Source organism: Streptomyces sp. NPDC042336 (assembly GCF_055581985.1).
This window is the reverse complement of the sequence record NZ_JBVJEA010000003.1, coordinates 1-55,717: the sequence shown is the minus strand read 5'-3', so window position 1 is coordinate 55,717 and position 55,717 is coordinate 1. Positions and strand designations below refer to the sequence as shown.

Annotated in this window: 48 protein-coding genes, 8 pseudogenes and 1 riboswitch (1 of these 57 cut by a window edge); of the genes and pseudogenes, 28 read left to right on the top strand and 28 right to left on the bottom strand. The window is 71.2% G+C overall.

Translation table 11 applies throughout. From position 1 onward, the window contains the following. The 4 genes from ACZ6IM_RS08980 to ACZ6IM_RS08965 all read right to left on the bottom strand — a co-directional run. Positions 1 to 52 carry the 5' end (the start) of a DUF6099 family protein gene (locus tag ACZ6IM_RS08980; RefSeq protein WP_052840006.1) on the bottom strand. The gene continues 443 nt to the left of window position 1, outside the view, so 52 of the gene's 495 nt are visible here — the first part of the coding sequence; its start codon is at positions 50 to 52; the stop codon falls past the left edge of the window. Positions 53 to 236: 184 nt separating this feature from the next. Continuing rightward, complete coding sequence (locus ACZ6IM_RS08975) at positions 237 to 587, bottom strand: nucleotide pyrophosphohydrolase (protein ID WP_052840007.1); 351 nt, start codon at positions 585 to 587, stop codon at positions 237 to 239. Next, positions 584 to 1,819, bottom strand: a complete 1,236-nt coding sequence (locus ACZ6IM_RS08970; protein WP_052840008.1) for an AAA family ATPase — start codon at positions 1,817 to 1,819, stop codon at positions 584 to 586. The genes ACZ6IM_RS08975 and ACZ6IM_RS08970 overlap by 4 nt, the downstream gene beginning before the upstream one ends. Positions 1,820 to 1,909: 90 nt before the next feature. Continuing rightward, positions 1,910 to 2,302: a cell division protein SepF gene (locus ACZ6IM_RS08965; protein ID WP_052840009.1), complete on the bottom strand. Its 393-nt coding sequence runs from the start codon at positions 2,300 to 2,302 to the stop codon at positions 1,910 to 1,912. A gap of 208 nt (positions 2,303 to 2,510) precedes the next feature. On the opposite strand from ACZ6IM_RS08965, the gene ACZ6IM_RS08960 reads away from it, so the two are divergent. After that, positions 2,511 to 5,651, top strand: a complete 3,141-nt coding sequence (locus tag ACZ6IM_RS08960) for an FAD-binding and (Fe-S)-binding domain-containing protein (protein ID WP_469555372.1) — start codon at positions 2,511 to 2,513, stop codon at positions 5,649 to 5,651. Between the two features lie 63 nt (positions 5,652 to 5,714). Here the strand turns inward: ACZ6IM_RS08960 and ACZ6IM_RS08955 are convergent, their stop codons facing one another. After that, positions 5,715 to 6,179, bottom strand: a complete 465-nt coding sequence (locus tag ACZ6IM_RS08955) for a DUF7144 family membrane protein (RefSeq protein WP_052840010.1) — start codon at positions 6,177 to 6,179, stop codon at positions 5,715 to 5,717. Between the two features lie 405 nt (positions 6,180 to 6,584). Between ACZ6IM_RS08955 and ACZ6IM_RS08950 the strand changes: the two genes are divergently transcribed. From ACZ6IM_RS08950 to ACZ6IM_RS08925, 6 genes are all read left to right on the top strand, one after another. After that, positions 6,585 to 7,931: a chloride channel protein gene (locus ACZ6IM_RS08950; protein ID WP_469555368.1), complete on the top strand. Its 1,347-nt coding sequence runs from the start codon at positions 6,585 to 6,587 to the stop codon at positions 7,929 to 7,931. 163 nt (positions 7,932 to 8,094) lie between these two features. After that, positions 8,095 to 8,397: a potassium channel family protein gene (locus tag ACZ6IM_RS08945; RefSeq protein ID WP_469555364.1), complete on the top strand. Its 303-nt coding sequence runs from the start codon at positions 8,095 to 8,097 to the stop codon at positions 8,395 to 8,397. Between the two features lie 78 nt (positions 8,398 to 8,475). Then, positions 8,476 to 8,661, top strand: a riboswitch (cobalamin riboswitch). Between the two features lie 30 nt (positions 8,662 to 8,691). After that, positions 8,692 to 9,390 (top strand): energy-coupling factor ABC transporter permease, encoded by a 699-nt coding sequence (locus tag ACZ6IM_RS08940; RefSeq protein WP_052840011.1) that lies wholly within the window; start codon positions 8,692 to 8,694, stop codon positions 9,388 to 9,390. Then, positions 9,387 to 9,743, top strand: coding sequence for an energy-coupling factor ABC transporter substrate-binding protein (locus ACZ6IM_RS08935; protein WP_052840012.1), 357 nt, complete (start codon positions 9,387 to 9,389; stop codon positions 9,741 to 9,743). The genes ACZ6IM_RS08940 and ACZ6IM_RS08935 overlap by 4 nt, the downstream gene beginning before the upstream one ends. Next, complete coding sequence (gene cbiQ / locus ACZ6IM_RS08930; RefSeq protein WP_052840013.1) at positions 9,744 to 10,493, top strand: cobalt ECF transporter T component CbiQ; 750 nt, start codon at positions 9,744 to 9,746, stop codon at positions 10,491 to 10,493. After that, a complete protein-coding gene (locus tag ACZ6IM_RS08925; RefSeq protein ID WP_052840014.1) occupies positions 10,490 to 11,347 on the top strand; it encodes an ATP-binding cassette domain-containing protein in 858 nt (285 codons plus the stop codon). Before cbiQ ends, ACZ6IM_RS08925 begins: the two co-directional genes overlap by 4 nt. Positions 11,348 to 11,356: 9 nt before the next feature. Here the strand turns inward: ACZ6IM_RS08925 and ACZ6IM_RS08920 are convergent, their stop codons facing one another. The 4 genes from ACZ6IM_RS08920 to ACZ6IM_RS08905 form a co-directional block, all read right to left on the bottom strand. Beyond that, entirely contained in the window at positions 11,357 to 12,979 is a 1,623-nt protein-coding gene (locus ACZ6IM_RS08920) for an MFS transporter (protein ID WP_469555359.1), read from the bottom strand. Between the two features lie 137 nt (positions 12,980 to 13,116). Beyond that, complete coding sequence (locus ACZ6IM_RS08915; protein ID WP_052840016.1) at positions 13,117 to 13,764, bottom strand: TetR/AcrR family transcriptional regulator; 648 nt, start codon at positions 13,762 to 13,764, stop codon at positions 13,117 to 13,119. Between the two features lie 126 nt (positions 13,765 to 13,890). After that, entirely contained in the window at positions 13,891 to 15,237 is a 1,347-nt protein-coding gene (locus ACZ6IM_RS08910) for an APC family permease (RefSeq protein WP_469555354.1), read from the bottom strand. 73 nt (positions 15,238 to 15,310) lie between these two features. Then, positions 15,311 to 15,922, bottom strand: coding sequence for a TetR/AcrR family transcriptional regulator (locus ACZ6IM_RS08905; RefSeq protein ID WP_469555352.1), 612 nt, complete (start codon positions 15,920 to 15,922; stop codon positions 15,311 to 15,313). 134 nt (positions 15,923 to 16,056) lie between these two features. Here ACZ6IM_RS08905 and ACZ6IM_RS08900 point away from each other — a divergent pair, with 134 nt between their 5' ends. Next, the gene (locus tag ACZ6IM_RS08900) at positions 16,057 to 17,526 is read left to right on the top strand and encodes an MFS transporter (protein WP_469555349.1); all 1,470 of its coding nucleotides are present in this window, start codon (positions 16,057 to 16,059) and stop codon (positions 17,524 to 17,526) included. Here the strand turns inward: ACZ6IM_RS08900 and ACZ6IM_RS08895 are convergent. Then, positions 17,523 to 17,990 carry an ATP-binding protein gene (locus ACZ6IM_RS08895; RefSeq protein WP_469555346.1) on the bottom strand — a complete coding sequence of 156 codons (468 nt, stop codon included), beginning with the start codon at positions 17,988 to 17,990 and terminating at the stop codon, positions 17,523 to 17,525. The two genes, ACZ6IM_RS08900 and ACZ6IM_RS08895, sit on opposite strands and share 4 nt — an antisense overlap. Positions 17,991 to 18,135: 145 nt before the next feature. Between ACZ6IM_RS08895 and ACZ6IM_RS08890 the strand changes: the two genes are divergently transcribed. Then, entirely contained in the window at positions 18,136 to 18,954 is an 819-nt protein-coding gene (locus ACZ6IM_RS08890; protein ID WP_469555344.1) for a helix-turn-helix domain-containing protein, read from the top strand. Then, positions 18,951 to 19,145, top strand: coding sequence for a DUF397 domain-containing protein (locus tag ACZ6IM_RS08885; protein WP_210974532.1), 195 nt, complete (start codon positions 18,951 to 18,953; stop codon positions 19,143 to 19,145). The genes ACZ6IM_RS08890 and ACZ6IM_RS08885 overlap by 4 nt, the downstream gene beginning before the upstream one ends. Here ACZ6IM_RS08885 and ACZ6IM_RS08880 read toward each other — a convergent pair. The 5 genes from ACZ6IM_RS08880 to ACZ6IM_RS08860 all read right to left on the bottom strand — a co-directional run bounded on the left by ACZ6IM_RS08880 (position 19,099) and on the right by ACZ6IM_RS08860 (position 24,891). Continuing rightward, complete coding sequence (locus ACZ6IM_RS08880) at positions 19,099 to 20,265, bottom strand: FAD-dependent monooxygenase (protein WP_469555341.1); 1,167 nt, start codon at positions 20,263 to 20,265, stop codon at positions 19,099 to 19,101. The genes ACZ6IM_RS08885 and ACZ6IM_RS08880 overlap by 47 nt on opposite strands. Next, positions 20,262 to 21,659 (bottom strand): MFS transporter, encoded by a 1,398-nt coding sequence (locus ACZ6IM_RS08875; protein WP_052840022.1) that lies wholly within the window; start codon positions 21,657 to 21,659, stop codon positions 20,262 to 20,264. The genes ACZ6IM_RS08880 and ACZ6IM_RS08875 overlap by 4 nt, the downstream gene beginning before the upstream one ends. A 174-nt stretch (positions 21,660 to 21,833) precedes the next feature. Further along, the gene (locus tag ACZ6IM_RS08870) at positions 21,834 to 22,634 is read right to left on the bottom strand and encodes a hypothetical protein (RefSeq protein ID WP_052840023.1); all 801 of its coding nucleotides are present in this window, start codon (positions 22,632 to 22,634) and stop codon (positions 21,834 to 21,836) included. 77 nt (positions 22,635 to 22,711) lie between these two features. Continuing rightward, complete coding sequence (locus ACZ6IM_RS08865; RefSeq protein WP_052840024.1) at positions 22,712 to 23,356, bottom strand: RNA polymerase sigma factor; 645 nt, start codon at positions 23,354 to 23,356, stop codon at positions 22,712 to 22,714. A 110-nt stretch (positions 23,357 to 23,466) separates the two neighbouring features. Continuing rightward, complete coding sequence (locus tag ACZ6IM_RS08860) at positions 23,467 to 24,891, bottom strand: non-reducing end alpha-L-arabinofuranosidase family hydrolase (RefSeq protein ID WP_052840025.1); 1,425 nt, start codon at positions 24,889 to 24,891, stop codon at positions 23,467 to 23,469. A gap of 362 nt (positions 24,892 to 25,253) precedes the next feature. On the opposite strand from ACZ6IM_RS08860, the gene ACZ6IM_RS08855 reads away from it, so the two are divergent. The 3 genes from ACZ6IM_RS08855 to ACZ6IM_RS08845 all read left to right on the top strand — a co-directional run bounded on the left by ACZ6IM_RS08855 (position 25,254) and on the right by ACZ6IM_RS08845 (position 27,700). Next, the gene (locus ACZ6IM_RS08855) at positions 25,254 to 26,684 is read left to right on the top strand and encodes an endo-1,4-beta-xylanase (RefSeq protein ID WP_469555336.1); all 1,431 of its coding nucleotides are present in this window, start codon (positions 25,254 to 25,256) and stop codon (positions 26,682 to 26,684) included. 111 nt (positions 26,685 to 26,795) lie between these two features. Then, positions 26,796 to 27,197 (top strand): VOC family protein, encoded by a 402-nt coding sequence (locus tag ACZ6IM_RS08850; protein ID WP_469555334.1) that lies wholly within the window; start codon positions 26,796 to 26,798, stop codon positions 27,195 to 27,197. Continuing rightward, positions 27,194 to 27,700 (top strand): DinB family protein, encoded by a 507-nt coding sequence (locus ACZ6IM_RS08845; RefSeq protein ID WP_052840027.1) that lies wholly within the window; start codon positions 27,194 to 27,196, stop codon positions 27,698 to 27,700. Before ACZ6IM_RS08850 ends, ACZ6IM_RS08845 begins: the two co-directional genes overlap by 4 nt. 3 nt (positions 27,701 to 27,703) lie before the next feature. Here ACZ6IM_RS08845 and ACZ6IM_RS08840 read toward each other — a convergent pair. The 4 genes and pseudogenes from ACZ6IM_RS08840 to ACZ6IM_RS08825 form a co-directional block, all read right to left on the bottom strand. After that, positions 27,704 to 28,303, bottom strand: a pseudogene (locus ACZ6IM_RS08840) (DeoR/GlpR family DNA-binding transcription regulator); the annotation flags it as partial. Positions 28,304 to 28,484: 181 nt separating this feature from the next. After that, positions 28,485 to 28,874 (bottom strand): type II toxin-antitoxin system death-on-curing family toxin, encoded by a 390-nt coding sequence (locus ACZ6IM_RS08835; protein WP_052840248.1) that lies wholly within the window; start codon positions 28,872 to 28,874, stop codon positions 28,485 to 28,487. A gap of 139 nt (positions 28,875 to 29,013) precedes the next feature. After that, positions 29,014 to 29,646: pseudogene (locus ACZ6IM_RS08830) on the bottom strand (ion transporter); the annotation flags it as partial. 732 nt (positions 29,647 to 30,378) lie between these two features. After that, positions 30,379 to 31,014 carry a MarR family winged helix-turn-helix transcriptional regulator gene (locus ACZ6IM_RS08825; protein WP_052840028.1) on the bottom strand — a complete coding sequence of 212 codons (636 nt, stop codon included), beginning with the start codon at positions 31,012 to 31,014 and terminating at the stop codon, positions 30,379 to 30,381. Positions 31,015 to 31,122: 108 nt separating this feature from the next. Between ACZ6IM_RS08825 and ACZ6IM_RS08820 the strand changes: the two genes are divergently transcribed. The 8 genes and pseudogenes from ACZ6IM_RS08820 to ACZ6IM_RS08785 form a co-directional block, all read left to right on the top strand. Beyond that, on the top strand, positions 31,123 to 32,094 hold the full coding sequence (locus tag ACZ6IM_RS08820; RefSeq protein WP_052840029.1) for an aldo/keto reductase: 972 nt from the start codon (positions 31,123 to 31,125) through the stop codon (positions 32,092 to 32,094). 77 nt (positions 32,095 to 32,171) lie between these two features. Then, positions 32,172 to 33,263 carry a Gfo/Idh/MocA family protein gene (locus tag ACZ6IM_RS08815; RefSeq protein WP_469555330.1) on the top strand — a complete coding sequence of 364 codons (1,092 nt, stop codon included), beginning with the start codon at positions 32,172 to 32,174 and terminating at the stop codon, positions 33,261 to 33,263. Between the two features lie 195 nt (positions 33,264 to 33,458). Continuing rightward, positions 33,459 to 34,574 carry an NAD(P)-dependent alcohol dehydrogenase gene (locus ACZ6IM_RS08810; RefSeq protein ID WP_469555327.1) on the top strand — a complete coding sequence of 372 codons (1,116 nt, stop codon included), beginning with the start codon at positions 33,459 to 33,461 and terminating at the stop codon, positions 34,572 to 34,574. A 47-nt stretch (positions 34,575 to 34,621) separates the two neighbouring features. After that, a complete protein-coding gene (locus ACZ6IM_RS08805) occupies positions 34,622 to 35,704 on the top strand; it encodes an MBL fold metallo-hydrolase (protein ID WP_469555324.1) in 1,083 nt (360 codons plus the stop codon). Between the two features lie 49 nt (positions 35,705 to 35,753). Further along, positions 35,754 to 36,659 carry an NADP-dependent oxidoreductase gene (locus ACZ6IM_RS08800; RefSeq protein WP_052840031.1) on the top strand — a complete coding sequence of 302 codons (906 nt, stop codon included), beginning with the start codon at positions 35,754 to 35,756 and terminating at the stop codon, positions 36,657 to 36,659. Between the two features lie 52 nt (positions 36,660 to 36,711). Further along, positions 36,712 to 37,434: an alpha/beta fold hydrolase gene (locus ACZ6IM_RS08795; protein WP_469555321.1), complete on the top strand. Its 723-nt coding sequence runs from the start codon at positions 36,712 to 36,714 to the stop codon at positions 37,432 to 37,434. Between the two features lie 155 nt (positions 37,435 to 37,589). Then, the gene (locus tag ACZ6IM_RS08790; protein ID WP_469555318.1) at positions 37,590 to 38,717 is read left to right on the top strand and encodes a Gfo/Idh/MocA family protein; all 1,128 of its coding nucleotides are present in this window, start codon (positions 37,590 to 37,592) and stop codon (positions 38,715 to 38,717) included. A gap of 117 nt (positions 38,718 to 38,834) precedes the next feature. Then, positions 38,835 to 39,029 (top strand): annotated as a pseudogene (locus ACZ6IM_RS08785) (ISL3 family transposase); the annotation flags it as partial. Positions 39,030 to 39,198: 169 nt separating this feature from the next. Here ACZ6IM_RS08785 and ACZ6IM_RS08780 read toward each other — a convergent pair. From ACZ6IM_RS08780 to ACZ6IM_RS08760, 5 genes are all read right to left on the bottom strand, one after another. Continuing rightward, positions 39,199 to 39,789, bottom strand: a complete 591-nt coding sequence (locus tag ACZ6IM_RS08780) for an antibiotic biosynthesis monooxygenase (RefSeq protein ID WP_469555316.1) — start codon at positions 39,787 to 39,789, stop codon at positions 39,199 to 39,201. 27 nt (positions 39,790 to 39,816) lie between these two features. Beyond that, positions 39,817 to 41,256: an aldehyde dehydrogenase family protein gene (locus ACZ6IM_RS08775; protein WP_469555313.1), complete on the bottom strand. Its 1,440-nt coding sequence runs from the start codon at positions 41,254 to 41,256 to the stop codon at positions 39,817 to 39,819. Between the two features lie 158 nt (positions 41,257 to 41,414). Next, positions 41,415 to 44,186 carry an ATP-binding protein gene (locus ACZ6IM_RS08770; RefSeq protein ID WP_469555312.1) on the bottom strand — a complete coding sequence of 924 codons (2,772 nt, stop codon included), beginning with the start codon at positions 44,184 to 44,186 and terminating at the stop codon, positions 41,415 to 41,417. Then, on the bottom strand, positions 44,186 to 45,088 hold the full coding sequence (locus ACZ6IM_RS08765) for an LLM class flavin-dependent oxidoreductase (protein ID WP_030869077.1): 903 nt from the start codon (positions 45,086 to 45,088) through the stop codon (positions 44,186 to 44,188). The genes ACZ6IM_RS08770 and ACZ6IM_RS08765 overlap by 1 nt, the downstream gene beginning before the upstream one ends. Continuing rightward, positions 45,085 to 47,313: an LLM class flavin-dependent oxidoreductase gene (locus ACZ6IM_RS08760; RefSeq protein ID WP_469555308.1), complete on the bottom strand. Its 2,229-nt coding sequence runs from the start codon at positions 47,311 to 47,313 to the stop codon at positions 45,085 to 45,087. The genes ACZ6IM_RS08765 and ACZ6IM_RS08760 overlap by 4 nt, the downstream gene beginning before the upstream one ends. A gap of 119 nt (positions 47,314 to 47,432) precedes the next feature. Between ACZ6IM_RS08760 and ACZ6IM_RS08755 the strand changes: the two genes are divergently transcribed. Continuing rightward, a complete protein-coding gene (locus ACZ6IM_RS08755; protein WP_052840038.1) occupies positions 47,433 to 47,825 on the top strand; it encodes a winged helix-turn-helix transcriptional regulator in 393 nt (130 codons plus the stop codon). Between the two features lie 109 nt (positions 47,826 to 47,934). On the opposite strand, the pseudogene ACZ6IM_RS08750 reads toward ACZ6IM_RS08755, so the two are convergent. Both ACZ6IM_RS08750 and ACZ6IM_RS08745 read right to left on the bottom strand, forming a co-directional pair. After that, positions 47,935 to 48,868: pseudogene (locus tag ACZ6IM_RS08750) on the bottom strand (quinone oxidoreductase family protein). A 57-nt stretch (positions 48,869 to 48,925) separates the two neighbouring features. Further along, a complete protein-coding gene (locus tag ACZ6IM_RS08745; RefSeq protein WP_469555305.1) occupies positions 48,926 to 49,945 on the bottom strand; it encodes a zinc-binding dehydrogenase in 1,020 nt (339 codons plus the stop codon). Between the two features lie 61 nt (positions 49,946 to 50,006). Here ACZ6IM_RS08745 and ACZ6IM_RS08740 point away from each other — a divergent pair, with 61 nt between their 5' ends. Beyond that, positions 50,007 to 50,315 carry an ArsR/SmtB family transcription factor gene (locus ACZ6IM_RS08740; protein WP_052840251.1) on the top strand — a complete coding sequence of 103 codons (309 nt, stop codon included), beginning with the start codon at positions 50,007 to 50,009 and terminating at the stop codon, positions 50,313 to 50,315. A gap of 24 nt (positions 50,316 to 50,339) precedes the next feature. Here the strand turns inward: ACZ6IM_RS08740 and ACZ6IM_RS08735 are convergent, their stop codons facing one another. Then, positions 50,340 to 51,179, bottom strand: a complete 840-nt coding sequence (locus ACZ6IM_RS08735; protein ID WP_469555303.1) for an SDR family oxidoreductase — start codon at positions 51,177 to 51,179, stop codon at positions 50,340 to 50,342. Positions 51,180 to 51,272: 93 nt separating this feature from the next. Between ACZ6IM_RS08735 and ACZ6IM_RS08730 the strand changes: the two are divergent. The 4 pseudogenes from ACZ6IM_RS08730 to ACZ6IM_RS08715 all read left to right on the top strand — a co-directional run. Further along, positions 51,273 to 51,644, top strand: a pseudogene (locus tag ACZ6IM_RS08730) (winged helix-turn-helix transcriptional regulator). Between the two features lie 128 nt (positions 51,645 to 51,772). Next, positions 51,773 to 51,994: pseudogene (locus ACZ6IM_RS08725) on the top strand (winged helix DNA-binding domain-containing protein); the annotation flags it as partial. Between the two features lie 8 nt (positions 51,995 to 52,002). Then, positions 52,003 to 52,086, top strand: a pseudogene (locus ACZ6IM_RS08720) (IS5/IS1182 family transposase); the annotation flags it as partial. Between the two features lie 849 nt (positions 52,087 to 52,935). Continuing rightward, a pseudogene (locus ACZ6IM_RS08715) lies at positions 52,936 to 53,520 on the top strand (DnaB-like helicase C-terminal domain-containing protein); the annotation flags it as partial. Between the two features lie 152 nt (positions 53,521 to 53,672). Here the strand turns inward: ACZ6IM_RS08715 and ACZ6IM_RS08710 are convergent. Then, entirely contained in the window at positions 53,673 to 54,266 is a 594-nt protein-coding gene (locus ACZ6IM_RS08710; protein WP_003977861.1) for an LURP-one-related family protein, read from the bottom strand. 228 nt (positions 54,267 to 54,494) lie between these two features. Between ACZ6IM_RS08710 and ACZ6IM_RS08705 the strand changes: the two genes are divergently transcribed. Beyond that, positions 54,495 to 55,717, top strand: a 1,223-nt coding sequence (locus ACZ6IM_RS08705; RefSeq protein WP_469555299.1) for a sensor histidine kinase, incomplete at its 3' end; no start/stop codon positions are given.

The window sequence follows — 55,717 nt, the reverse complement described above, 5'->3', positions numbered from 1 at the left end:
CACCGGCTGCCAGGGCACGCCCACTCGTCACGATGAGCCGCACAGCGTCCATGCGCTGCCCCCGTCTGTTCCGACGCGCTCGCGGCGCGTCCGCCCGAACTCCGTTATTCACTACCCAGAGTGAAGGCGTGTGGGGCGAAAAGCCAGAGGAAGGCGGAAATCTGTGGATACCATGGCGATTTCTGGCCGGATCGCAACTGCGGAGAGTGATAACGGAGTGGTTGGCTCCCCCGGCCTCAGCCTTCCGGATCGCCCGCCTCGCCCACGGGGAACCGGGACTCGTTGCGCTCGATCTTCGCCTCCAGCGCGGCCAGCGGGTCGACGCCGAGCACCTCGCAGAACTGGAGGAGGTACGCCAGCACGTCGGCGACCTCGTCCCGCACCCGGTGGGCGGTGTCCGGGTCGGTCATGACCCGGGCCGACTGCTCGGGGGTCGACCACTGGAAGATCTCCAGGAGTTCGGAGGCCTCCACGCTCAACGCGGCGGCCAGGTTCTTGGGGGTGTGGTACGGCTGCCAGTCGCGCGCGGCGGCGAACTCGGCCAGCCTGCGCCGCAGGGCCGCGAGGTCACGGGGGTGATCGGTCACGGGTTCAGGTGTACCACCGTGACGCCGCCCGCCCCGTCCGCCCCCGCCTCCCCGGCGGCTCCCGCCACCCACGACGCGTCGGCGACCGCTCCGACGAAGCGGATGTGCCCGCGGTCGCACATCCGCGCCGCCAGCCGGAGCAGTTCGGCGCGCTGGCGCACGTCCAGCCCGCGGTCGAAACCGTCGGCGAGGACGGTGAGCGTCTGCAGCGCGGCGGGCACCTCGCCGGCCGGGTCGACCTCCAGCACGCCGGGCCCGGTGAACAGCACCAGGGCGAGGGCGAGGTAGCGCAGCTCGCCGTAGCCGAGGCGGGCCAGGCCGGTACGGACGCCGTCGCCCCGGTCGAGGAGGGCGCGGACCACGCCGCCGAGACCCGGTTCGGCCAGCACGTCCTCGACGGGGCCCGCGCATCCGGCCCGTACCGCCGTGACGAACTGCGCGTGCCGCCGGCCGCACTCGGCGCGGGTGCGCCACAGTACGTCGGCGAGGTTGTCGCAGCCGCCGAGCAGGCGCCCGGAGCCGGTGGGCACGGGCTCCCGCATCCGGCCCGGCCGGGGGTCGCAGGCGAAGACGGAGCGCAGGGCGACCACCATCTGCTCGGCCGCCGCGAGCACCCTGCGCTGCCCGTCCGTCTTGCCGGCCACCCGCAGCGGCAGCAGCGGGGTGCCGAGCCGGTCGTCCGGCAGCGGGGCGCGGGTCACGGGTGCCGACCCGGCCGTGTGCCAGGCCGCCTGCACGGTACGGCGGCCGGGGTCGCGCAGCGCGGTCTCCAGGAGCACCACGCCGTCCACCGTCAGCCGCTCCCCCACGATGCGCAGCTCGGGCTCGGCCTGCACGGCGACGTCCAGGTGCACCTGTCCCTCGGCCCCGTCGGCGGTGCAGCCGATGCGGAAGCCCCGTCGGCGCTGCGCGTCGGGCCGGGCCCGTTCGGGCACGCAGCCCGCCGGGTCCGGGAACACCGCGCCGAGTTCCGCGCCGCCGCCGAGCCGGGCCAGGGCGTCGTAGGCCCTGAGCGCGCTGGTCTTGCCGCTGCCGCTGGGCCCGGCGAGCACGGTGAGCGGCCCGAGCCGCAGCACGGCGCGCCGGTGCCCGGCGAAGGCGGACAGCCGCAGCTGGGTGACGCGGGGGCGGCCGGAAAGCGGCGCGACGGACGCGGACGACCCGGACGAGCCGGAGGGCGCAGGGGACGCGGAGGACGCGCGTGACGCGGAGGACGCAGGTGACGCTGCCATATGCGGACCGTAGGACCCTTCCGGACGGCGAACCGTTTTGCCCGTACGGCTTTCCTACGATCGGGGGACCGGCCGGCCAGGGCCGGACCGTCACACTCCCGGAACCCCCACCGCACTCTCCATCAGCCCGTTCACCTCGGTGCCCGCCGGGGTCAGCAGGAAGACGTTGCGGTCCACCCGGTGCATCCCGCTGGCCAGGCCGAAGACGACGCCGGTGCTGAAGTCCAGGACCCGCTTGGCGACCTCGCCCTCGGCGCTCGTGAGGTCCAGGAGCACCGGGATCCCGGCCATCAGGGTCTCGGCGACCTCGCGGGCGTCCGCGAACACGTTGACCCTGAGCACGACGAAACGGCGGCGGCGCTCCGTCTCCGCCTCCGGCATCGCCCGGTGACCGACCGCCGACGGCCAGGCGTCGCGCCCCCGCAGCGGCACGACCTGGGCGAGCCCTTCCCACTGTTCATCGGTGACGTCGTGGCTGTTCACCGGCTCCCCCGATTTCACTCGCCTTCATTGCCTGCACCAGCCAATTCTTACGCCAAGTCACCCGTTCGGCCCAACAGCGACACGGTTGGCGACGCACCGTGTGCGGTGATTGTCCGGCGCCGGGCCGGGTACTCAGCGACGGCCGTCGCGCCCGCGCGGACACCACTGTCGCGCCGGCGGACGTACGCCGACCCACGAAGGAGTGCCCATGGGTGCGCTGGATCTGCCCGAACCCGTCACGCGCGAGGGGGCTCCGCCGCCGGTCGACACCCCCTCGCTCCAGGCCGCCCTGCGCGAGCGGGTCGACGGTGAGGTCAGGTTCGACGCCGGGAGCCGGGCCGCCTACTCCACGGACGCGTCGAACTTCCGCCAGACACCGATCGGCGTGGTCGTCCCGCACACCCCGGAGGCCGGCGCGGAGGCGGTGGCCGTGGCGCGGGAGTTCGGCGCGCCCGTGCTGTCGCGCGGCGGCGGGACCAGCCTGGCCGGGCAGTGCACCAACGCGGGCGTGGTCCTCGACTGGTCGAAGTACTGCACCCGGATCGAGTCGGTGGACCCCGACGCCCGCACCTGCGTCGTGCAGCCCGGGATCGTGCTCGACGACCTGAACCGGCAGCTCGCGCCGCACGGGCTGCGCTACGGTCCCGAGCCCGCCACCCACGCCAACTGCACCCTCGGCGGCATGATCGGCAACAACTCCTGCGGTGCCACCGCGCAGGCGCACGGCAAGGTGGTCGACAACATCGCCCGGCTGGAGGTGCTGCTCTACGACGGCACCCGCTTCTGGTGCGGGGAGACGGACGACGAGGAGTACGCCGAGATCGAGCGGCAGGGCGATCTGCGGGCGACCGTCTACCGGCGGCTGCGCGCGCTGCGCGACACCTACGGGGACGAGATCCGCCGCCGGTTCCCGGACGTCCCGCGCCGGGTCTCCGGCTACAACCTGGACTCCCTGCTGCCGGAGCACGGCTTCGACGTGGCCGGTCTGCTGGTGGGCAGTGAGTCGACGCTGGTCACGGTGTTGCGGGCGGAGCTGGAGCTGGTACCGGTGGTGAAGGAACGCTCCCTGCTGGTGCTGGGGTTCGACACCATCGACAAGGCCGCCGACGCGGTGCCCGACATCCTGCCGCACGACCCGATCGCGCTGGAGGGCGTCGACGCCCGGCTGGTCCGCGACGAGCGGATCAAGCACCTGAATTCCGAGGCGCTGGCCCAGATGCCGGAGGGCAACGCCTATCTGATGGTGCAGTTCGGCGGCGACACCGTCGAGGAGGCCGACGCGCGGGCGCACCGGATGCTGGCGGCCGTGCACCGCTCCGAGCACGACGCCGACTGCGCGTTCCTGGACGACCCGTCGCACGAGGAGGACCTGTGGCAGGTGCGCGAGGCGGGGCTGGGCGCCACCGCGCACATCCCGGGCAGGCCCGACACCTTCGAGGGCTGGGAGGACTCGGCGGTGTCGCCCGAGCGGCTGGGCGACTACCTGCGCCGGCTGCGCGCGCTGTTCGAGGAGTTCGGATACCTGAGCGACACCGGTCCGAGCCTGTACGGCCACTTCGGACAGGGGTGCGTGCACACCCGGATCCCGTTCGACCTGTACACCGCGGACGGGGTGGCGACGTACCGGAGATTCATGGAGCGGGCGGCCGACCTCGTCGTCGAGTTCGGCGGCTCGCTGTCCGGGGAGCACGGGGACGGGCAGAGCCGGGGCGAGTTGCTGTCCCGGATGTTCGGCGACCGGCTGGTCGAGGCGTTCGGGCGGCTGAAGGCCGTCTTCGACCCGCTGGACCGGATGAACCCCGGGAAGGTCGTCGCCGCGTACGGGCTGGACGAGAACCTGCGGCTCGGTGGTGACTGGGCCCCGTTCGAACCCCGCGACCTGCACTTCCGGTTCCCGCACGACGGGGGTTCGTTCGCGCAGGCGGCCAATCGCTGCGTCGGGGTCGGCAAGTGCCGGCAGCACACCAGCGACGGCACGGTGATGTGCCCGTCGTACCAGGTGACCCGCGAGGAGGAGCACTCGACGCGGGGCCGGGCCCGGCTGCTGTTCGAGATGCTCGACGGGCACGGGGACGGCGCGATCCGGGACGGCTGGCGCTCGGATGCGGTCAAGGACGCGCTCGATCTGTGCCTGGCCTGCAAGGGGTGCAAGAAGGACTGTCCGGCGGACGTGGACATGGCCACGTACAAGGCGGAGTTCCTGTCCCACCACTACGAGGGCCGGCCGTGGCGCAGGCCGCGCTCGGACTGGTCGATGGGCTGGCTGCCGGCGCTCGCGCAGGTGGTGGGCCGCACCCGGCTGGCCCCGGTCGTCAACGCGCTCACGCACGCGCCCCTGCTGTCGAAGGCCGCGGTGCTGGTGGCGGGGGTGGCGGACCGGGAGGTGCCGCTGTTCGCGGAGCGGACCTTCGAGCAGTGGTTCGCGGAGCACGAGCCGGAGGGCGACGGCCGCCGCGGGTCCGTGCTGCTGTGGCCCGACACCTTCACCAACCACTTCCACCCGCACATCGGACAGGCGGCGGTCCGGGTCCTGGAACACGCCGGGTGGCGGGTGGAGCTGCCGCACGAGCCGCTGTGCTGCGGGCTGACCTGGATCTCCACCGGTCAGCTCGGGACGGCGGAGAAGGTTCTCACCCGCACCGTGCGCTCCCTGGCCGGCCATGTGCGGGCGGGCGGCCTGGTGGTGGCTCTGGAGCCGAGCTGCACGGCGGTGTTCCGGGCGGACGCGGCCGAGCTGTTCCCCGGCGACCAGGACGTGCTGCGGCTGGCCGAGCGGACGGTGACGCTGTCGGAGCTGCTCACCGAGCACTCCCCGGGTTACCGGCCGCCGCGGGTCCCTGACCGGTCCGCGCGGGCGCTGGCCCAGGTGCACTGCCACCAGCACGCGGTGCTCGGCTGGGAGGCCGACCAGGAGCTGCTGCGCCGGGCCGGGGTGGACGCGGAACGGCTGGACTCCGGGTGCTGCGGGCTGGCCGGCAACTTCGGCTTCGAGCGCGGTCACCTGGACGTCAGTGAGGCGTGTGCGGAGCGGGTGCTGCTGCCGCGGCTGCGGGAGGAGGACGCGTCGACCGTCGTCCTCGCGGACGGCTTCAGCTGCCGTACCCAGATCCACGAGTTCGACAGCGGCGGCCACGAGGGCGTGCACCTGGCGGAGCTGCTGGCCTCGGCCCTGCCGGCCCCCGCGGCCGGTGCCGGGACGCCGGGCAGTGCGTACGGCACCGCGCCGGGCGCCCGTCCGGCCGCGCCGGGGCCCCGGGCCCGGGCCCTGGCCCTCGCGGCCACGGGTGCGGCCGCCGTGGGCACCGCGGCGGCGGCGACGGCACTGGCCCGGAGCCTGCGCCGCCGCTGAGCCCGGACACGACGACGGTCACCACCGCGGGCGCGGGGTGACCGTCGTCGTGGGCGTGGAGCCTCAGGCGCGGGACGGGTGGTCCTGGCGGCTGGCCAGGGCCCAGATCACGAACACGTCGATCGCCATCATGATCACGGACCAGACGGGCGCGTACGGCAGGAACAGGAACTGGGCGATCAGGCTCAGCGAGGCGAGGACGATGCCCGCCACCCGCGCCCAGGCCATGTCCTTGAGCACGCCGAATCCGGTGACGAACACGAGGGCGCCCAGGATGACGTGGACGATCCCCCAGCCGGTCAGGCTCATCTCGTAGACGTAGGTGCCGATACGGGCGTACACGTCGTCCTCGGCGATGGCCGCGATGCCCTGGAGGACGGCGAGCGCGCCGTTCAGCAGCAGCAGTACGCCCGCGAAGACGACACCGCCGGTCACCCAGCCGCTGGTGCGGCCGCCCGAGCGCTGGGCCCAGGAGGCGTCGCCGCCGTGGGACGGCCGGCCGGGAGAGGGTTCGGCGTGCTGGCTCATGAGCGGAGTCCTTTCTGTGTCCCCCGTACGGGGCTGCTGCCCGCCGGTGCCGTCGGCACCGCCAGGTCGGTTAGAGCCTGCGGGCGCCCGCGCTCCCCGGCCAGGCGGGTCCGCCGGACGGGTGAACCGCGCGCCGGGCGTGCGCATGCGGGCGGCAGCGGCCTCGCGTTGACTGAGCCACACCCGCGGCCCCCGGCGACCGACGGCCCGCGGCGCGGAAGAAGGAGGGCGTGTGACAAGTCGGCCGCTGCCCCGGCAGGGCTCGCGACCCCGCCACGGCTCACCGCCCCGCCGACGACCGCTGATCCGCCGCGCCACGCCGTCCCGGCGGGGGCCACTGCGCCGGCGAAACCCGCTTGCCCGGCACGGGTCGCCGGCCCGGTGGGGTCCGTGCGGGTGGCGTCCGTGACCGCGCCGGCGGGGGCTGCTCCGGAGCGGGCCGAGCAGTCGTTGCGGGAGACTCTGCTCAGCCCCGGCTATCGGCGGCTGTTGCTGCTGTGTGTGCTGCTGGGCGTTCCGATCGCGCTGGCCTGCTTCTTCTTCGTCGGGCTCCAGCACGAGTTGCAGCACTGGGTGTGGACCTCGCTGCCCGAGGCGGCCGGTTACGACACCCCGCCCTGGTGGTGGCCGCTGCCCGCGCTGGTCCTCGCCGGGCTGGTCCTGGCGCCGATCGTGACCCGGATGCCGGGCGGCGGCGGCCACCTCCCGGTCAACGGCCTGGGCGGGGCGCCCGTCGGCCCCCGCGCGCTGCCCGGCGCGGTGCTGGCCGCGCTGGCCACGCTGCCGCTCGGCGTGGTGCTGGGTCCCGAGGCGCCGCTCATGGCCGTCGGCAGCGGGCTGGCGCTGCTGGCGGTGCGGCGGGCGGGCGCGGGCGCCGACCGGCGGGCGAGCGCGATCCTGGCCACGGCCGGCTCCACCGCCGCGATCTCCACCATCCTCGGCGGTCCGGTGGCGGCGGCGGTCCTGCTCATCGAGGGGGCTGGACTGGCCGGCGCCCGGATGGTCGCGCTGCTGCTGCCCTGTCTGCTGGCCAGCGCGACGGGTGCCCTGGTCTTCACCGGCTTCGGTCAGTGGACGGGGCTGGAGATCGGCGCGCTGGCCCTGCCCGACCTGCCGCCCCAGGCCAGTCCGGACGCGGGCGACTTCCTGTGGGGCCTGCCCACCGCCGCCCTGATCGCCGTACTGGTCACGCTGGCCCGCGAGCTGGGCCGGCGCACCGTCACCTGGACCCGGCACCGCACGGCCGCGCGCACCGTCGCCTGCGCCACCGCGGTCGGCGTCTGCGTCGCCGCGTACGCGCTGATCACCGGCCGTTCACCGGCCGAGGCGGCGCTGTCCGGGCAGGCCACCCTCGCCCAACTGGCCGCGCACCCGCACGCCTGGTCCGTGGGGGCCCTGGTCGCGCTGGTCGTGTGCAAGGGGCTGGCCTGGGGCATCGCGCTGGGTGCGCTGCGCGGCGGCCCGATCTTCCCGTCCGTGCTGCTGGGCGCGGCGACGGCCCTGGCCTGCTCCAGGCTGCCCGGCTTCGGCACGGCCCCGGCGCTCGCCCTCGGCATCGCCGCCGCGGCGGCCGCGGTGACGGGGCTGCCGCTGGCCAGCTCGGTCCTGGCGGTGCTGCTGATGGGCCGGGACGCCCACGACCAGACGCCGCTGATCGTCATGGCCTCGGTGGTCGCCTTCATCGTCGCCCAACTGGTGCGCCGGACCGAGTCCGGGGCGGGCGGGGCGTCGAAAGCGGGAGCGGCGCGGTGACGGACCGCCGGGCCCCGCATCCGCCCCCGCGCCCCGCCCCGGGCCGGCCCCCGCACCGGCTGGGACGCCGTACGGCCCTGGCTCGTACGGGCAGGGATCGCGGCCGCCGTGGTCGTGGCCTGCTTCCTGCTCCCCCTCGACCACCCGGACAGCCGGCCCGGGGGTGTTCATCTCGCTGCTGATCGTCCTGTCCGTGCGCGTCTTCTCCGCCACGTACCACGCACTGGCCAAGTCGCCGGGCGAGTTCCACGGCCCGCACACCAGGATCGACGCGCTGTACTTCACCGTGGTGACGCTCGCCACCGTCGGGTACGGGGACATCGCCCCGCGGGGCCAGGCCGCGCGGGTGGTGACCGTCCCGCGGATCACGTACCGCTTCGTCTTCCTCACCGCCGCCGCCACCGCGCTGACCACCCGGATGCGGGACATGGTGCTCCGACGGCCCGGGCGGGGCCGCTCCCACTGACGGCGGCGCGGCCCCCGCGCACGGCGGCGGGCGTTTGCGCAGGACCGAGGCCTGCTTGTGTCCACCCCCGTGGGCGCACTACTGTCGCCACGCCTTGGTGAACGGGAAATCCGGTGTGATGCCGGTGCGGCCCTCGCCACTGTGAATCGGGAAGTCCGGCTCCGGCCCTCAGGGGCAGCCACTGGACCGCTTGCGGTCCGGGAAGGCGGAGCACGGGCGGTGGTACCCGTAAGCCAGGAGACCGGCCAAGGCGCGTCGTCCATCCACGAGGTGCTGGAGAGGGTCTGCTGAGCCATGCACATAGCCGAGGGCTTTCTGCCACCGGCGCACGCGATCGCCTGGGGTGTCGCGTCCGCGCCGTTCGTCGTCCACGGAGTCCGGTCACTCACCCGTGAGGTCAGGGAGCACCCGGAGAGCACACTGCTCCTCGGCGCCTCCGGAGCCTTCACGTTCGTCCTGTCGGCGCTGAAACTGCCGTCCGTCACCGGAAGTTGCTCCCATCCCACCGGCACCGGCCTGGGCGCGATCCTGTTCCGGCCGCCGGTCATGGCGGTCCTGGGCACCATCACCCTGCTCTTCCAGGCGCTGCTGCTCGCCCACGGCGGGCTGACCACGCTCGGCGCCAACGTCTTCTCGATGGCGATCGTCGGCCCCTGGGCCGGGTACGGCGTCTACCGGCTGCTGCGCCGCTGGGACGTGCCGCTGATGGTCACCGTGTTCTTCGGGGCGTTCGTCGCCGACCTGTCGACGTACTGCGTCACCAGCGTGCAGCTGGCGCTGGCCTTCCCCGACCCGAGCAGCGGATTCTTGGGCGCGCTCGGCAAGTTCGGGTCCATCTTCGCCGTCACGCAGCTCCCGCTCGCGGTGAGCGAGGGCCTGCTCACGGTGATCGTGATGCGGCTGCTCGTGCAGTCCAGCAAGGGCGAACTGACCCGGCTGGGCGTGCTGCTGACCCGGTCCGGCGAGCGGAAGCCGGAGGCGGTGGCCCGATGAGCCGCAACGCGAAGATCAACACCCTGCTGCTGCTCGCCGTGGCCGCGCTGGCGGTGCTGCCGCTGGTGCTGGGGCTCGGGGACCACAAGGAGGAGCCGTTCACCGGGGCCGACGCGGAGGCGGAGACCGCGATCACCGAGATCGAACCGGACTACGAGCCGTGGTTCTCCCCGTTGTACGAACCCCCCTCCGGGGAGGTCGAGTCGGCGCTGTTCGCGCTGCAGGCCGCGCTCGGCGCGGGCGTGCTGGCGTACTACTTCGGGCTGCGCCGGGGCCGGCGGCAGGGCGAGCAGCGGGCGGCGGCGTCTTCCGAGGCCGCGGCGGCACCGCGGGACACCCCCGAAGGGGACTGAGTGCTGCCGATCGACGCGGCGGCGCACGCCAGTCGCTGGCGGCGCCGCCATCCCGTGGACAAGGCCGTGCTCGGTCTCGGCCTGACCGTGCTCGCGATCTCGCTGCCGCCCTGGCCGGGTGCGGCGCTGGTGCTGGTGACGGCGCTGACGGTGCTGCTCGGCCCGGCGGGCGTGCCCGGACGCCGGCTGTGGCGGGCCTACCGGGTGCCGCTGGGCTTCTGTGTGACGGGGGCGCTGCCGCTGCTGGTGCAGGTCGGCGGCCCGGACGGGTTCCTGACGGCGGCCGACGGCGGTGCGGTGCGCGCGGGTGAGCTGCTGCTGCGCACCTCGGCGGCGTCGCTGGGGGTGCTGCTGTTCGCGTTCACCACACCGATGTCCGACCTGTTGCCGCGCCTGGTGCGGGCCGGGGTGCCCGCGCCGGTCGTGGACGTGGCGCTGGTGACGTACCGGATGAGTTTCCTGCTGCTGGACTCCGTGCGCCGCATCCGGGAAGCGCAGGCCGCGCGGCTCGGGCACACCACCCGGGCGGCGTCCTGGCGTTCGCTCGGCGGGCTCGGCGCCACCGCGTTCGTGCGGGCCTTCGACCGGGCGGCGCGGCTCCAGTCGGGGCTCGCCGGGCGCGGCTACGACGGCACCCTGCGGGTGCTGGTGCCCGAGGCCCGTGTCTCGGTGCCGTTCACGGCGGTGAGCGTCGCCCTGCTGGCGGCGCTGGCCGGCCTCACCCTCGTACTGGAAGGACCCCTGTCGTGAGCGATCCGGCGCAGTCACCGGAAGTGGCCCTGGTCGCCCTGCGGGGCGCGTCGTTCGGGTACGAGGAGGGCCCGGACGTGCTGAGGGGCCTGGACTTCGCGGTGCGCGAGGGGCGGGCGCTGGCGCTCCTCGGCCGCAACGGCAGCGGCAAGACGACGCTGATGCGGCTGCTCAGCGGCGGACTGCGGCCGCGTGCGGGGACGTTGACGCTCGGCGGGGAGCCGGTGTCCTACGACCGCAAGGGGCTGACCCGGCTGCGGACCACGGTGCAACTGGTGGTGCAGGACCCGGACGACCAGCTCTTCGCGGCCTCGGTCGGCCAGGACGTGTCCTTCGGTCCGCTGAACCTGGGGCTGCCCGACGCGGAGGTCAGGTCCCGGGTCGGGGAGGCACTCGCCGCGCTGGACATCGCGGCGCTGGCCGACCGGCCCACGCACCTGCTGTCGTACGGGCAGCGCAAGCGCACCGCGATCGCCGGGGCGGTCGCGATGCGGCCCCGGGTGCTGATCCTCGACGAGCCGACCGCCGGGCTCGACCCGGACGGGCAGGAGCGGCTGCTCGCCACCCTGGACGGGCTGCGCGCGGGCGGCACCACCGTGGTGATGGCCACCCACGACGTCGACCTCGCCCTGCGCTGGTCCGACGACGCCGCCCTGCTCACCCCGGACGGTGTGCGCACCGGCCCGACCGCCGCGACGCTGGCCCGCACCGACCTGCTGCGGCGGGCCGGGCTGCGGCTCCCCTGGGGCGTCGCGGCGGCCGGACTGCTGCGGGCGCGGGGCCTGTTGGCGGACTCGGCGACGGGCCCGCGCACGGCGGAGGAGCTGGCGGCACTGGCCGCGCGGGCCGAGTGACGGGGCGGCTCAGCCCTGGGCGCGGCTCAGCTCGGCCTCCCGGTCCTGAGCCGCGCCCTCCGTCGCCTCTTCCTCGGCCTTGCGGCGGGCCCGGCGGCCGGGCAGCACGGCGAGGACGATCAGGGTGCCGGCCGCCATGATGATGCCGCCGACGAGGCTGGTCGTCGCGACGCCGTGGGCGAAGGCCTTGTTCACGGCGTCGGCGAGGGCCTGTGCCTGCTCGGGTCCGGCGGCCGGGTCGGTGGCGAGCCGCTCGGCGACGGCCAGTCCGCCGCCCACCGAGTCCTGGGCGGTGTCCAGCGCGGCGCCCGGGAGCCGGTCGCCCACCAGGCCGGACAGTTCGTCCCGGTAGGAGGTGCCGAGCAGGGAGCCCAGGACGGCGATGCCCAGCGAGCCGCCGAGTTCCAGCGCGGTGTCGTTGGCGCCGCCGCCGACGCCGAGTTCGCTCTCCGGGAAGGAGCCCATGATGGTGTCGGTGGCCGGGGAGACGCTGAGGCCGATGGCGAGGCCGAGCAGCAGCATCGGGGCGAGGAAGTCGGCGTAGGCGGAGCCCTGGTCGATCAGGACCAGCAGGAAGACACCGACGGTGCCGATGGCCATGCCCGAGCCGACCATGGCCCGCACGCCCAGCCTCGGGGTCAGCCGCCCGGTCACCGCCGCGCCGACGAACACCGCACCGGCCAGCGGCAGCAGCCGTACGCCGGTCTCCAGCGCGCCGTAGCCGAGCACGAACTGCAGGAACTGCGTGGCGTAGTAGATGGCCCCGTAGGTGCCGAAGAAGAAGAACAGCACCGCGAGCATGGAGCCGCTGAACGGCCGCAGCAGGAACCTGCGCACGTCCAGCATGGGGTGCGGGTGGCGCAGCTCCCAGGCCACGAAGGCGACCAGGCCGGCCCCGGCGACGACGGCCGCGGCGACCGGCCCCGCGCCCCAGCCGAAGTGCGGGCCCTCGATGGTCGCGTAGACCAGGCTGCCGACGGAGACGATGGAGAGCAGGCCGCCGACGTAGTCGATGCGGCCCATGCCGGCCGCCCGGGACGGCGGTACGAGAACCAGCGCGCCGACGACGGCGAGCACCGCGACGGGGACGTTGACCAGGAAGGTCGAGCCCCAGGCGTGGTCCTCCAGGAGCCATCCGGCGACCAGCGGCCCGACCGCGATGGCGAGTCCGGAGGTGGCGGTCCAGGCCGTGATGGCGCGGGCCCGCTCCCCCTTCGGGAAGACCGCGACCAGCAGGGACAGCGTGGCCGGCATGACGACGGCGGCGCCGACGCCCATCACCGCGCGGGCCGCGATGACCAGCCCCGTCTCGTGGACCAGGCTGCCCATCACCGAACCGCCCGCGAAGATCACCAGACCGGTGACCAGGGCGCCGCGACGGCTGTACTTGTCGCCGATCGCGCCGAGCACCAGCATCAGCGCGGCGTACGGGACGGTGTAGCCGTCGATGACCCACTGCAGGTCGCTGCTGCTCAGGCCCAGGTCGGTGGTCATGTCCGGGGCGGCCACGATCAGGGACGTGTTGGCCATGACGACGATCAGCAGGCTCAGGCAGAGCACCAGGAGAGCCCACCAGCGCCGGGCGTAGGGCCCGGGCATCTTATCGACGGGGGTGGTGGCCAGTAGGGGCATGGAGGGCTCCCGGAGACAAGCGAGGACAAGTTAATTGCCCATAGATGAGCAGACAAGAGCAGGGTAGTTTGTTGCACACAGGCGTGCAAATAAGGCGCCCCCAAACGAGGGCGCCTGCTGATCGGGTGGGAGGTGGCCTACTCGGCCGGGACGGGCGGGGCGAGCCCCGCCGGGCCCATGCTCTCGACCACGGCCCGCGCGTGCCGCTCCGGCACCCCGGCCGCGATGAGGATGGCCACGGCGGCCCGGGTGCCGTCGTCCTCCAGCGCACCGGTGTTGACCTGCTCCAGGAGCGCGACGACCATCGCCTCGAGTCCGGCGCTGAGCACGGCGGAGGGCAGGTGGCCGGGGAAGACGCCGTCCCGCCGGCCGCGCTCCAGGATGGCGGTGACCACCGCGCGGGCCGGGGCCAGGATCTCGGACACGCGCTCCTCGCCCAGGTCGTGCCGGGCCAGGGCCAGCAGCATGCGGTAGCGGTCGCCCACGGGCCACATCAGCAGCGTGAAGTGCGCGAGCGCCCGGTCGGCCGGTTCGTCCGGGCCCGCCGCCTCGGCCATCGCGGCCCGCAGCACCTCGGACGCCTCCTCTGCGAGGGCTTCGAGGAGCGCCGCGCGCCCCGGGAAGTGGCCGAAGAGGGTGCGCCGTACGACACCGGCGGCGCGGGCCAGCTCCTCCAGGGTGGTGTCCGGGTTCCGCCCCAGCTCCCGGCGGGCGGTGGCCAGGATGCGCGCCCGGTTCGACCGCGCGTTGCGGCGCTGCGGCTCACGGGCGGCGGGCTTGGTCACGGGAACCTCGGGGCGGGACGATGCGGGGAGGGGTGCGAGGGGGAGTGCGGGTGCGGGCCGTCCATTCTGTCACGGGGCGCCACTTGCGGGACGCCGAGCGGGGCGAGCCCGCGTCGGCCCGGAGCGCTACACACCCCTGGCCGCGTCCTTGACCCTGCTCCGCCGTACGGCGGCGACCGCGGCGAGCACCGTCCCCACGGCCACGACGAGCAGGCCGCGCAGCCACACCTCGGCCTCGATCTGCGTGGCGAGCGCGACGCAGGAGGCGGCGCCCAGGACGGGGAGCACGGTCGGGGCGCGGAAGTGGTCCGCCTCGCCCGCGTCGCGACGCAGGACGAGTACGGCCGTGTTGACCATGAGGAAGACGACGAGCAGCAGCAGGACCAGGGTGGACGCCAGGGTGGCGACACTGCCGGTGAGCGCGAGGAGCATCGACAGCAGGGTGGTGACGGCGATCGCGGCCCACGGCGTACGGCGGCCCGGCAGCACCCGGGTCAGCGCGGCCGGCAGCAGCCCGTCCCGGGCCATGCCGTAGGCCAGGCGGGAGGACATGATGCCGGTGAGCAGCGCCCCGTTGGCCACGGCGACGAGGGCGATCGCGCTGAACAGCCGGGTCGGGACGCCACCGGCCTCCTCGACGACCTCCAGCAGCGGCCCGCTCGACTCCGCCAGCCGGTCCGTCGGTACCGCGGCGGACGCGGCGAGGCCCACCAGCACGTACACGGCGCCCGCGGTGGCGAGGGCACCGAACAGGGCACGCGGGTAGGAGCGCCGCGGGTCGCGGGTCTCCTCGGCGACGTTCACCGACGTCTCGAAGCCGACGAAGGAGTAGTACGCCAGAACGGAGCCGCTCAGCACGGCCGCCGCCGCGCCCTTCTCCGGCGTGCCGAGCTGCCCGAGCCGGCCCACGTCGCCGTCGCCGCGCAGCAGCAGCCAGGCACCGAGGACGACGATGACGAGGAGGCCGCCGACCTCCACGACGGTGGCGACGACGTTGGCACGGGTCGACTCCTTGATGCCCCGGGCGTTGACCAGGGCGAGCAGGGCAAGGAACAGCACGGCGACGAGCCCCACCGGAAGCGACACGAAGGCGGACAGGTAGTCGCCCCCGAAACCGCGGGCCAGCGCGGCCACGGAGACGATGCCGGCGGCGAGCATGCAGAAGCCCGCGACGAACCCGGCGAACGGTCCGAAGGCGCGGGTGGCGTAGTGGGAGGCGCCGCCCGCCCGCGGGTACTTCGTGGCCAGCTCGGCGTAGGAGGCGGCGGTCAGCATCGCCAGCAGCAGCGCGACCGCGAGCGGGACCCACACCGCTCCCCCGGCGTCGGCGGCCACCTGCCCGACCAGCACGTAGACGCCCGCGCCGAGCACGTCGCCCAGGATGAAGAAGTACAGCAGCGGGGTGGTCAGCGCGCGCTTGAGCGCCGGGGTGTCCGGGGTGTCCGCCGACCGTGGTGTTCCGAGTCTCGCCATGCCGCCTCAGGTTTCCCGCCGGGCGGAAATCACGCCCTGACCTTGATCTCCACGCGCACCGGAGACTCGTCGGTCACCCCGCCACCCACACGCCCGCGCGCGCGGCGGCGCCCGCCGCGCGGGCCGCCCGGTCGGCGTCGGCCTCGGTGAGGGACCGACCGGTGTTGAGCAGCGCGTAGTAGAGCGGAGCGGAGACGGCCGACACGACGCCGTGCGGATCGGTGCCGTCCGGGACTTCGCCCCGCGCGGCGGCGTCCCGCACGCAGCCGGCCCATTCGTCGACGCGTACGGCGTAGAAGCGGTGCAGGGCTTCGGCGGCCTGCTCGTTGCAGAGGGATGCCGCGATCAGCGCCTTGAAGAGGCGGCCTTGGCGGGGGTCGTTGAGCGTCTTGACGACGAGGCGCGCGTTCGCCCGGAGGTCGTCCTCCAGCGTGCCCGTGTCGGCCCGGGGCAGCGACTGCTCCGCCATGTCGGCCAGCAGGTCGGCGGCGAGACCCCCGGGGCTCCCCCAGCGGCGGTAGACCGTCGTCTTGCCGGCACCCGCGCGGCGCGCGACCTCCCCCAGGTCCAGCGCGTCGAAGCCGTCGGCGGCGAGCATGTCGCCCGCCACGCGGAGGACGGCCTCGCGGATACGGGCGGTGCGGCCTCCGGGGCGCTGGGTCCCGGGGGCGGCTGTGTCCGGCATGACGGCTCCCTCTTGTCTGTCACCACAGCGGAGACCCATCTTATCGGAACCACGGTTCCCTTACTGCCCCCACCGTGCTACCTTCCGAGCCGTAATGGAACAACAGACCCATTAGCGACTGCGAGAGGAACGCCATGCCCATCACCGAAGACGTGTCACGGTCGACCGCACGTCCGGGCCCGGCCTCCGGCCCGCCCACCGCCGAGACCGATCCGCGGCGGCTGACCGGCCGTTCGAAACTGATCCTCACGGTCCTGCTGGTCGCCCAGTTCATGCTGGCCGTCGACTTCTCGATCCTGAACGTCGCGCTGCCCGCGATCGGTGACGGACTCGGCTTCTCCCTCGCCGACCTGCAATGGGTGGCCACCTCGTTCGCCCTGTCGGCGGCGGGCTTCACCCTGTTCTTCGGCCGCATCGGCGATCTGATCGGCCGCAAGAAGATCTTCATCGGCAGTCTCGCCCTGCTGGGGCTGGCCTCCCTGCTCGGCGGCCTCGCCACCAGCCCCGAGGTCCTGCTCGCCGCCCGGGTCGCCCAGGGCCTGGCCACCGCCGCCGCCACCCCGGCGGGTCTGTCCCTGCTGACGACCTCGTTCCCCGAGGGCCCCCTACGGCAGAAGGCGCTCGGCATCAACGGTGCGCTGATGTCGGCCGGTTTCACGACCGGCGCGATCCTCGGCGGCGTCCTGGCCGACCTGCTCTCCTGGCGCTGGGCGTTCTTCGTCAACGTGCCCGTCGCGCTCGCCGTCGTGCTCGTCGGCCCGGCCGTCGTCAAGGAGTCCCGGCCCGCCACCCGCCCCCGCCTCGACCTGCCCGGCGCGCTCACCGTCACCCTCGGTCTGCTCGGTCTCGTCTACGGCATGACCCAGGCCGGAGAGCACGGCTGGACCCACCCGCTCGCACTGGGCGGGCTGGCCGGAGGCGTGCTCCTCCTCACCGCGTTCCTCCTGATCGAGCGCACAGTGGCCGCGCCGCTGATACCGCTCGCCACGCTCGGACGCCGCAACGTGGCCTGGGGCAACCTGCTGGGCCTGCTCGCCTTCGCCACCGAGACCTCGCTGGTCTATCTGCTCACCCTGTACCTCCAGAAGACCCTGGGCTTCTCCCCCCTGGCGGCCGGCGTCTCCTTCGGCGTCCTCGGCGCGGGCACCGTCGTCGGCGGGCTGCTCGCCCCCCGCCTGCTCGCCAGGACGTCCACCGTGACCGTCCTCGTCGGGGGCGGTCTCGTCCAGGCGGCGTTCACCGCGGCGCTGCTCTTCCTCGGCACGACCACCGGCGCGTCCCTCGCCCTGCTGCTGCCCGCCACCTTCATCGGCGGGGTCGGCAACATGCTCGTCATCGTCGGCTTCATGGTCACGGCCACCAGCGGGCTGCCGGACGCGGAACAGGGCCTGGCCACCGGCCTGGCGTCGATGTCCCAGCAGGTCGGAATCACCATGGGAACGCCCGTCATGTCCGCCGTGGTCACCGCCGGCACCGCGGGCGCCACCACCGCCGGCGCCGTCCACCACGGGGTCACGACGGCCATCGCGGTCAACGCGGCCCTGGTCCTCCTCGGAGTCGCGGTCGCCGCGCTCTTCCTGCGGACGCGCACCGACAGGGCCTAAAGCCCGTCTTGGCCGATGGACGCGCACTCCGCCCACACCGTCTTGCCCGGCCCTCCAGAGCGCGGGTGCCACCCCAAGCGCTCGGCGAGGGCGGCGACCAGCAGCAACCCCCGGCCGCCGGTGTCCTCGTCGCCGGGCGCACACAGCTCCTCCGGGTCCGGGGGCGTGCTCTCGCCACGGCTGTCGGTGACCTCGATCCGCACCCGGCCGGACGGCGCGACCGCGTACAGCAGCAGCTGGAAGTCGCGGCCGGGGACGTGACCGTGCCGCACGGCGTTGGCGGTCAGCTCGCCGAGCACCAGCACGATCCCCTCGTGCGGGCGGGTGCCGTACGGGAGGCCCCAGGCGTCCAGCCGGTGCGCGGCCAGTCGGCGGGCGAGGCGTGCGCCGCGCGGGGTGGAGGTGAAGCGCATCTCGAACGTGCGCCTCAAGTTGCCGTCGGCGAGGACGGGTTGGTTCGTCATGCCGACAACGGTGACCCCGGTCGCGTAGCGTGACCAGTGGTGACGCACCGACGCGGCCCGCTGTACGCGCGGGTGTCGTTACGGGTACGAGTCGCGCGGCGTGACGGGTCCGCGGGGGCGGCGTTGGGGCAGGGAGGCGGTGGGGATGAGCGAGAGTGCGGACACGTCCGGGCAGACGGTGGTCGCCGCGTTCGGCCAGACGATGAAGACGCTGCGGGTGCGGGCGGGCCTTGAACGCGAGGAGTTCGGGCGGCGGATCGGCTACTCGGCGGCCACGGTCGCGTCGTACGAGCAGGGGCGTCGGATCCCGTCGCCCAGGACCATCGAGCGGGCGGACGAGGTCCTGGACGCGGGCGGGTTGCTGACGGTGTGGAAGGAGCAGGTGGAGCGGGCGCAGTATCCGGTGTTCTTCCAGGGGATGGCGACGCTGGAGAAGGAGGCCGTTGAGCTGCTCGCGTACGACACCCACGTACTCAACGGGCTGCTTCAGACAGAGGAGTACACGAGGGCAGTACTCGACATGCGTCGCCCGGTCCTGGACCAGGAGACCGTCGAACAGCGTGTGGTGGCCCGCTTGGCACGGCAGGACATCTTCGGACGCTGGCCTGCGCCGCTGCTCAGCTTCGTACTCGAAGAGGCGGCCCTGCGACACCCCTGGGGAGGCAGAGCCGTGCATCGCGGCCAGTTGGAGCAGCTGCTCCTCGTCGGCCAGAAGCAGAACGTCGAGCTGCAGGTGATGCCGACAGACCGCGAGCACAACGCCGGTGTGGACGGCGCGTTCACTGTGATCACGCGCAAGGACGGGATGAGGTTCGTCTACACCGAAGCCCAGGGCACCAGCGCCCTCCAGACCCAACCGGAGCAGACGACTCTCGCCGCCGCTCGTTATGGGATCATCCGATCGCAGGCTCTCCCGTCCCGAGAGTCATTCGACTTCGTGGAAAGGTTGCTGAGATCGCTATGAACAGCTCTGAATCCTCAGCCATCCCGTCCGGTCTCGCATGGATCAAGAGCAGCTACAGCGGGGCCGAAGGCGGCCAGTGCCTTGAAATAGCCGCGGGCACGCAAGCCGTACTCGTCCGGGACTCCAAGGCCGTGACCGGCCCCGTCATCCGCGTGTCGCGCGAGGCGTGGGCGGGATTCCTCGGGCGCTGAGACCGCGCAGCCGTTCGTTGCGCTGCTCCAGGGCCCCGGCCGTGGTCGGGAACAGGGTGCCGCCGCCCTCGCCGATCCGGTCCTGGGTCCGGGTCACGAAGTCGCGCGCGGCCCGCTCGTAGGCGGCGAAGCCCTCTGTGTGGTCCCCCTCGGCCAAGGCACCGGCGAGGTGGTAGGCACCGATGAGGGCGAGGCTGGTGCCCTGCCCGGTGAGGAACGAGGGCGCGTGCGCCGCGTCGCCCAGCAGCGCGACCCTGCCCTTGGACCAGCGGGGCATGCGGATCTGGCCGACCGCGTCGAAGAACACGTCGTCCGCGTCGTGGAGGGCGGCCAGGAGGCCCGGGACCTCCCATCCGGCGTCGGCGAAGACCTGGGCGATCAGGTCGCGTTGGGCCCGGGGGTTCCGGAAGGCGTCGTAGGGCGGGTCGGGCTGGGCGAAGTTGAGGAAGGCGTGCACCTCGTCCTCGTCCCCCACGGCGTAGAGCGCGGCGGCCCTGCCCGGGGTGTTCCACATGACCGTCTCGTGGGAGAGGCCGAGGGTGTTGCGCACGGTGAACACGGCGAAGCAGTAACCGAGGTAGCGATGGAACTGCTCCTCGGGGCCGAACAGCATCTCCCGGGTGCGCGAGTGCATGCCGTCCGCGCCGAAGACCAGGTCGAAGGTACGACTGCCGCCGCCGCGGAAGGTGACGTCGACGCCGTGCTCGGACTGGTCGAGGGTGGCGATGGAGTCGTTGAAGAGGAACTCCACGTCGTCCCGGACGGCCGCGTACAGCGCGTCGGTCAGGTCTCCGCGCCGTATCTCCAGGTCCCGTCCCGTGGCACCGCCGGTGACGGCGTGCGGGTGGAGCGAGGCCACCTCGCTGCCGTCGCCGTGCAGGAAGGTGAGCCTGCGCAGGTCGATGTGCGCGTCCCGCAGTCGCGGCAGGAGCCCCATCTTCTCCACGACGTCGAGTGCGGTGCCGCGTACGTCGACGGGGTAGCCGCCGCTGCGGAGTGTGCCGGCCTTCTCCACCACGGTGACCTCGTATCCGTGGCGGTTGAGCCAGAAGGCCAGGGCGGGACCGGCGATGCTGGCCCCGGAGATCAGGACGGTGCGCCTCGGTGCGGTGCGGGTCATGCTTTGACTCCCTTGCTCATGGTGCGGGTGACGAACAGGGCCAGCGACACGACGACGCCGGCGATGACGAAGCCGGTGACGTAGGCCGATTCGGCCGCGACCTCCGACCCCGAGGGGGTTCCGGCGGTGAGGAGCGCGCCGCCGAGCTGCCCGCCGACGGCGGAGCCGAGCACGCGGCTGACCAGGATCAGGCTGGTGGCGATGCCGGTGTCGTTCTGGTCGACGGCGGTGGCGGTGCTGGTCATCATGGCCGTGACGCACAGGCCGTTGGCCAGCGCGATCAGCACCTTGCCGACGACGAGGTGCCAGATCTCGCTGTGTACGGCGGCCACGGCGAGCAGGCCGACGGTCATCATCACGACGCCGGTGTTGACCACGGCACGCGAGCCGAACCGCCGGTCCCCGATCCCGCCGAGCGGCCCGGCCAGCGTGGCGGCGAGGGCGCCGGGCAGCAGGTAGAAGCCGATCTCGGTGGCGCTGGCGCCGAAGCCGTAGCCGTCGCCGCGCTCGTCGAGCAGTTGCGGCACGAGGTAGACCGCCGTCGTGGCGCCGAGGCAGATCACGAACGTCAGCACGCACGCCTTCCAGATCGCGGGCCGTGCCAGCATGCGCAGATCGATCATCGGCGCGACCGCGCGCCGTTCGACCCTCACCCATGCCGTGACGCATGCGGCCAGCAGGACGACGAGGGCGAGGAGCGCGAGCGGCTGCGAGCCCGCCTCGGGCGCCAGCGCGAGGACGAGCATGAGGGTGGTCAGCATCCCGCTCAGGAGCAGCAGGCCGGGCCAGTCGATCCCGGCGCCGTCCGTCCGGCCGGGCGGATCGCCGGGCATCAGCCTGTTCACGAGCAGGGTGGACCCGGCGACCGCGATCGTTGGCAGCGCGAACATCCAGTGGCGGGAGAGCTGTTCCGCCACCGGGCCGGCCGACAGCATGCCGACCATCGACCCGCCGACGAAGAGTCCGCTGACCACGCCGATGGCCACCTTGGAGTCTCCGGGTGGCAGGTGTCTGCGGACCACGATGAACGACAGGGGCAGCGCGCCGATCATCGCGCCCTGCAACACCTGACCGAGCAGCAGCACGGGCAGGTTCGGGGCCAGCGCGGACACCGTGCCACCGACCGAGACCACCGCCATCAGGCGGATCAGGACCTTCTTCCCGCCGTAGCGGTCGCCGAACTTGCCCGCCAGCGGGGTGATGAGCGCGCCGGTGATGAGCAGGACGATGCTGAGCAGCGCCCCTTCCGACTGGCTCATGTCCAGTTCGCGTTCCAGGAGCGGGATCGTCGGTGACACCACCGACTCCAGGGCACCGGTGGACAGCGCCAGTACGCCCAGCGCCCCGACAGCGGCCTTCCCGACGGGGACCGAGGGGGCCAGGGTTGTGGTCATGAACGTCCCTCACTTCATGGGCCGCCCGTAGGAAGGCACCGACGCGGTTTCGGTGGTGCCTGGCGGCGAAGTGCAGAGTGAGGGGACGGCCATGGGCCGGGCGTCATACCCGGGAGCCAACGTGCGGTGATACCGGGGTAGGGGGTGGGGCGCCCGGCCCGGACCACCGTCGGGCTACTGCTCGTCGGTGAACTTCGGGTCCTCGGCCTGGTTGTAGATCTCCTTGCCCGCCGCGTCGTAGGCGTGGACGTACGGGCTCGGGCCCATGTAGCGCGGGCCGGGAGGCGTGTCCGGGGAGAGCGCGGCCCCGTAGACGAACGCGCCGCCCGCCATGCGGGCCGGGTACTGCTTCGGGTCGTCGCCGAAGCTGACGGTGATCCTGGAGACCGCGGACGAGTAGTGCCCGGCGCCCAGCATGAGGTACTTGCCCTTGCCGACGGGCTCCATCATGGAGTCGAAGTACTCGATGACCCGACCGGTGCCCCACAGACGGTCGTTGATGAAGGTGGGCGGGGAGTCGGGGCTGGTGCCCTTGTCGCCCTTCGACTGGCACTGCACGTACTGGTCGGCGGAGTTCACGGCGACGACCACACCGTCCGAGTCCGCCGAGGCCACCGGCGTACGGACCGCGACGACGGGCTGGTACTGCGACGCGTCCGGCCCCAGGCAGGAGGAGAGGATCCTGGTGACGGTCGCGGCGTCGATCGGGGTCGTCGTCGCGTCGGTGATGGTGAAGCCGCCCTCGGCCGAGGCCCCGCCGGACGAGGACGGCGCGCTCGGACTCGGTGCCGCCGTGGAACCGGCCGGACGCCCGCCCCCGTGCGCCGGATCGGCGGCACTCGGACCGGCGTCCCCCCTCCCCCCGAGGGCGACCACGGCCGCGACACTCACCGCCGTCACCCCGGTGGCGACCCCGAACGGCACTCCCCACCTGCGTCGCAGCGAGGTCCCGTTGTCCTGTGGACCGATCTTCATCAGTAGTTCCTCTCGGGTCCGCCGGTGGTCCGGCAGATCACGATCGGAAGGAGCCGCGGGAATGCCCTGCGCGTCATTCATCGTGCGACCTCCTTCGCGTTGACGGGATTCCTGGAACTGAACGGCGGCGGAGCGGTGGCTCCGCCCAGGTCGGCCCCGAGCTTGCGCCGCGCCCGGTGCAGCCGGGACTTCACCGTTCCGACCGCCACCTTCAGCACCGCGGCGGCCGCCTGCTGGTCCAGGCCCGACCAGACGCACAGCTCGACGACCTCGCGTTCGTGCCGCGGCAGCCGGGCCAGCGCCCGGTGGATCTCCGACATGCGGCGCTCGTCGTCGACCAGGCCGGCGACACGGTCCGCGTGGTCGCCCACCGGCTCGTCGTGCGAGACGAGCCGGTGCAGCAACGCCTCGGCCCGCCTCAGCCGCCGCCTGGTGTTCGACAACTGGCCGTTGGCGATGCCCAGCAGCCACGGCAGCGCCGAGTCGCGGTCGAGCACCGTCTCCGATCGCCGTCGCCAGGCGTGCAGGAACACCGTCGACGTGAGGTCCTCGGCCTCGGACCAGTCGGCCGTCCGCCGGAACAGGTGGTTGTAGACGGCCTTCCCATGCCGGTCGAATATCCGGCCGAACGCCTCGCGATCGCCGTCGACGGCCCTCGCCCACAGCTCCCGGTCGGACGTCCCGCCGACCGGTTCGTCGGGACCAGCGTCGTTCAGTTCCATGCTCCATCCGTGTCCGGCACCCGGCCGAAGGTTCCCACGGGATCGACTCGAACGACTCACCGAGTCCGGCGAAGGCGACCGCGAGGCCGTGAAGCTCCAGGAACCCGAGGTCAGCGCCGCAGGGTGAGGACTCCCGGCCGCCACGGCAGCTGGTCGTAGGGACCGCCCGCGGTGGGCGACTTGCCCTGGTAGAGGAACTGCAGGTTGCAGGGGTCGACGGTCATGGTCTGGTCGGGGTTGTCGCGGACCAGGTCACCGTGGCTGATGTCGTTGGTCCAGGTGGCACCGCTGTTGGCCTTGCCGGCGAAGGGGTTGCCCTCGCTCGCGGCCTGCGGGGTCCACGAGCCGCTCAGGCTGGAGGCGGTGAAGGAGCGGAAGTAGCGCCCGTTGGCGCCCATCGCCTCGACGATCATGAGGTACTGGTTCTGGCCCTGGACCTTGTAGACCTGCACGCCCTCGAACAGGTTGGCCTTCGTGTCGCTCATGACCGTCGTGTACGACGAGCCGAAGTTGCCCGGGAAGTTCCCGATCGGCATGCTCGCCCGGTAGATCTTGCCGTTGTCACCGGCGAAGAACAGGTACATGTTCTGGCCGTCGGCGATCAGGGTCTGGTCGATCGGTCCGGTGTCCGAGCCGGAGATGCTCCCGGTGAACAGCGGCTGCGGAGCGGACCAGCCGTTGGGGTTGGTGGGGTCGCTGGACGTGCGGTAGATGAAGGGCCACGCGCCCCACTGGTACGCCAGCACCCAGATGTTCTTGGGCGCGAAGTAGAACAGCGTGGGCGCCACCGCGGCCTGGTTCATCCCGGTCTGGCCGGCCGACGCCATGTCCGACCAGTTGGTGAAGGGGCTGAACATCATCGAGCCGTACGACGAGCCCGACACGTTCGACGCGTAGACCAGGTGCTTGCCGTTGTGCGTGACGGTGGTGAAGTCCTTGACCGCCGCCCATCCGTTCGCCGGCTGCGCGAGCACGCCCGTCGACGTCCACCGGTAGTTGGAGGGGAGTGCGCACGGGCCGTCCGTCGGCGGCGTCCCGGTCAGGCCGGTCCACTTCTGGTCATTGCCGCCGCCGCACGTCCCGATCCGCACCGCCGTGCCGTTGGCCGTACCGGCGCCCGCGGCCTCCAGGCACAGCCCGGACTCGACTCCGACGACCGTGCCGTCGGAGTTCACCCGCCACTGCTGGTTCGCACCGCCGGAGCAGGACCAGATCTGCACCCTCGTACCGGGCGCGGTGGCGTGCCCCGGAACGTCCAGGCACTTGTCGCCGTACACGGTCAGCTGGTTGGCGTCCGTCGACGTCCACTGCTGGTTGGCCCCGCCCCAGCAGTCGTACAGCTGCACCGGCGCGCCGTCGGTCTGGCTGCCGCCCACCACGTCGAGGCACCGGTTCGAGCCGACACCGCGCAGGGCACCACTGGCGGCTGCCTGGGCCGGGGCGGCAACGAGCATCGCCGCCAACGCGGCCAGGGCCGCGACCACGGAGGCGAGCGCCGCGGACGTGTGCCCACGGCGGAAACTTCCTCTGTGCATGGGAACTCCCTTGAATGGAGCGACACCGCGTGTTCGCAATATCGAACATCGGTCGGAGTGTCGAGCGCTCCGCATCCTAGGGAGCCGACGGATGCCGTCAATACCTCTCGCATGTATCGCTCGATATTTCGAAACTTTTGGCCGAACTCTGACAGGTGACCCCGATAGCCACTAGGGCACACCCCCATCCCATGCCCCGGCCTGGGCCAGTAGGGCCAACGAAAAAGACGCCAGCGAAACTTTCGACCGAGAACAGAAACTTTTCTTGACACAAGTATTGACCGAGCATCGTCAACCCTCAATCATCCCTGTCTGGGAAACCGGCCGCAGATCGATATGCCGAACACCTTGGAGGCACAGCCATGGGCTCATACGCCCTTCCCAGACCCGACATCCGCCGGAAGGCGCGTGGCCTGCTGCTGGCGCTGGTCGTCGGCGTCCTCGGCACGGCCACCGCGCTGGTGGCACCGCCGACCGCACACGCCGCCGAGAGCACACTCGGTGCAGCGGCGGCGCAGAGCGGCCGCTACTTCGGCACCGCCATCGCCTCGGGCAAGCTCGGCGACTCGGCGTACACGTCGATCGCGAACCGCGAGTTCAACATGGTGACGGCCGAGAACGAGATGAAGATCGACGCCACCGAACCGCAGCGGGGTCAGTTCAACTTCTCCGCCGCCGACCGTGTCTACAACTGGGCGGTGCAGAACGGCAAGCAGGTGCGCGGCCACACCCTGGCCTGGTACTCCCAGCAGCCCGGCTGGATGCAGAGCCTCAGCGGCAGCGCACTGCGCCAGGCGGTGATCGACCACATCAACGGCGTGATGGCCCACTACAAGGGCAAGATCGCGCAGTGGGACGTGGTGAACGAGGCCTTCGCCGACGGAAGTTCGGGAGCGCGGCGGGACTCCAACCTGCAACGCACGGGCAACGACTGGATCGAGGTCGCCTTCCGCACCGCACGCGCCGCCGACCCCTCCGCCAAGCTCTGCTACAACGACTACAACGTCGAGGACTGGACCTGGGCCAAGACCCAGGCCATGTACGCCATGGTGCGGGACTTCAAGCAGCGCGGCGTGCCGATCGACTGCGTCGGCTTCCAGTCGCACTTCAACAGCGGCAGCCCCTACAACAGCAACTTCCGCACCACCCTGCAGAACTTCGCCGCCCTCGGAGTCGACGTGGCCATCACGGAACTCGACATCCAGGGTGCCTCGGCCTCGACCTACGCCAACGTGACCAACGACTGCCTGGCCGTCGAGCGCTGCCTCGGCATCACCGTCTGGGGTGTGCGCGACAGCGACTCCTGGCGATCGGAGCAGACGCCGCTGCTGTTCAACAACGACGGCAGCAAGAAGGCCGCCTACACGGCCGTCCTCAACGCCCTCAACGGCGGCACCACCACTCCCCCTACGGACGGCGGGCAGATCAAGGGCGTCGCTTCGGGCCGCTGCCTGGACGTGCCCAACGCGAGCACCACCGACGGCACCCAGCTCCAGCTGTGGGACTGCCACAGCGGCACCAACCAGCAGTGGGCCGCCACCGACGCGGGCGAGCTGAGGGTCTACGGCGACAAGTGCCTGGACGCCGCCGGCACCGGCAACGGCGCCAAGGTCCAGATCTACGGCTGCTGGGGCGGCGACAACCAGAAGTGGCGCCTCAACTCCGACGGTTCCATCGTCGGCGTCCAGTCCGGCCTCTGCCTCGACGCCGTCGGGAACGGCACGGCCAACGGCACCCTGCTCCAGCTCTACACCTGCTCCAACGGCAGCAACCAACGCTGGACCCGCACCTGACGGGCCGGCCCGCCGATCCCGGGTCGCCGCCACCACGGCGGCGGCCCGTGCGATCGTTCACTCGATCCGACCTCTGTACGTGACTCTCCCGCTCGTAGATCCTTGGGAACTGTGACAGACACCGGCGGTACCCCCTCATGGGCCACGGGCATCGGCGCGATCACCCTCTTCACCGAGGATCTCGACGCCACGAAGCGGTTCTACCGGGAGGTCTTCGGACTGCCAGTGGCCTTCGAGAACGACAACTCAGCCGTCTTCGAGTTCGGCAACACCATCATCAACCTGCTGAAGACCACCGCGGCGCCCGATCTCGTCGCACCCGCCCGGGTGGCCCGGGCCGACGCCGGTTCCCGTCTCCAGCTCACCCTGCCGGTGGACGATGTGGACGCGATGTGCAAGGAACTGGCAGCCCGCGGTGTCACACTGCTCAACGGCCCCATGGACCGGCCCTGGGGCATACGGACCGCCAGCTTCCGCGATCCCGGCGGCCACATCTGGGAAATCGCCCAGTGACTGCCCCGCCGGACCCCGAGATCCGGGCACTCCTGTCGTTCCTGCACGGACAGCGCCGCCACGTCCTCGGCATACTCGACGGCCTCGACACGGACGCCCTGCGCCGGCCCGTGCTGCCGTCGGGATGGAACTGCCTCGGCCTCGTCCAGCACCTCGCCCTCGACGTCGAACGGTTCTGGTTCCGCGCGGTGGCCGTGGGCGAAGAGGATGTCATCGAGTCCCTGGGTGACGACGGCGACGCCTGGCAGGTGGACCAGGAGGTGGAGGCTGACGAAATCCTCCAGCGGTACCGCACGGAGGCCGCCCTCGCGGACACCGTCATCAGCGCCACCGCTGCGGACGCTCCCCTGGCCTGGTGGCCCCACCACCTCTTCGGCGAGCCGCACCTGCACACCCTGCGAGACGTCCTGCTGCACGTCATCACCGAGACCGCCTGCCATGCCGGCCACCTCGACGCGGCACGTGAACTCCTCGACGGCCGCAAATGGATGGTCCTGACCTAGCCGTCAGGCGGCCGGCAGCACGTCGACCCCGCTCTCCACGAGCCGCTCGATCACCGGGTCCTGCGGGGTCTCGTCCGTGATGAGTCCACTGATCTCCTCCCAGGGCAGGACGCGGTACCGGGATGCGGTGCCGATCTTCTCGGAGGAGGCGAGGACGTAGGTGTCCGCGGCCCGTGCCGCGAGGGCGCGCTTCATCGCCGCGTCCTCCGCGTCGCCGGTGGTGAGTCCCGCCTCGGGGTGCACGCCGGTGACGCCGAGGAGGAAGAGGTCCGCGGAGACGTTCCGCGCGGCCTCGACCGCGGCCGCGCCGCAGGCGACCGCCGAATGCTTGAAGAGGCGGCCTCCCAGCACGAAGACCTCGGCCTGCGGGTGGTCGAGCAGTGCGACGGCGATCGGCGGGCTGTGGGTGATCACGGTGCACGCCAGGTCCCGCGGCAGCGCGTGGTCGACGGCCAGGGCGGTCGTACCGCCGTCGAGGATCACCACGCCGCCGGGCCGCACCAGCCCGGCGGCCACCGAGGCGACCTTCCGTTTGCCGTCCGGGGCCACGCTCTGCCGGGCGCCGTAGTCCACGACGGCCGGCGAGACGGGAAGCGCCCCGCCGGGGTCGCCGAGGACCTCGCGCTGTACCGGGAGAAGTTCCGGCGGCGTCTGCCGGAGTCGCTGGACGAGTGCACGGCCGGACCCACGGCGTCGTGGATCTGCCGCTGCACCTGGCAGACGGTCCTGCACGAGGGCCTGCGCGACGGCCTGCCCCGCCACCTCAGCCGCACGACGTCGAACGTCAGGACACGGGGAACCAGCTCAAGAGCCGCTTGGCGATGACCGGTACATCGATGTTGTCCTGCGCGACGTCCTCGACGAACGGACCGGCCACGGCGACGGGCGGCGGAGCGGTACCGGCGCTGACGCCGTTGAACCGCAGGAAGACGCGCATGGCGAGCCAGGCGGTGCGTTTGTTGCCGTCGATCAGCGCGTGATTGCGGGCGACGGAGTGCAGCAGTGCCGCGGCCTTCTCGTGCGGCGTGGAGTACAGCTCGGCTCCGAACACGTTCGTCCGGGGCCGTTCGATCGCCGACACCAGGAGGCCCATGTCACGCACGCTGTGCTCGGTGCCGTTGACCGTGCGGGCGATGGCCGTGCCGGCCAGGGCCGCGACGATGCCGACCGGGATCGTCCACCAGATGCCGATGCGCCGGCGGCCGGGGATGACCAGGCGGCCCAGGACTCCGATCACGATCGCGGTGAAGATGCCCGAGATCTTTATGCCCGTCAGCCTCTCCTTGACCCGACGGTTCGAGACAGCTGTCGAGTTACGGGTTCCCCCGCAGCGGCGGTGCAGTAGCTTCCGTGCCAGTCGGGCGGGGCACGGAGAGGATCGCCAGGCTCTCCTCCAACTCGTCGAGTGCTCTGCGCGCCGTCGTGATGCGCTCCCGTAGCTCCTGTTCCGACAGCGGCCTGGGCGCGGACGGCGGGCCTGGGTCCGTCTGCTCCTGGTCGTCGGCCTGCTCCATGGCCCGCGCCTCCTCAAGGGAGGTGATGACGACACTGATGAGGACGTTGACCAGAACGAAGGAGGCGATGAGGACGTAGCTGGCGTAGTAGAGGATGCTCCAGCGAGAGATCTCCAGGCCCGCGCGGACGGCGTCACCGAGGCCGTCGAGCGTCATGAGCAGGAACAGGGTCAGGACGGCGCGGCCGATCGAGCCGAAGTGTTCGGGGTCGGCGCGGGCGAAGAAGACCCAGCCCACCATCGCGTAGACGTACAGCAGGAGTCCTCCCAGGAGCAGGAAGCTGACCGTGCCGGGCAGGCTGCGGCCCACCGCGACGAGCACGATGCGCAGTTGGGGCAGGAAGCGGGCGGGGCGCAAGACGCGGGCGAGGCGGAGAAGTCGCAGCACGGTGGTGTTCTCCCGGACGACGGGGAGGAACGCGCAGGCCACCACGAACGGGGCACTTCCTCAGGATCTCGACCGAGTCGGATGGAATCGGCGAGCAGGGAGTTGACTCGGCGCGCTGTGGGCTCAGTGGCGGAGGATGGCGCTGGCCGCCGACCGGCGGACCACGGCCCCGCAGAGGCGTGCGGCTGGCATGGCTTTCTCGATGTCCTGCGACAGCAGTTGTCGACAACCACGGCAGACACCTGCGGCTCGAGGAAAGCCGATGCCGACGAGTTCGGGAGACGGTTGTTATGCCCTGTAGCCAGCGCTTTGCCCTCGCCGACGAAGAGCGCGGACGACTCACACATGCCTCCGCTGTTCCGCTGTTCGCTGCTTGCCCGAACTGGCAGCCGAGGTGCCTCCCGAACGGCGCGAGCCGCTGCTCTTCAACGTCGACAGAGCCAGGCGCGTCCGATGAAGATCTTGGGCCAGCCGCCCAACGCCTCGTTGGGTGGCGATGGCGACACGCCCCCTGCCGAGCCGCCCTCGCATTCCGGCTCACATCCGCTTTGGGTATGCAAGTTCATCTCCGGCAAAAACTGGCAGAACGCCGTCAAGTCGATGGTCGTCACGGACGGTGAAGGTCGCATGCTGTGGTGCAGCCCAGCACGGCCCGCAAGCTGCGCGGACCTCACTCACGCCCGCCGGTCAGGGCTGGTCAGACTCTTGGCCGGCGGGCTCGCGGGGAGTCACGATCAAGGTGTCGGCCGGAGGCTGTGAAGCAGGATGAATCGTGGGTTACTGGCCGTCCACCGCACCGTCCCCCGGAGGCGAAGCCGCAGCGCTCGCGTCGGGTTGCCCGCGCTTGATGGCCGCGTCCACCGCCGCACCGATGCGGCGCAGTGCCGCCAGCTCCTGAGGACCGAGATCATCGATCAGGTACTCGCGGACTGCGGCGACGTGTCCCGGCGCCGCCGCCACCACTACGTCGCAACCGGCCTCGGTCAGCGTCGCGGTGGTGCGCCTTCCGGAACCGGGGATCCGCTTCCGTGCGAGCAGTTCGCGCTTCTCGAGCCGACCGACGACATGGGACAGCCTCGACAGTGACGCAGCCGTTCGCGCGGCCAGGGCGCTCATCTGCATGGTGCGGTCCGGCTGCTCGGAGAGGACCGAGAGCACCATGTACTCGAAGAAGGTCAGCTGAGCCTCGCGCTGCATGCGCGCATCCAGCGCGGCCGGCAGGCTGATCATGATCGCGGAGTTGGCCAGCCACGCCGCCAGCTCGTCGCCGTTCAGCCATCGCGTCCCGGCAACCGGACCGGTGGACGCCCCCGAGCCGGAGCCTTCGTCGGCACGAGCCGTCGCCTCGGATGTCGGCCCGTTCCGTGGACGCCGACGGCGCCGACCGTTCGTGTCATCTGCCGTGCTCGCCATGAGGACATCCTAGACCCACTTATTGACGCGTCAAGTTCGAAGGAGTAGAACTTGACGCGTCAAGTTCGCTGCGGCGCTGAGGCCCGCCCCACACGGAATGGACAACAGATGCAGTCCACGTCGCTCGGCAGGCTCGATGTCCCGCGCATCGGCCTGGGTGTCATGGGGATGTCGGCCTTTTACACCGGCGCCGGCCGGGACGAAACCGAGTCGATCCGCACCATTCGTCGCGCCGTCGACCTCGGTGTCACCCATCTGGACACCGCAGAGGTGTACGGCCCCTACGTCAACGAGGAACTGCTGGGTCGCGCGATCAAGGGCCGCCGGGACGAAGTCGTCCTCGCCACCAAGTTCGGCCTCGTCTCCCACACCGGCCGGCCGGGCCCGGACAGCACCCCCGCCAACATTCACACGGCTGTCGACGGCTCACTGCGGCGGCTCGGAACCGACCGCATCGACCTCTACTACCAGCACCGGGTCGACCCCAGCACTCCCATCGAGGAGACGGTGGGGGCGCTGAGCGAGCTGGTGGAGGCGGGCAAGGTCCTCCACATCGGGCTGTCGGAGGCGGCAGCGGCGACCGTCCGCCGGGCCCATGCGGTCCATCCCGTGGCCGCTGTCCAGAGCGAGTACTCGCTGTGGACGCGGGGCCCGGAGGCCGAGGTGCTGCCCACGCTGCGCGAGCTCGGCATCGGACTGGTTCCCTATGCACCGCTGGGACACGGCTTTCTCACCGGTGACATCCGCACTCTGGACGGCTTGGACGCCGCCGACTGGCGTCGCTCCAATCCCCGGTTCACCGGCGACAACCTCACGCGCAACCTGCGCATCGTCGACCAGGTGCGCGAGGTCGCCGACGAGGTCGGGGCCACGCCCGCGCAGGTCGCTCTGGCCTGGCTGCTCGCGCAAGGAGACGGCATCGCGCCCATTCCGGGGACGAAACGCATCGACCGCCTCAAGGAGAACAGCGCCGCCGACGGCATCCGACTCACCCCGGGCCAGATCGCCCGCCTGAACAACCTCACACCGGCGTCCGGCGAACGCCATGCCGAGCCCGACATGGCCGCCGTCGACCAGTGAGAGAAGCGCGAACGCGCCGATTCGCCCCGCGCACCACACCACGTCTTGCTTCAGCGAAAGAAATGGAACACCACATCATGTCAAGCAATCTCATCCGGGTCGGCATCATCGGCGCGGACACGAAGGCGAGCTGGGCGGGCGCATCGCACATACCCGCGCTGGCGGCACAGCCCGACTTCCACCTGGCCGGTGTGGCGACGCGGCACGAGGAGAGCGCGCGCGGCGCTGCCGAGGCATTCGGCGCCGAGCGTTGGTTCGCGGACCCCTACGCGCTCATCGGTGACCCTTCGATCGACCTCGTCACCGTCGCGGTGAAGGTCCCGGCTCACCGCGAGCTCGTCCTGGCGGCCCTCGCGGCGAACAAGGCCGTGTATTCGGAGTCGCCGCTGGGCGCGACCGTTGCGCAGACGGAAGAGATGGCTGACGCGGTCGGCTCACTGCACACCGCGATCGGCCTTCAGGGCCGGCTCAACCCCTCGGTACGCCGCGCAGCGGAGATCATCGCTCAGGGCCGGCTCGGACGGCTGCTCTCGGCGCGAGTCGCCGCGACGACCTTCGGCAACGGCCCGGAGTCGGTGAGTGCGTACGAATACTTCGACAAGGCAGCGTCCGGAGCCGGTTTCCTCACCATCGCCGCGGGCCACGTCCTGGATGTGGTCGAAGCCGTTCTCGGCGACATCACCGAGATCGACGCCCGCACCGAACTCCTCTGGCCCCAGGTGAAGTTGGTCGACACCGGCGCGATATCCGTCCGCGAGGTCCCGGATCACCTCGACGCCATCGCCAAGACCTCCTCGGGGGCGCCGGTCGGAGTGCAGATCCTGGCGGGCGTGCCCGCCCCCGACGCCCACTTCAGCCTGGAGGTACGCGGATCGGAGGGCTGGCTGAAGCTGACGGGCGACCACCCCGCGGGCGTTCAGGTCGGCGACCTCACCCTCTCGTCGAGCGTCGACTTCACCGCGCCCGACAGTCCCGTCGCCACCGGCACGGGACCCACCGCCGCCGACATCTGGACGGGCGCTTCCATCAACGTCGGCGAGGTCTACGCCAGCCTGGCCCGCGACATCACGAACGGCACCCACCACACCCCGGGATTCCAGCACGCCGCCCACAACAGCCGCCTCGTAGCCCGAGTCGAACAAGCCGCCCGGACCGGCGTCCGGCAGTGACGCCACCGCACCTCGCGGCACCGTGCCTTACTGCCGTGACGGATACGGCGACCGATCCGCGGGCACGGGCGGCCGACATAGGTTCGGACTCGCTGAAGGGGTTCCTGAGGCCCACCCCCCGATCTGGGAGTCCTTGATGATTTCAGTCCCTCGTCACCATGGCCATCGCGGCGCTTCGCGGCAGGCTCACGGCGTATGACCACCTCCGCGCGCGCCGCTGTTCTCGAAGCGCAGGACGGGCCCTTCGAGTTCCGCGACATCGAGATCGAGGACCCGCGGTCCGACGAGGTACTCGTTCGCATGGTCGCGACCGGAATATGCGCGACCGACGCTCATGTGCGGGCGCAGAGAATGGCGACGCCGCTGCCAGTGGTGCTGGGGCACGAGGGAGGAGGAGTCGTCGAACGCGTGGGGGCCGCCGTCACCACCGTCGAGCCCGGTGACCACGTCGTCCTCTCCTACCACTCGTGCGGCCGCTGCAAGCCGTGCATGTCCTCTCACGCGGCCTACTGCGACAACGTCTGGGCGGCCAACTTCGCAGGTGCCCGCCTGGACGGCTCGAATGGTCTCCACGTCGCCCGCGGTGCTGAGCCGCACGGTCACTTCTTCGGCCAGTCCTCGTTCGCCACCCACGCCCTGACCCACCAACGGAACACGATCAAGGTCCCCCGCAATCTGCCCCTCGACGTCATGGCTCCGCTGGGGTGCGGGCTGCAGACGGGCGCGGGGGCCGTACTCAAGGCCCTCGCCGTGCCGGCGGGAGCGTCCTTCGCGGTCATCGGTGTGGGAGCGGTGGGCCTGGCGGCGGTCATGGCGGCACATGTCGCGGGTGCCACCACCATCGTCGCCGTCGACGTCGACGCCGGCCGCCTCGATCTGGCCCGCGATCTCGGAGCGACGCACCTCGTGGACCCCGGCCGGGTCGAGGATCTGACCGGCGCGCTCCGCGCCGTCGACGAACGCGGTCTGGAGTACGTCCTCGACACGAGCGGCCGCGCGGAGAACCTCGATGCCGGGGTCGGCGCCCTGGCACCGATGGGCCGATTCGGCTTCGTGGCGTTCCACGAAGGAGCGGGCGCCGTGCTCGACGCCGGCCGGCTCACGCTCGGCCAGTCGCTTCAGGGCATCATCCAGGGCGACGCCGTCTCGTCGCTCCTGATCAACGACCTTGCCCAGCTCTATCGAGCGGGCCGGTTCCCCATCGACCGACTGCTGTCCTTCTACGACTTCGCCGATATCAACACCGCGTTCGAGGATGCGGGCTCAGGCCGCGTCACCAAGGCGGTCCTTCGATTCACGTCACCGGGATAGACCACCCGTTCTACGGCTTCCCAAGAACACAGAAAGGCGTCCCGCCGATGTGCCGGAGCAGTCAGGTACCCATCAGCGTCGAAGAAACCCCGAGCTTCTACGGCATCGACCACTATGGATTCCCCCGCGCGGGGGCGGACGACCCGTTGGACCCCGAGGGATATTACCCCCCTTATTTCCAGAGCGAGCACTTCCAGAAGTACGGCTACCACGTGGAAGAACTGCGCGGCGGCTTCTACTGGGTCACCAGTGCCGGCTACGACGCCGCGTTCGTGGTGACCGAGGAGGGCGTGGTCGCGATCGACGCACCCCCGACGCTGGGCGAGAACATGCTGGCGGCGATCGAGGACGTCACCGACCGACCCGTCACCCACGTCATCTACAGCCACTGGCACGCCGATCACATCGGCGCGGCCTCCGTGTTCGGTCCCGACGTCGAGATCGTCGCCCACCGCATCACCAAGGAACTCCTGGAGCGCTTCCCCGACCCGAAGCGTCCCCTGCCGACGAGGACGTTCGACGACGAACTCGTTCTCGAAGTGGGCGGCGTGAGCCTGCAGCTCTCCTACAAGGGGGAGAATCACTGCCCCGGCAACATCTTCATCTACGCACCGCGGCAGAAGGTGCTCACGGCGGTGGACATCGTCAGTCCGGGAAGCGTCACGTTCATGCACTGCGACGCCTCGCAGAACATCTCCGGCTGGTACGAGGCTCAGTCCCAGATCCTCGAATACGACTTCGACTACTTCGTCGGCGGGCACCACATGCATTACGGCACCTACGAGCAGGTGAAGCTGTGCGTGGAGTACTTCGCCGACGTGCTCGAGGGGGCGACTGCGGCGGTCGAGCGGTTCAGCCGCTCGGATGCGCTCGCCGACATCGTGACCGGCACCGGCTGGGACAGGATCTTCGTCGGTACCGAGAACTGGATCAGCTCCATGGCGAACTACACCACCCGCCACGTCCTCGACAAGGAGACGAGCGACGGCCGGCTCTGGTGGGAACGGCTGGCAGGAGCCACCACCCAGACCAAGTACCACGCGTACACCGTACTGGAATCGATCCGCCTCGAACGGCCCCGGCCCGACTACCGCCTGCGGGGCGAGAATCCCCCGGTCTTCCTGACCTGACACCGTTCTGAACGGTGCGAGCAAACCCTTGTATACGAGAAGGATCATCATGAAAGCCGTCGTCATCACCTCGTTCGGCGAACCCTCCGTGTTGCGGGTTGCGGAGGCTCCGCGACCGGTGCCGGGTCGGGGTCAGGTACTGGTGCGGGTTCACGCCGCCGGGGTGAACCCCGCGGAGATCCAGGCACGCGCCGGAGCGTTCGGCCTGCGTGCTCCCGCCATCCTCGGATTCGAGTTCGCCGGCGTCGTCGAGGCGGTCGGCCCGGGCGTCGACGAGGGCGTGGTCGGCGACCGCGTCGCCGGCTGGCCGGACTCCGCCACCCAGGGCTCCTACGCCGAGTACACGGTCAGCAGCAACTTCGCGACGATCCCCGACGGCGTTTCCTTCGAGGAGGCCGCGGCCACTGTCATCGGCGCCGACAACGCGGCGAGGGCTCTCGGGCTTCTGAACATTCGCCCGGGTGAAACGCTCGTGGTCACCGGCGCGAGCGGTGCTCTGGGCAGCGCAGCCGTGCAGTTCGCGCGACAGCGCGGTGTGACGGCGATCGGCGTCGCCGGAACTGACAACGCCGACTTCGTCAGGAGTCTCGGAGCGACCCCTGTCGCCCACGGCCCGGGCCTGGTCGATCGCATCCGTGCCGCCGCTCCGGGCGGGGTCGACGCCGCGCTCGACACCGTCGGCAAGGGGCTCGTTCCCGCCCTCGTCGATCTTCTCGGCGGCCCCGGCCGGATCGTGACGCTCGCCGACCCCGATGCCGCACAACACGGCGTCGTATTCAGCCCCGGAGGCAGCTGGAACCGCGACCGCGGCCCTGTCCAGGAAGCCCTGAATCTGATCGCCGCCGGCGCATGGACCGCACGCATCGGCCGGAGCTTCCCACTCGACGAGGCCGCGGACGCTCATCGCCTCGTCGCCACGGGCCACACCCACGGCAAAGTCATCCTCCTTCCCTGACTCGGCCGACCGACCATTTCAACCACGACAACAAACAACTGGAGAATCCGAAATGCCTGCAGTCCTCGTCCATGGTGTACCTGATACCCACCGGCTTTGGGACACCGTCCGTTCCCATCTTCAGCGCGAAGATATTTTGACGATCGATCTCCCCGGGTTTGGCGTACCCCTGCCAGAGGGATTCACGTCGACGAAGGAAGAGTATCTCGATTGGCTCATTGAGAGGATCGAGGAAATCGGCGAACCCGTCGACCTGGTCGGTCATGACTGGGGGTCTCTGCTCACGGGCCGTCTCGCGTCTGTCCGACCGGAACTGGTGCGGACATGGACAGGCATCAGCGGCCCCATCGATCCGGAGTATCCGTGGCACTATCTTGCCAAGATCTGGCAGACGCCGGGCGAGGGCGAGAAATGGATGGCGGACCTCGACCTCGAGGAGTTCGCAGCAAGTCTCAACGAGGCGCAGATGCCGCGCGACGCGGCAGACGAAGCGGTCCGGCATATCGATGCCACTATGAGGGCAAGCATTCTCGCCCTTTACCGTTCGGCGATCGAGGTCGGGGCGGAGTGGAAGCCAGGTCTGAGCAAGGTGACCGCACCAGCGCTAGTGATCTGGGGCCTGGACGATCCGTTCCTTCCTCACCGCTTCGCCGACGAGCTCGGTAATGCCACACGCGCACGTGCCGTCTTCAAGCTGCGCAGCTCGCACTGGCCGATGATAGAGCGTGCGGCCGATGTCGCGCGCGAACTCGAGGCCCACTGGGCTCACGTGTAAAACCTGCGCTTGGGTCACTCGGGCTCACCATGGCGAACGGCAATAATTGCTCGCTCGCCATGGTAAGCCCGAGTGCCCACGCATGTGTCCGGAAACGAATCATCGTGACGCAGCCCGGAGAGCGTTTCCGGGCTGCACATGGCAGGAGCATCCTCATGACGAATTCAGCACATACCCAGATCGGCGTCGGTATTATCGGGGCCAGTGCCGATCGGGGTTGGGGCGGAATTGCTCACGTCCCGGCGCTGCAGGCGCTCGACGCGTTCCAGATCCGCGCCGTCAGTACGACTCGTATGGAGAGCGCGAACGCGACCGCTCGTCGGCTGGGCGCCGATCTCGCCTTCGACACTCATGAGGCTCTGGTCGTGCAACCGGAAGTCGACCTGGTGGTGGTTGCGGTCAAGGTGCCGGATCACAGGCAGATTGTTTCCGACGCGCTGGCCGCGGGCAAGATGGTCTATTGCGAATGGCCGCTCGCAAGAAACCTTTCGGAGGCCGAAGCGCTGGAGGGGTTTGCCCGCGAGCGGCGGCTGCGGACGGTTGTCGGGTTGCAGGGCGGCCTGCACCCGCCGATCCTCTTCCTTCGCGACCTCATCGCGCAAGGCGTGATCGGCAAGCCGCTCAGCACGAGCATCCGAGCGCATTTGTCCGACGACATGTGGGCCGGCCGATATGACCCACCGGTCGAGTACATGGCTCACGCAAAGAATGGCGCCACGCTGCTGAGCATCATGCTCGGCCACGGGCTCGAACCGCTTGCGCGCGTGCTCGGCACGTTCGAGAGTCTGTCCGCCGTCGTCGCCAATCAGCGCGGTGACGGCGTCCGCCTGTCCGATGGCGCGACGCTGCTGAAGGACGCGCCGGATGAGATCGTCGTCGCCGGCGTTCTCGATGGCGGGATCGTCACTTCGCTGCACTACAGTGCCGGGCAGTCTGCCGGCTCGGCGCTGGTATGGGAGATCCAGGGCACCGAGGGCAGTGTGCGTGTGGAGTCGGCGTCGGGTTACATCCATTTCACCGATCTCACCATCACGCTGAGCCGCGGCAGCGAGCCTGTCCAAGTGCTACAGGTCCCCCCCGCTTATGCGGCTCCCGACCTGCAACTCGACGCACCCGCAGCGGGGGTCGCCCGCCTCTACGCCCAGTTCGCCGCCGACCTCCGCGACGGAACCGCCGATGCGCCGGATTTCACGGTCGCACGCGATCGCCACCGGGTACTCGAGGCGATCATACGGGCCGCTGAAACAGGTCATCGGCAGCATCTGTCCCGCCCGACCGAATGAACTCCCCTCTTTGAACCCGGGAGAGGCACTGCCGCAGGACCCGAGGAGATGGCGATCCGCGAGCCAGCCCTGACTTGATCACACAGAGCTGACCCGCACCGTGTCGAAGGACTCTGCCAGCACGCGCGCCTCGAGGCGTTGTTCGCCATCTTCGAGCACGTCGAGGCCGAGGCGACCTGGGGCATCCACCAGCGCATGATCGCCGCTTACCGCGAGCCCGACCGCTCCCTGGGGAAGAAGGCCACGCAAGCGGTGATCAACGCCCTCGCCGGCGGCGTCCCGGCCGCGCTCGTCGAGTTGCGCACGCCGGGTGGCCCGCCGCGCGGACAGCGTACTTCCCGTCGCGGTGCCCGTCCGGGGTTCCGCATGCGACCCCGCCACCGTGATCAACCAGCCGCTGCGGGAGATCCGTGCCGGAGATCATGGAACTGTCCCGCTGAAAGCCGAGCCGCAAAACGGCGCGGTCCGCCCCGGGGCCGCGTCATCGCGTCGGTCCCTCGCGCGCGGTCGAGGTGTCGGCATAGAGCCAACGGCGCAGGACGAGGGTCACAGCCGGCATCATCAGATACGTCATCAACGTACTGAACAGCAGCGCGAGCATCAGCACCCGCGCCACAAGCGGCCAAGCACGGAGCGCCGGCCCCAGAAGACCGTTGCCGATCAGGGAGATCGGGAGTACGGCCGCGAAGGCGGCGAGCGCCATCTTCCAACGAGGCGGCGCCGTCGTGGGCGTGTCGTGCGCAGTGGTGAACAGGGTCTCCATTCCGGAGAGTTCGCGACGCGCCACCTCGCTCTGATGATGGCCCTCGCAGTGGTCGAACAGTGCGGCCCGCTCAGGTGACGTCGTCCAGTGCCGCGCGGACTCCTGGTCGCGGAACCGGTGGACCAGAACCCATGGCCCGGCGGCCGTGGCAGGCCGGAACAACCCGTCCCCCAGGTGTCCGGGAAACGCTGAGGCGGTGTCGGTCACCCGCCCGAACCACTCCCGGAAGTCCTGCTCGTAGCCGGGTTCCACAGCGCGCGCGGTCAGCAGGGTGACGTCGGCCGGGCCGACGTCGTCCGTCTCGGTCATCGATTCTCACTCCGCCGTCGAGAGCTGTCAGAGTTGCGGTGCCACATGCACGAGGTGCTTGGTCTCCTGGAATTCCTCGATCCCGCGGATGCCGTTCAGGCGGCCCACTCCCGACTGCTTGAAGCCGCCTTCCTCGAACTGGTCGTGGATCATGGCCCAGGTGTTGGTCCAGACGGTCCCGGCCTGCAGTTCGCGGCCGACGCGCAGGGGGCGGTCGACATCACGGGTCCAGATGCTCGCGGCCAGGCCGAACTCGGTGGCGTTGGCACGCGCCACGGCGTCGGCCTCGGAGTCGAACACCTCGAAGGTGGCGACCGGCCCGAACACTTCGCGCTGCACGATCGGCGAGGACACGTCGGCGACCTCGATCAGGGACGGGCCGAGGAGCGCCCGATCCCGCTTGCCCCGCACGAGGACGGTGGCGTAGTCGGCCGCGGCGGCCACGGTCTGTTCGACCCGTTGGGCGTTTCCTTCGTCGATCATGGCGCCCATCTCGCTGGCGGGGTCGTCGCCGGGCCCGACCCGGACCGCTTCGAGGGCGGCGACAAGCCGCCGCCGGAGTTCGTCGGCCACGCCGCGCTGGACCAGTATCCGGCTGCCCGTCATGCAGAACTGGCCCGCGAACATGGTGACGGCCTTGGTGAGCACGGGCACGGCGGCGTCCAAGTCGGCGTCGTCGAAGACGAGCATCGGCGTCTTTCCGCCCAGCTCCATGGACAGCGTTTTCAGCGTCGGGGCGGCCTGTTCCATGATCACGCGGCCGACCGCGGTGGAGCCGGTGTAGCTGAGCACGTCCACGTCCGGGGAGGAGACCAGCTCCGGAGCCCCGGCGTTGCCGCTCTCGGTGAAGACGTTGAACACGCCCGGGTCCAGGCTCGGCGTGTCGGCGATGATCTCGCTCAGCACTCCGTTGACCAGGCCGGTCTGCGCCGGCATCTTCATGACCACGGTGCAGCCGGCCGCCAGGGCTGGTGCGAAGGATCGCGCCGAGAGGATGACCGGTGAGTTCCACGGCACGATCACCGCGGCGACGCCCGCGGCTTCGCGCAGGGTCATCGAGTACATGCCGGGCCGTACTTCGCCGGCCCTGCCGTGGTCGGTGAGGGCCAGCGCCGCGTGGTAGCGGAGCTTGGGGATGGTGCCTTCGACTTCGATGGCCGCCTCGGAAAGCACTTTCCCGTTCTCCCGCGCCAGGAGGGTGATCAGTTCGTCCTTGCGCTGCTCGAGCCGGTCGGCCAGTTCGTGCAGCGCTGCCGCACGCCGGTGACGGTCGCGGGACCAGGCGGTGGAGTCGAAGGCCCTTCGGGCCGCGGCCACGGCGGCCTTCGCCTCCCGCGCACCGCCGTCGGCGAAGGTGCCGAGCAGGCCGTTGGTCGCGGGGCTGCGGGACTCGCCGCGGGAGCTGGAGTCCTGCCACTGCCCGTCGATGTAGTGGCGCGTGTGGGGCAGGGTCTCGGACTTGGGCATGAGGTGACCTCTCGTCATGCGTCGCACGGCGTTTCGCCGCGGGTACGCGGGACAACGTCAGCGACGCTACAAATCAGGGCCGGTGAGCGAATCGGGCGGGCAATCCGTCGTTTCCGCCGGAGGCGTCGCGCGCCCGCTCCGCCGCGGCCTCCCTGTGCTCACGGTGGCTCACAACCGGCGTGGAGGTCGCTCAGCTCGGTTCGGGTGTTGATGCCGAGCTTGGCGAACACGTTCCCGAGGTGGTGGCCCACGGTGCGGTGGCTGATCCGCAGCTGGACGCCGATCTCGCGATTCGTCAGCTGTTCGGCGGCCAGTTCGACGACTCGCTGTTCCTGGGCGGTGAGCCGGTTCATCGCCCTGGTGTCCGAGCTTCCCCGGCGTCCCGGCGCTCCGGTGAGGTCCTGCTCGCGCTGCGCGCGTTGGCGCAGCGGCTCGGCACCGAGCCGGTCGAACGCCTCCAAGGCGGCGCCGATCCGGACGCGCGCATCGGTCCGCCGGCGGCCCCGTCGCAACCACTCGCCGTAGGCCAACTGAGCGCGCGCGTAGAGCAGCGGGTGGGATCGGGCAACCGGCACGTCGAGGGCGGCTCGGAAGGCACCCTCGGCCCGGGCGCCGCCGAGGAGCCCGCGCGTGACGTGCGCGGCACAGCGGGCCCACGGCGCTCCCGTGCGCCGCGCCCAGGCTTCGAGCACCCGTACCCGTTCGTCCGCGAGGTCGCTTCTGCCGACGCGCACGGCCGCCTCGGCCGTGTCGAGAGCGGCCAGGAGCGCGAAGGTCGGGTGTTCCGCGCCATGGCCCGGCTCGGTCAGGCGCACCAGGATGTCCAGCGCTTCCTCGGGACGCTCGCGAAACAGCAAGGCCATGCCGCGGTTCCAGTACGCGGCGGCGCTCAGCGCGCGGACGCCCTGCGGGAGTGACGTCTCCAGAGTCCTGGCGGTGGCCTCCGCAACGGCACGTTCGTCACCACGCGCCGCGGCGAGCCAGCTCAGGCTGGTGAGGCAGTGGGAGGCGATGTGGTCGGCACCCAGGTCCTGGGCCAGCCGCAGTCCCTCCGCGGCCGAGGACTCCGATTGCGGCCAGCGGCCGGCAGCGTTGTCGAGCATCGCGGTCTGGGCCAGGAAGGCGGCGAGCCGAGCGTGCTCGCTGCGCCGCCGCAGGTGCGGCAACCGGCGGCGCAGCGCATCCGCCATCGGCTTGTCGATCCCCCAGGCCAGGGCGAGGGGTGTCGGCGGCAGCAACGGCAGGATGGTCGTACGGGCCCGCGCGGCGGGATCACCGAGGTCGGGGGTGTCCGCCGGCGCCGCGTCGGCGGACACGTCGTCGCTCCACCAGGCAAGCGTGCCGGGTAATCCGCTCCGGCCCGCGACGTCCTCTTCGAGCAGCAGCTCCAGCGCTCTGTCCCGCAGGTCGCCGCGTCCGACGGACCAGGCGGCGCGCATGGCCAGCGTGCCCAGTTCCAGCGCCGTTCCCGGTTCCGGGACGCGCTTCATGTCGGTGATCAGGAAGTGGTGCGCCATCTCGGGCATGCCCCGGGCGAACTCCATGATCCCCCGCAGACCCCGGCTCCGCCGGGCGACGTGAGCACCGGGGGCCAGCCGTTCCGCGTCATCGAGCAGGCGCTCCGCCGTGGCTGCCCACCCGGCGTCCCAGGAAGCCCTGGCAGCCTCGGCAAGACGTTGTGAGGCGTCGATCGGTGCGGCCGACAGTTCGGCGGCCCGCCACCACGCCCGTGCAGCCGTGTTCGTGGCCCCGCGGAGCCGGGAGCGGACGGCGGTCCGTTCGAGGAGCCGCGCGACGTCCTCATCGCGTCCGTGGGCCAGGGCGGCGAGATGCCATGCGCGCTCCTCCGCCTCGTCCGGCATCGTGGCGGCCAGGGCGCGGTGAGCCCGGCGCCTCGTCGCGGCACCGCAGCCCTCGTAGACGGCTCTGCTCACGACGGGGTGCCGGAAACCGACGCGGTTGCCCGCCACGTGGAGCAGGCCCGCGTTGGTCACTTCCTCCCAGACGGCGTCACCGGCCCCCGACGCACGGCCGGCCCGCTGCACCGTGAGCCGGTCGCCGTGCTCCTCGGCCGCCGCGAGCACGGTCAGCAACTGCGCCGGAGGGCTCAGGGCCTCGATCCTGGCACGGAAAGCCCGCTGCAGGCACGGCCCGACGGGCGGTCGTCCTCGCTTCCGGCGATGCTCGGCGTCGTCGAGGTCGCCCCCGAGCGTGGCCAGTTCGTGCAGCGCCAAGGGGTTGCCCCCGGCCTCCCGGACCATGCTCCGCGTCGTCGCCTCGTCGGTGAGCGGCGCCACGGCCGCCACAAGCTGCCGCGCGCTCTCGTCGCTCAGGCCGTCGACCCGCACGTCGGCCACGCCTTCCCAGGGCCGGGCAGCCGGATCGCTGTGATCGGCGAGCACGACGACCACGGGATGCGCTCCCACACGTCGGGCGACGAACCCCAGGCACAGCGCGGTGGCCTCGTCGAGCCACTGCCCGTCGTCCACCACGACGAGCACGGGCTGCCGCTCGGCGAGTCCGCGGAGCAGCGACAGCACGGCCGCCCCGACCACCAGGCGGTCCGTCGGCTCACCGCTCAGCCCGAGCGCGGTACGCACAGCGGCGGCCTGGGCCGTCGCCAGCAGCTCGACACGATCGGCCAGCGGTCGCAGCAGCCCGTGCAGCCCCGCGAAAGCCAGGTCCGACTCGGGCCGGGTGGCCGAGTGGCTCAGCCGGACGAAGTCCGCGGCCTGGCCATGCACGTGGCGAAGCAGAGCTGACTTGCCGATACCCGGCTCGCCCCACACCACGAGCGCGCCACCGCTCCCGCCGCGGGCCTGCGTAAGCAGCCCGTCGAGAACCGCGGTCTCCTCGCGGCGTCCGAACAGCTCCGTCGGCGCTGCCCCTGTCGCAGCTTGGTCACCGGGCCCGCCACGCGCGCACCGCATCACGTCACGCGTTCGGACTGGACGAGTTCGCGGGCGCGCGGCGCGACCTCGTGACCGAAGAGGTTCAGGTCGGCAGGCTCGTCCGAGGCGAGGATGAACCCGGACACGCCGTACTGCAGGGCGAGGTCAGCGATCTGTTCGGCCCAGTCGCCGGGAGTCCCCTGCAACAGGCCGCCGCCGGCGCCGGACGTGAATCGGCCGCTCAGGTTGAGCAGGCGGCTGACCGCCGCGGGCTCCCGACCGGCGGCGGAGGCGGCCTCGTCGATCTGCTCGTTCATCGCGCGCAGCGATGCCGGGCCCTCGGGCAGGAAACCCAGGGAGGGCAGCCAACCGTCGGCGATCCTGCCCGTCAGCCGGAGCATGCGCGGCTTGTAGGCACCGATGCGGATCGGGATGCGATGGGCGGGTGCCGGGCCGCGCTTGGCGCCGTTCACGGTGTAGAACTCCCCGGTGACACGGAGGGGACCGGTCTCGTCGGTGGCCCACAGACCCCGGATCACGCCCACGGCCTCCTCCACCGCCCGCACGGCCTGGGCCGGTTCGAGCCGGCGGCCTCCCATCGCGACGATGCCGTCCCAGAACGCGCCCGCGCCGATGCCCAGTTCGACTCGCCCGCCGGTCAGCCGGTCCAGGCTCGCGGCGGCGCGGGCCAGCACGGCCGGGGGCCGCAGCGGAAGGCTCAGCACGTTGCCGCTGATCCGGATCCGTTCGGTGCGTGCGGCGACGTACGACATCAGGGTCCAGGTGTCCTGGAACGCCGACTGGTAGGGGTGGTCCTGGAAGCTGACCAGGTCGAGGCCGGCCCTCTCGGAGGTCTGGGCCAGCTCGACCGGCGCCTGAGGCGGGTGGGCGGTGGGGGTGATGAAGCTGCCGAACCACAGTTCGTGGCCGTAGTCGCTCATGGGGTGCTTCCTCCGGGGTGGTTCGCGGCGGGTGTGAGGGCGAAGTTGTCGCCGAACACACCCTCGGGGTCGTAGACGCTCTTCAGCTCACGCAGACGCGTGAGGGTCCGTGGAGGCCAGGCCGCGGTGATCCGCTCGGGCCGGAGGCTGGACTCGAAGCTGATGTAGAGGCCGTCGAGGAAAGGGCTCAGCCGGGCCCAGGCCCGGTCGACCACCTCGTCGGCACCGCCCATCACCACCAGCGAGAAGTTCGCGTCGCGGTGGGCGTAGGCCGTGGCGTCCGCGGGAACATCGGCGACGGCGCCCCCGACCGAGCGGAGCTGGAACCATCCGATCGCGCCGCTGCGGATCATCTGAGCCGCCGCCGCGGCGAACTGCGGGGTCACGTGCCGGAGCAGCCCGCTGCGTGAGACCGGTTCACCGTGGGAGACCGGTGGGTCGTCGCTCGCGTTGTCCATCACGGCCGCGTAGGAGGTGATGACGATGTCCTGGGCGTACATCGCGGAGATCGCGGCCAGTGGCTCCAGCCGGGCGCGCACGGTCTCCGGGTCCGAGGAGTCGACCATGGTGTGGCTCACCGCGAGCGCCGGACGTCCGCCGCGCGGGGGCGGCACGATGACGAAGCTGGTGAGGTCCCGCGGTGAGTCCTCGACCACCCGGCCCCACTCGACGAGGTAGCGCTCGAGGTCGCTCGCGTCCTGGGTGAGCCGGGCGAAGGCGACCGCGCCCACGTCGTCGGCCTCGAACTCGAAGGCAGTGACGATCCCGAAATTCGCGCCCGCCCCTCGCACGGCCCAGAAGAGATCGGGGTTCTCCGCATCGTCGGCCCGCACGACGGAGCCATCCGCGAGCACCATCTCCACGGCCCGCAGGCGGTCGATGGTCAGTCCGTGCCCGCGCGCGAGGTACCCGATGCCCCCCGCCGTGGCGAGGCCGCCCACCCCGACGCCCCCGTAGTCGCCCGAACTCAACGCCCAGCCGTAGGGCTCCAGTGCGGCCGCCACCTCGGCCCAGCGCGCACCCGGGCCGATGCGCACCCGGCGTGTCTTCCTGTCGAGCACCTCGATCGCATTCATCAGTGACACGTCGATGACGATCCCGCCGTCATTGGTGGAGCGGCCGGAGACCCCGTGTCCGGCGCTTCGCCGAGACAGGGCCACGCCGGGATGCCGGCGGGCGAACGCGAGCGCCTGGGTCACCTGCTCGTTCGTCGCCGCCCGCAGGATGATGCCGGGCGCACCACCGCGCAGGTATCCGGACCGCAGCCGGGCGTAGGCCGGATCACCGGGCTCGACGACCTCGGCCATCTCCGGCGGAGCGCTCTCGTAGTCGATCCCCGGCAGGCGCCTGGCGCGCACGGCGGACCGCCGGACCCGCGCGCCCGACCATCCGCGCGGAAGCACCGCGTCCACGGCCGCCCGCAGGGCCGGGGCGACCTCGCTCGCGAAGCATGCCGCGACGTCTCGCTCCTCGGTGTCCAGCACGATGGTGCCCACCCCGTGCTCGACGACGAGTGGCAGCAGGTCGTTCACCCAGTCCGCGGCGGTCCCGGTGAACCTGCCTGTCCGCTCGCCGAAGCCACCGCGGATCGTGACCCGTCTGCGGATCTCGCGGGGATCGCGGCCTGCCCCTCGCGCCGCCTCGTCGACTGCGCGGTTGCCCTGCGTCAGCGTGGCGGCGTCGCACCCCGTCGACCATTCGTCAGCCCGCAGTCCGACCAGCCGGAGCAGGTCCTGGCCCTGGCCGTCCACGGAGATCGGCACGTCGTGCGCGGGCGCGGCATTCTCGGCTCCCGCAAGACGGTAGAAGCGGCCGGTGAACCGGCCGAGGCCATTCCAGAGCTCGCGGACGACGGCGATCGCCTCACCCAGTGCCGCGACCGAATCGGCTGTCCCGGACGCGGCGGCTGACGGGCCCGCCCGGAAAGCCAGTTCGACCCTGCCTTCGGTGAGCCGGTCCAGGCCCGCGACGGCTCGCGCGAGCATCGCCGGATGGAGGGTGTCGGGGCGTGCCTCCAGCACCAGTCCGAGAGAGACCGTCGCCCCGGCGATCCAGGCCGCCACAGTCGACGGTTCGAGATCGTCGCCGGCGGTTCCGGCCGGGACGACGAGCAAGTCCAGCCCCCACTGCTCGGCCAGGCCCGCCACTTCGACCAACCGGCCGGGTCCGCAGTCGGCGTCGGAGGGCAGGTGCAGCCCGAATCTCAGCGGGTGCCCGTAGTTCATAGCGCGTGGTGAAAGGCCGAGTGTGCGTTCATGGGCCAAGGCTGCACGGCGATGATCACAGGCGACAAGCGGGGCATGACCAGGTCATCAAAAGTGACACGCTCCAGTATCGTGACCGTATGACCGGTCCTCGACAGCCCGATGATTCCTCCGCCACCGCGGGCCAGAGCCGCCCGGAAGCGGGCTATGAACACATCGACGACGACGTGTGCCGCAGTTTTCAGCGCTCGGTCGAGATCGTGGGCAAGAAGTGGAGCGCCGCGGTGCTCCTGGCGGCGATGCGGGGCGCGCGCCGATTCGTCGACTACCGAGCGCGGATCCCCGGCATCTCGAACCACCTTCTGTCCCAGCGTCTGCGTGAGCTCGAGGGCCACCGGCTCATTGAGCGGCTCGTGGTACCGACGACGCCGGTCCAGATCACGTACCGGCCCACCGAACGGGGCGCCAGCCTGATGCGTGTCCTGCATCCGCTGATCGAATGGAGCGCCAAGAACGAGGACATGGGCACCTGACGAGCTGGTCGCCTGCCGCCCACGCACCCGATCCGTCGCGTACCGGGACCGGTGATTGCGCGGGCGGCCGCTCGCGGTGCGGCTTCAGCGGTGCGGGGACAGGAACGGGTTACGGGACCAGGACGATCTTTCCCGTGGTGTGGCCGGCCATGATCTCGCGGTGGGCGGTGGCGGCCTCGCGCAGGGGGTAGCTGTCCGCGATCACGATGCGCAGGCGGCCTGCTGTCGCGGCTTCCGTGAGCTGCAGGCGGGCGGCTTGGCGGATCTCGGTACCGGGATCCGCGCCCGGCACACCACCCAGGAGCTTGATTCCCGCGCGAGCCCCGCGCTCGTGGCCCGCGATGGTGGCGATACGCAAGCGGTCCGGCACGAGCTCCACGGAGACGTCCACCGCCTCCTCGGTGCCCACGAGATCGGCGGCCGCGTGCACGCCCTCCGGCGCCACCGCGCGCACCCTGTCCGCCAGCCCCGGCCCGTAGACGACCGGGATCGCTCCCAGCTCTCGCAGGAGGTCGTGCTTGGCCCGGCTCGCCGTGGCCACTACAGTCGCGCCGCGTGCCACCGCGAGCTGGACGGCCACGAGACCGACGCCTCCCGCGGCACCGTGGATCAGCACCGTCTCGCCCTTGCCCAGGCCGATCGCCTCAAGCGTGTGTACGGCGGTGACCCCGGCGGCCAGCAGCCCGCCGGCCTGCTCCCAGGACAGGGCGACGGGCTTCGGCACCACGGACGGGGCGGGCACGACGATGTCGGCGGCGTAGGCACCCGGCGCGGAGTAGGTGATCACTTCGTCACCCACCGCGATCGGACCCGCGGGGCCGATCGCGTCGGCACCGACCGCTGTCACCACGCCCGCCGCCTCGACACCGAGCCGGACCGGCAGTCTCCCCGGATCGACACCGAAGGCACCGCTGTACGACTTGTAGTCGAAGGGATTGACGCCGGCCGCGCCGGACCGTGATCCGCACCTCGTTCGGCCCCGGCTCCGGGACGGCGACATCGATCACCGACAGGACCTCGGGACCGCCATAGGCGCCCGCCACTACCGCAGTTGTTTCGGTCATACGAGGAGACAACGGGTGCGCGAGGCGCCCCATTCCTCAGGTACGGGCCGCCGCCGCGTGCGGGGTCTCGTCCACGGGATGCACGGCGAGAGCGATCTTGCCGCGCGGGCGTTGGCGTCCTTCGTCGGCGGAGCCGCCTTCCAAGAGGCTGTGGGCGTGGGCGGCGTCGGCCAGCGGCAGCACGGCGCCGATCACCGGCCGGAGTTCGCCCTGGTCGACCAGACGGCCGAGGGCCTCCAGTTTCGCCCGGCCGGGACTGACGAAGAGGAAATGGTAGGTCGCGTTCACGCCCCAAGCGGCGAGGAGGTTCTGCGGCTCGGGAATGTCCACGATCGACACCACGCGGCCTCGGTCGGCCAGAGCCAGCGGACTGCGGGTGAGGGTGTCCCGGCCCACCGTGTCCAGCACGACGTCCACCCCGCCCAGGGCCTGCACCTGCGGCACATAGTCACCGGCCGAGAAGTCGATCGTGACGTCCGCTCCCAGCCGGGTGACGAAGTCGTGATCCCTCGCCCGCGCGGTGGTGACCACCTCGGCCCCCAGCGCACGTGCGACCTGGATGGCGACCGAACCGACCCCGCCCGCGCCGCCGTGCACCAGGACCCGCTCCCCGGCCCGCACTCCGGCCCGTTCGACCAGCGCCTCCCACGCCGTCACCCCCACGAGAGCGAGACCGGCGGCCTCGACATGCGACAAGCGGGAGGGCTTGCGGGCGACCAGGGCCTGGTCGACCACGTGGAACTCGGCATAGGTCCCCTGACCGGTGAACACCGGCGCCAAGTACCAGACCTCGTCGCCCGGCCGGTAGTCGCCCGCCCCCGTGCCGGTCTCGACCACCACGCCGGACACGTCGTTGCCGATCACCGCCGGCAGCGCCACCTGGTCGCGGTAGTCGCCGCGGCGGGTCTGCAGGTCCAGGGGATTCACGGAGGTGGCCATGACCCTCACCAGCAGCTGGCCGGGCCCAGGGCTGGGCATGGGCAGTTCCCGTGCCGCGAACGCGGTGTCCGCGCCACCGAAACGGACGAGTTCCATCACACGCATCGAAGAGGACATACGGCGAAGATAAATCGTCGTATCGCGAATCGTCAATATGAGAATGGGTTACGATCACGCCGTGTTCTCGGAAGAGCAGTTGCTGTCCGTATTCCGGGCCCTGTCCAACCCCGCCCGCCGCCAGATGCTGGTGTGGCTCAAGGACCCCATGAGCTTCCCCGGCCAGGAGGCCGAGGATGTCGAGATCGGCGTCTGCGTGACCGACATCCAGCGGCGCATGGGCCTGGGACAGTCCACCACCTCCCAGTACCTCACCATGCTGCGGCAGGCAGGGCTGGTGGTCGCCACCCGACGCGGCAAGTGGACCTACTACCGCCGCGACGAGGCGAACATCGCCCGCCTCTTGGAGACCCTGCGTGACGTGTTCTAGCGCCTGGCCCCGGTGCGGCCGGTCTCAGCGGAACGCGGTGACGTTGCGGGCGGCCCAGTCGGCGAAGGGGCGCGGGGCGCGGCCGAGGACCCGTTCGACGTCCGGGCTGACGCGCTGCTCGGCCGGGCTCGGGTTGCCGACGATGTCCAGGGTGTCGTCGGCCAGCTCCGCCGGCATGCTCCGGGCCATGGCGGCCCTGGCCTCGTCGCGGGTCAGCTCGTGGAACGCCACGGGCGACCCCAGCGCGGCGGCGATGGCCTCCGTCTGCCCGCGCGGAGTGATCACCTCCGGGCCGGTCAGCTCGTACGCGCCACCGATGTACCGGTCCTCCAGCAGACAGGCCGCCGCCACCGCCGCGATGTCGGCCGGATCGATCACCGGCACCCCGACATCGCCGAAGGGCGCCGCGACGACCCGTCGCTCACGGACGGACTCGGCCCACCACAGGGCGTTGGAGGCGAAGCCGCCCGGCCGCAGCAGAGCCCACTGGAGGCCGGACTCCCGCACCTTGTCCTCCAGCTCGCGCATCGCGATCCGCGTCGCCCCGAAGGGCCTGGTCACCACGCCGAGCGTGGAGAGCAGGACGATGCGGCGGACCCCGCCGTCCGCGGCCTCGGCGACGATGTCGGCGGGGCTGGCGCCGAGGGCGTGCAGATCGCCGGAGAGCAGCAGGAACAGCGACTTCGCCCCGGCCAGCGCGGGCCGCAGGCCGGCCGGCTCGGCGAGGTCGGCCACCAGGTGGCGGACGCCGTCCGGCACCGCCGCCGGGTGCCGCGACACCGCCGTCACCTGCTCGCCCGCCGCTGCCAGCGCCCGCGTCAGCGGCCGCCCGATGTTCCCGGTCGCCCCGGTCACCACGATCATGTCCAACTCCTTCTCGGATGTCCTCTGTGGACCTGCACGCTAGGAGCGAGGACTAACTTCTGGTAAGGGCATACCTGGAGGTAAGCTCATGACATGACGGAAGGCGTGCAGCCAGACGGGTCGGGACCGGCGAGCGGTATGACGTGTTTCACACCGACTGCCTGGCGCGCGACGTGGTCGACCATGTGACCAGCAGGTGGGGCATCTGGGTGCTGATCGCCCTGCGGCGCAACGACCTCCGGTTCTACGAGCTGCGCGAGAGCATCCGGGGCATGAGCGAGAAGATGCTCGCCCAGACCCTGCGCGTCCTGGTCGAGGACGCGCAGGGTCTGGCGGAAGGTCGAGCCGACGACGCCGCCGCAGGTCACGTACGGGCTCACCGGGTTCGGCCGGGACATCGGGGAGCCGCTGACGGACCTGTTCGACCGGATCACCCAGCGCCTGTCGGCGGACGGCACGCCCTAGCCGGCCCTCGGGGGAGGCCCGCTGTCAGTGGTGTCGGGCACGATGTCGGACGGGGCACAGGTACCGAGCACACGCACCAAGCGCACCTGCCGAACACGCCGCGGACGGACGACGGGCGGAGGGCCTGCATGGGTGACGACGGACGACGGCACATCGGGACGGCCGAGCGGCGGCACCGGCTGGCCCTGCGCCAGCGGCTGGCGGGGGCCGCGCGGGCGGGGAGCCCGGAGGAGGTCGCCGCATCACTGGTCGCGCTGCACGGCACCGACCCGGCGACGGTGCATCTGGCCGTGGGCGCGCGGCTGGCGGACGCGGCGGGACTGGTACCTCGCCCCCGAGCTGCCGCCCACGCTGTTCGACCGACCCGGCCGGGGAGGTCCTCTGACTGTCGCCGGCACTGACGGGCCGCTCCCACGATCTGACGGCCGCCCGCATCCACAGATCCGCGGAGGCGGCAGCCTGATCACCGACGGCGGGATTGTCTCCTGCCACCAACTCACGAGCTCTGCCCAGGACAGGCCGGCGGTGCCGAGAGGCCGCGTGTATGTCAGGCAGTACTGGGCGTTACGGACGATGTCGAGGCGGTTGTTGACCGCGTCGCATAGAACGATCTCAGGCTTGGACCGGTAGCGGCAAAGATCAGGTTCTTGAACTCTCCGTTGACACCCGTCATACCCAGCGACGCGAGCAGCATCATCGCGCGCCGATAGCGCACCGAACTCGTGCTGCCCCGGCACACGATCTGCTGCAGCTTCTGCCCCTCCTGGTCGATCAGTCTGCGTACACGACAGGCTCAGCCACCGCGCCTCCGGCGATCGAATGGACGCCACCGCACATCCAACCGTCGCGACCGCCAACCCCGCGAACCTTGGCGGGGACTGGACCACTTCGAGGGCCGCACCTGGCGCGGCTGGCACCACCACGTCACCCTCGTCACCGCAGCCCAGGCATTCCTCACCCTCAGGCGGCTCGACCCAAAAGCCCACACACCGGCCTGACCCTCTACCAGGTTCTTGATCTCCTCCAAGACCTGCTGAGGTGCTGGACCGGTACCTGCACCACCTGCGGACGACCTCTAGCCAACCCGCGCAGCCGACGCAGACAGCCCAGAACCTAACGAAGCACTACTAGAGCGTGTCTCCTTGATCCGTTTGTTCGATCGGATATGTCCGTCCGGCTGGTGATCACGGATGCGATGTGGGACCGGATCAAGCCGTTGATGCCGGCCGATCCGGTCCGCGGCCGATGGGCCAGAACCCAAACCCGTGAACAACTGCTGTCGCTACCCGTGAACAAAGCCAACCCCGGCCAGCTCATCGTCATCGCCGGCCGCCCGACCACGGGAACCTCCACCCTCGCCCTGAACCTGCTGCGCTCCGCGGCCGTCAAGCACAACCTGCCCGCTGCCTACTTCGCACTGGAGTCCCGCCGCACCGACATCACCATGCGGCTCTTGGTCGCCGAGGCCCGCGTCGCCCTGCACCACATGCGCTCCGGCACCATGACCGACGAGGACTGGAGCCGCCTCGCCAAAGGGATGCCCTCGGTCTCCGGAGCCCCGCTCTACCTCCAGGACGACGCCTACGCCAACTTCACCAAGATGCGCGCGCACTGCCGACGCCTGCACGGCCTGAAGCTCATCGCCGTCGACGACCTGCAGCTGCTCAACTACGGCACCCGCCCTCTCGGATCCCGCTGCCAAAAGGTCTCCGAGGTCGCCCGCAGCCTGAAGAATCTGGCCAAGGAACTCGAGATACCCGTCATCGCCGTCTCCACCCTCAACCGCGGGCCCGAACACCGTACGGACAAGAGGCCCTACCTCAGCGACCTGCGCGATTCCGGCGCCCTGGAGGACAACGCCGACTTCGTCTCGCTGCCGCCCGCAGAACTGGAGAACATGCCCATCCTGGCTGGATACCGAGGCCCGTGGCTGTTCGAGGTCGGTCCGGAGGTATCCGGCCATGGGCCTGGAGCTTTCCCACCGGCGACATGGCCCACCTGCCCGCCGTCGGCGCCAGTCTCTTCGGGTCAACGGTCCTGGAACGTGTCCAGGGCCACGGCCTGGGCGACGGCCAGGCGGGGGTCCGGTCCGGGGGTGAGGATGTCGACCACGTAACGGTCCCGCAGACCCCACTTCCTGTCCACCTTCAGCACCTGCTTGCCTCCCGTCTCGAAGTCGAAGTGGTACGGCCACAGGAACGGCAGGTCCAGCGGCAGGAAGTCCCAGGCGCGGCGGAGCACAGCCACGAACCGGTTACGCTCCCGGCCGACGGCGGCCGGGAATCCGGGCTGGTCCAGCACCCAGGTCGAACGCACCAGGGAGGCGACGTCCTTCTCCTCGAAACCGCCGACAAGGTTGCCCTCCGCGTCCCACACGTCGTAGCCATCACCGGCGCCGCGAAGGCCGCGCTCCTCGATGGTGAACAGCACGCGGGTCCCGGACAGGCCGGTGTGGAAGGTGATCTTCTCCTTGAGCGAGAATCGCTTCACCTCGGCGCAGGCCACGACCTCGCCCTCAGAGCCGTCCGGCATCAGCTCGCTCACGGTGTAACGGCCGGCCTTGAGACGGTTCTCCTGCCGGACGGTGAAACGTCTGCCGGTCCACTGTCCCGCACTGTCCACTGTTCCGCTCCCGAAGCCGTCGTTCCCTGTGCCGCCGCTGAGTGCGTCCGGCGGAGCCATCGTCACCGGACCGCCCGCCCCTGCGGCAGTCTCCATAAGTCGTCACCCGTAACGACCAAAGAGGGCAGGAATCCCAGGAACCGAGGCCTCCCCGACCCCCCTTCGTCGCGCGCGACCGCACCGAAGGAAGGATGCGGGCGTCAGAGGGCAGCCGTCTATCGTCTGCGCGTGGATGCTGCAGAAACTCCCCGTACCGGACCGTCGTTCCGCTTCCGTCTCGCCGCCGCCTCCGCCTGGCCCCGGCGGATCGTCGGCGAGGCCGTGCTCACCCCAGTGCTCTCCGGGATCGCAGGCATCCTTCGCACGGCGGAGACCGGCTCCCTGGTACAGGGCGGGGCACTGGCCCTGGTCGTCGCCGTACTGTCCCTGGCGCGTCGCGCCCTGCCGGCATCGGTACTGCTGGCCGCGTCAGCCCTGGCGGGCACCTTTCTCGGTGCGTTCGTCCTGCTGGTCTGCGCCGGATGGTCCGCCGGCAGCCGCATCGAGCGCCCGGCGCGGGCACTGGCCGCGTTCACGGCTGGTTTCGTGCTCCACCTTGTCGCCGGCGTGGCCAGCGCACCAGATGAAGACCTCGGACTGTCGGTGCTGGTGACCGTCGCACTTACCGGGGGGCCGTTCCTGGTGCTCGCGGTGGTGCCCGGTTTCGCCGCCCGATACCGTGCCCAGCGGCACGCCCTGCTGGACGCCCTGCGGCGGCACAACGCCCAACTGGTGCGCGAACGGGCGATGGTGGCGCGCCAGGCCCGGCTGCTGGAGCGGCAGCGCATCGCCCAGGACATGCACGACAGCCTTGGCCACCAACTTGCCCTGATCGCCGTGCACACGGGGGCGCTGGAGGTGGACCCGGAGCTCAATGGCCGCCAGCGGGAAGGTGTGGGCGTCCTCCGGGAGGCATCCAGATCGGCGATGCGGGAGCTGCGCGAAGCCGTGGGCATCCTGCGCAACGACGCGGAGATGTCCGGGCCCGGTCCGCAGGAAGCCGGGCCCTCCTCGGACCGTGCCGCGGTTTCTGTCGACGAGCTGGTCGCATCGTCGCGGGCGGCGGGCGCGACAGTGGAACTGCACCGCTCCGGCGCCGAGCGACCCCTCACCCCCGCTGTCGACCGGGCGGCGTACCGCATCGCTCAGGAGGGACTGACCAATGCACTCAAGCACGCGCCGGGCGCCCCGATCACGGTCGCGCTGCGCTACGAACCGGACAGCCTCGTAGTCGAGGTGGCGAACGGCCCAGTACCGGCCGGGGTTCCGGCCGCACTCCCCGCGATCAGCGGCCAACAGGGGCTGACGGGCCTGCGGGAGCGGGCCCGTCTGGTCGGCGGCATGGTGCACACCGGCCTCACCCCCGGCGGGGGCTTCCGCCTCGCCGGTGTGCTGCCGTACGCCGGTGGCGA

What these genes read in the sequence shown, in the direction of transcription:
- ACZ6IM_RS08955 (WP_052840010.1), bottom strand. Translation starts at nt 6,179, where the DNA reads ATGAGCCAGCACGCCGAACCCTCTCCCGGCCGGCCGTCCCACGGCGGC.
- ACZ6IM_RS08870 (WP_052840023.1), bottom strand. Translation starts at nt 22,634, where the DNA reads ATGAAGATCGGTCCACAGGACAACGGGACCTCGCTGCGACGCAGGTGG.
- ACZ6IM_RS08910 (WP_469555354.1), bottom strand. Translation starts at nt 15,237, where the DNA reads ATGGCGAGACTCGGAACACCACGGTCGGCGGACACCCCGGACACCCCG.
- ACZ6IM_RS08790 (WP_469555318.1), top strand. Translation starts at nt 37,590, where the DNA reads ATGACGAATTCAGCACATACCCAGATCGGCGTCGGTATTATCGGGGCC.
- ACZ6IM_RS08800 (WP_052840031.1), top strand. Translation starts at nt 35,754, where the DNA reads ATGAAAGCCGTCGTCATCACCTCGTTCGGCGAACCCTCCGTGTTGCGG.
- ACZ6IM_RS08805 (WP_469555324.1), top strand. Translation starts at nt 34,622, where the DNA reads ATGTGCCGGAGCAGTCAGGTACCCATCAGCGTCGAAGAAACCCCGAGC.
- ACZ6IM_RS08895 (WP_469555346.1), bottom strand. Translation starts at nt 17,990, where the DNA reads ATGACGAACCAACCCGTCCTCGCCGACGGCAACTTGAGGCGCACGTTC.
- ACZ6IM_RS08760 (WP_469555308.1), bottom strand. Translation starts at nt 47,313, where the DNA reads ATGAACTACGGGCACCCGCTGAGATTCGGGCTGCACCTGCCCTCCGAC.
- ACZ6IM_RS08860 (WP_052840025.1), bottom strand. Translation starts at nt 24,891, where the DNA reads ATGCACAGAGGAAGTTTCCGCCGTGGGCACACGTCCGCGGCGCTCGCC.
- ACZ6IM_RS08855 (WP_469555336.1), top strand. Translation starts at nt 25,254, where the DNA reads ATGGGCTCATACGCCCTTCCCAGACCCGACATCCGCCGGAAGGCGCGT.
- ACZ6IM_RS08810 (WP_469555327.1), top strand. Translation starts at nt 33,459, where the DNA reads ATGACCACCTCCGCGCGCGCCGCTGTTCTCGAAGCGCAGGACGGGCCC.
- ACZ6IM_RS08775 (WP_469555313.1), bottom strand. Translation starts at nt 41,256, where the DNA reads ATGCCCAAGTCCGAGACCCTGCCCCACACGCGCCACTACATCGACGGG.
- ACZ6IM_RS08765 (WP_030869077.1), bottom strand. Translation starts at nt 45,088, where the DNA reads ATGAGCGACTACGGCCACGAACTGTGGTTCGGCAGCTTCATCACCCCC.
- ACZ6IM_RS08735 (WP_469555303.1), bottom strand. Translation starts at nt 51,179, where the DNA reads ATGATCGTGGTGACCGGGGCGACCGGGAACATCGGGCGGCCGCTGACG.
- ACZ6IM_RS08960 (WP_469555372.1), top strand. Translation starts at nt 2,511, where the DNA reads ATGGGTGCGCTGGATCTGCCCGAACCCGTCACGCGCGAGGGGGCTCCG.
- ACZ6IM_RS08825 (WP_052840028.1), bottom strand. Translation starts at nt 31,014, where the DNA reads ATGGCGAGCACGGCAGATGACACGAACGGTCGGCGCCGTCGGCGTCCA.
- ACZ6IM_RS08820 (WP_052840029.1), top strand. Translation starts at nt 31,123, where the DNA reads ATGCAGTCCACGTCGCTCGGCAGGCTCGATGTCCCGCGCATCGGCCTG.
- ACZ6IM_RS08940 (WP_052840011.1), top strand. Translation starts at nt 8,692, where the DNA reads ATGCACATAGCCGAGGGCTTTCTGCCACCGGCGCACGCGATCGCCTGG.
- ACZ6IM_RS08865 (WP_052840024.1), bottom strand. Translation starts at nt 23,356, where the DNA reads ATGGAACTGAACGACGCTGGTCCCGACGAACCGGTCGGCGGGACGTCC.
- ACZ6IM_RS08780 (WP_469555316.1), bottom strand. Translation starts at nt 39,789, where the DNA reads ATGACCGAGACGGACGACGTCGGCCCGGCCGACGTCACCCTGCTGACC.
- ACZ6IM_RS08885 (WP_210974532.1), top strand. Translation starts at nt 18,951, where the DNA reads ATGAACAGCTCTGAATCCTCAGCCATCCCGTCCGGTCTCGCATGGATC.
- ACZ6IM_RS08755 (WP_052840038.1), top strand. Translation starts at nt 47,433, where the DNA reads ATGACCGGTCCTCGACAGCCCGATGATTCCTCCGCCACCGCGGGCCAG.
- ACZ6IM_RS08905 (WP_469555352.1), bottom strand. Translation starts at nt 15,922, where the DNA reads ATGCCGGACACAGCCGCCCCCGGGACCCAGCGCCCCGGAGGCCGCACC.
- ACZ6IM_RS08770 (WP_469555312.1), bottom strand. Translation starts at nt 44,186, where the DNA reads ATGCGGTGCGCGCGTGGCGGGCCCGGTGACCAAGCTGCGACAGGGGCA.
- ACZ6IM_RS08795 (WP_469555321.1), top strand. Translation starts at nt 36,712, where the DNA reads ATGCCTGCAGTCCTCGTCCATGGTGTACCTGATACCCACCGGCTTTGG.
- ACZ6IM_RS08900 (WP_469555349.1), top strand. Translation starts at nt 16,057, where the DNA reads ATGCCCATCACCGAAGACGTGTCACGGTCGACCGCACGTCCGGGCCCG.
- ACZ6IM_RS08875 (WP_052840022.1), bottom strand. Translation starts at nt 21,659, where the DNA reads ATGACCACAACCCTGGCCCCCTCGGTCCCCGTCGGGAAGGCCGCTGTC.
- ACZ6IM_RS08920 (WP_469555359.1), bottom strand. Translation starts at nt 12,979, where the DNA reads ATGCCCCTACTGGCCACCACCCCCGTCGATAAGATGCCCGGGCCCTAC.
- ACZ6IM_RS08880 (WP_469555341.1), bottom strand. Translation starts at nt 20,265, where the DNA reads ATGACCCGCACCGCACCGAGGCGCACCGTCCTGATCTCCGGGGCCAGC.
- ACZ6IM_RS08815 (WP_469555330.1), top strand. Translation starts at nt 32,172, where the DNA reads ATGTCAAGCAATCTCATCCGGGTCGGCATCATCGGCGCGGACACGAAG.
- ACZ6IM_RS08970 (WP_052840008.1), bottom strand. Translation starts at nt 1,819, where the DNA reads ATGGCAGCGTCACCTGCGTCCTCCGCGTCACGCGCGTCCTCCGCGTCC.
- ACZ6IM_RS08935 (WP_052840012.1), top strand. Translation starts at nt 9,387, where the DNA reads ATGAGCCGCAACGCGAAGATCAACACCCTGCTGCTGCTCGCCGTGGCC.
- ACZ6IM_RS08745 (WP_469555305.1), bottom strand. Translation starts at nt 49,945, where the DNA reads ATGTCCTCTTCGATGCGTGTGATGGAACTCGTCCGTTTCGGTGGCGCG.
- ACZ6IM_RS08890 (WP_469555344.1), top strand. Translation starts at nt 18,136, where the DNA reads ATGAGCGAGAGTGCGGACACGTCCGGGCAGACGGTGGTCGCCGCGTTC.